The sequence below is a fragment of the Streptomyces sp. NPDC102270 genome (assembly GCF_044766405.1).
Classification (GTDB): Bacteria; Actinomycetota; Actinomycetes; order Streptomycetales; family Streptomycetaceae; genus Streptomyces.
Genome location: NZ_JBIWLX010000029.1, coordinates 1 through 55,306 on the forward strand (window position 1 = coordinate 1; position 55,306 = coordinate 55,306).

Genomic DNA, 55,306 nt, shown 5'->3' on the forward strand with positions numbered 1-55,306 from the left:
AGGCGCTGGGAGCAGTACGAGCAGTCCTCGGGGCACAGCCCGGACTTCAGGTTGACGAGATAGTTGAGTTTCACCCGGCGCCCGAACCAGTGCCGGCGCACCTTTCCGGCCGCGGCCACCACGTCGAGCAGGTCGTCGTCGGAGGTGGCCAGCACGGCCAGCGCCTCCTCGCGGGTCGGCAGCTCGCGCCGAAGCCCCTTGTCCACCAGCGTGTTCAACAGGTCCATGAGAGCCGATCCTGTCGCACGGACCCGCTCCGGGCCAAGGTGGGGATCGCACAACACACCCGCTGTGACGTGTGGGTATTGCCACACCGTAGGGAGCGATTGCTGCCGCTAGGGTCTGTCCGTTGTCTACAAAAGCCCCGGAGGACCCATGGCGTTCGGCTGGATCGACGAGCAGGCGGCGGCGCGCCGGCGGGCCGGACTCGTACGGACCCTGCGGCCGCGTCCGGCCGACTCGCCGCTGCTCGATCTCGCGAGCAACGACTACCTGGGCCTGGCCCGCCATCCCGAGGTCGTGGAAGGGGCCGCGGCGGCGGCGCGGACCTGGGGCGGCGGTGCCACCGGGTCCCGGCTCGTCACCGGCACCACCGAGCTGCACACCGAACTCGAACGCGAACTGGCCGACTTCTGCGGCTTCGAGGCCGCGCTCGTCTTCTCCTCCGGATACGCCGCGAACCTGGCCGCCGTCACCGCGCTCGCGCCGCACGGCTCGCTGATCGTCTCCGACGCGGGCAACCACGCCTCGCTCATCGACGGCTGCCGGCTGGCCCGCGGCACGACCCAGGTCGTCGCGCACGCCGACCCGGCCGCGGTCCGCAAGGCGCTCGGCACGCACGACGGCCCGGCCATCGCCGTGTCCGACACGGTCTTCTCGGTCGACGGCGACGCGGCGCCCCTGGCCGGCCTCGCCGAGGCATGCCGGGAGCACGGCGCGGGCCTGGTCGTCGACGACGCCCACGGCCTGGGTGTGCTCGGGGCCGGCGGCCGCGGCGCCCCGCAGGCGGCGGGACTCGCGGGCGCCGACGACGTGGTCGTCACGGTCACGCTGTCCAAGTCGCTCGGCAGCCAGGGCGGCGCCGTCCTCGGCCCCGCACGGGTCGTCGCACACCTGGTCAACGCGGCACGGACGTTCATCTTCGACACCGGTCTGGCCCCCGCGTCGGCGGGAGCCGCCCTCGCTGCCCTGCGGCTGCTCGGCCGTGAGCCCGAGCGGGCCGCACGCGCGCGCGAGGTGGCGACCGGACTGCACGCACGCCTGACCGCCGCGGGTCTGGAAGCGGTTCGTCCGGACGCCGCGGTGATCTCGGTGCGCGCGCCCTCCCCGGAGGAGGCCGTTCAGTGGGCGGCCGACTGCCGTGCCGCCGGGCTCTTCGTGGGCTGCTTCCGGCCCCCGTCCGTGCCCGACGGCATCTCACGGCTCAGGCTGACCGCCCGCGCGGACCTCTCCGAGGAGCAGATCGAACGCGCTGTGCGGGTGATCGGCGAAACACGACCATGAGTCGGCGTGACACGGCCGTGCTCCCGCTGGACTGACGGTCAGAACGCGGCTGTGAAGCCCGCCCAGCTCTCGGGGGAGAAGAGCAGCGCGGGTCCGTCCGGGTTCTTGGAGTCGCGTACGGCGAGCAGCCCGGCACAGGGCCCGGCCGACGGCCTCGCCGTCTCGACGCAGTTGTTCGCCCCGGTGCTGTAGCTGCTGCGCAGCCAGCGCACTTCGGGCAGTTCCGTAGTGGTTACGTTCCGAGGCAGTGCGGACATGGTGCCTCCTTACGCGCCGTCACCCATCCCGGCGAGGTAATCCAACGACTCCTCGGGCGATAGGGCGTGGGACTGAAGGGTGTTGAAGGCCTCGGTGTAGGCCTGGAGGTCTTCTTTCCGCTCGAGGTAGAGGCTACTCGTCAAGTGGTCGAGAACAACCACGTCCAGATCAGAAGTGCGCGAAAATGAGAAGATTACGAAAGGCCCGGTGATACCCACATGCGCCCCGGCAGTGAACGGCAGTACCTGCAGCCGCACTTGGGGCAGCCGTGCCGCCTCCAGGAGTCTCCTCAGCTGCCGGGCCATCACCTCGGGGCCGCCGACCTCCCGCCGTAGCACCGCCTCGTCCAGGACGGCGCTCAACTCCAGAGGCGGCTGCGCGCGAAGGATGTCCTGCCGGGCCAGCCGCACCTTGACCAGTGCGTCGAGACGTTCGTCGTCGAGGCCGTCCACCGCGGCCCGGGTCACGGCGCGGGCGTACTCGGGCGTCTGGAGCAGCCCGGGCACGACCGAGGTCTCCAGCGTGCGCATCGCGCTCGCCTGGGCCTCCAGACTGATGAAGTCCCGGTACGTCGGCGGCAGGACACCCCGGTACGCGTGCCACCAGTGGTGCCGGCCGCCGCTCTCCTCGGAGCCCGCCAATACCATCAGCAGCTCCCGCAGATTCGCGTCCCCCACGCGGTAGGCGTCGAGAAGTAACCGCACATCGGCCGGTTTCACCCCGCTGGCACCGGTCTCGATGCGGCTCACCTTCGACTGGTGCCAGCCCACGAGCCGGGCGGCCTCACCGCTGGTGAGCCCCGCACTCGCGCGCAGCGCACGCAGTTCGGCGCCCAGTTTCCGCCGGCGCACCGCGGGGCCGTGCTGCATGGCGCTACTCCTTACTCCCTACGAGCCGCCCGAATACGGTCTCGCGTGGCAGAGTTCACCGCTTCGAGCGACAGATATATGCACATCTTGGTGGATCGGCATCCGTCACAGCCGCGGTGATGGCACTCTGACGATGAACCACCAGTCCGGGACCGTACTCGAACCATCCGCACCGTGTCGGACTCCGGTCCCGTGGGAAAGGGACGACGTCGCCATGGCAGACCACCTGGAAGCATCCGTCACTCTGCCGAGCGAACCCGCCTCGGTCTCCGCGGCCCGCACCTATGTCCTGAGCACACTGGCGGAGTGGGGGCTGCCGCCCACCACGGACGCCGCCGAGACCGTCCGGCTCATCGTCTCCGAACTCACCACCAACGCCGTACAGCACACCTTCGGGCAGTCACCCACCTTCACGGTGGACATCGAGCTGGACCGTGACGAACAACTGCGCATCGGGGTCACCGACAGCCATCCCCGTTTCCCCAAGCGGCTGCCGGCCGCGGTCCAGCAGGACAACGGGCGGGGGATGGTGATCATCCGCTGGCTCGCCGCCGAGTACGGCGGCAAGCTGAGAGTCCGGCCCACCCGGGAAGGCGGCAAGACCGTCTCCATCGAACTCCCGTGGACAGTTCCGGTGCAGCCGGTCACGGCGGCGGGGCAGCAGGAGCCGTAGGAGAGCTCATACCGGCCGCGCGCGGCCGAACGCTCCCCGCAGCAGCGCCCGGAAGGCGTCCGCCGCGGGTGCCGCCTCGCCGGTCCGGTGGACGACCGAGATCGTACGGCGCAACGCGCCGGCCTCCAGCAGCCGCGTGCCCACGGGAGTGGCCGCCGTCCGAGCCACCATCTCCGGCACCACCCCGACCCCCAGCCCCGCGCTGGCCAGCGCGCCCACCAGGGCGTATCCCGGGGTCGCCACCAGCACCGACGGTGTGGTCCCGATCCGGGCCAGCACCGCCTCCACCTCCCGCCGGGCCGGATGATCCGGCGCCATGCTGATCAGCGGCTCACCGGCGAGCTCCGCCAGCGGCAGCCGCGTCGAGCCGCCCGCCAGGGCATGCCCGGGCGCTGTCACGAGGACCAGCTCCTCGGTCAGCAGCGGCTCCGCGCTCAGGGTGGCCGGGAGGGCGGGGGGCTCGCCCGGCTCATAGGCGTGCGTCAGCGCCAGGTCGATCTCACCGGCCGCCACCGCGGTGATCCCAGCCATGGGTTCGTGGAAGGCGACCGACAGCTCCACGTCCGGGTACGCCCGGCGGAACGTGCTCAGCACCGGCGGCAGCAGCTCAATGCCCGCCGTCTGGAAGGTGCCCAGCCTGAGCGTGCCGCCCGACAGGCCGGTCAGCCGGGCGAGTTCGTGCCGGGCCCGGTCCAGCTCGTCCAGCACCCGCCTGGCCCGCGCCACCAGCAACTCGCCCGCACCGGTGAGCCGCGCGCCGCGGTGATGCCGTACGAGAAGAGCGGTACCCGCCTCCCGCTCCAGCTTGGCCAGCTGCTGGGAGAGAGCGGGCGGGGTGTAGCCGAGGCGCTCGGCGGCCCGGGTGATCGAGCCCGCCTCCGCGACGGCGACCAGGGCGGCGAGCCGGACCGGATCGTACATGGCGAGGCCTGCCTAAAGGAGTGCTTAAGGGAGACCCACGTTATTCGACATACCTGCTGAAGGCTCTGGCGCGGCAGGCTGGTCCGCATGAACGGACAGATCGTGGCCTTCACCGGGATCGCCGCCGGCATGGTCACCATGCCGGGCGCCGACTTCACCGTCGTCGTACGCAACGCCCTGGTCTCCCGCCGGGCCGGGGTCGCCTGCGCACTCGGCGTCGTGGGCGGGCTCCTGGTCCACACGGCACTCGCGGTGGCCGGGGTCGCCGCGGTGCTCACGGCCGTGCCCGCGCTGTTCCGGGCGCTTCAACTGCTGGGCGGGGGTTATGTGCTGTACCTGGGTGTACGGACCCTGCTGGAGCTGCGGCGGACCCGCACGGAGACCGTCGTCGAGGCCGGTGCGGCGGTACGCCCCCTGCGCCAGGGGTTCGTCACCAACGCGCTCAACCCCAAGGTCCCCATCACCTTCCTCAGCCTGCTGCCGCAGTTCGTCCCCCAGGGGAACTCCACGCTGCCCCGGACGCTGCTGCTCGCGCTGATCGTGGTCGCTCTCGCGCTGGTGTGGTTCCCGGCGGTGGCCGTGCTCGTGGACCGGCTGGGGCGGTGGCTGCGCCGACCGCGGGCGGCCCGGGCCGTCGCGGGGGTCACCGGAGGCGCGTTGACGGTTCTCGGCGTGATGCTCCTGGCCGAGCCGCTGCTCGCGGCCTGACCATCTGGCGCTTCGCCGGCGGAGGCGTCGGGAGCGCTGTGCAGTCCTGCGCTGCGGAAGCCCGAGGGGGCGGCGGGAGGTCAGGTCGCCGCCGCCCCCTCGGGGTCACTTGACCCGGCCGTACCAGACGCTCTTCGTCCAGATCTTCTGCAGTCGCACCACGTCCCCGGTCTTCGGGGCGTGCCAGATCTTTCCCTTCCCGGCGTAGATGCCGACGTGGTACACGTTCGAACCCGAGTGGAAGAACACCAGGTCGCCGGCCTTGCGGCTGCCCACGCCGATGTGGCGGGTCTTGTTGTACTGCTGGGCCGCCGTGCGCGGGAGCTTCTTGCCCGCCTTCTTGAACGAGTACAGCGTGAGCCCTGAGCAGTCGAAGCGGCGGGGCCCTGTGGCGCCGTACTTGTACGGCGAGCCCTTCTTGGAGGCCGCTACCTTGAGTGCCTTCGTCGCAGGTGTCGCGGCCGCGGCGTCGGGCGCGAGGCCCGGGACCACGACGGAGCCGCCCACGGCGGCGATGGCGAAGGCCGAGGCCGTACCGGCCCGGACCATCAGCGACGGGACACGATTGAGCGCAGTCATGCGCAACCCTTCGTCAGCCGCCTGTGAAGGATGACCTGTCGGATTCGGGCTGGCGAAGTTGCCCGGCCGCTCACGCGGCTTCACCCCAAGGGACACTCGGCGCGGTCATGGCGTGACCGTTCCGGCGACCCGTCGTGCTTGGGTCCTCCACTCCTGCCGATCCACTTCTGTCGACCGGTCATCCGGGCGGCGGCAGGACTCGGCGTCCGCCCGGATCGCCCCGCCACTGCGGCGGGGGCTTGTCGTCAGACAGGGATCTTGGCGCACGGAAGTGCGAAAAGCCCAACGGAACCGTTGATTTGTGGTGTTACTCACCACTCACCCGTTTGGGTGAACACCCCTTCGAAGGAAGGGGTGTCGAGGGGGCCACGGGCCCCCGGACCAGCACGGAAGGGCCTCATTCCGGTACCGAACCAGGCGCGTTGTGCAACCGCGACGCTCGTAAAAAAGGAGCCGCGCCTCCTCCAATAGGGGGTACGTCGTTTGGTCCGTTTCGACTCAGCTCCGGACGCCTCGTCAACTGTCGGGCTCCGGAGGCACGGTGACCCGGGCCGTACGCCGCTCGCCGTCCAGGACCCGCAGCGCCCGCGCCAGCGTCGCGGCGTGCAGTTCGCGCTCACCCCTGCTGTGCATCAGCACGAGCGCGTCGCGCAGCTCGGTCGCCCTGCTCACCAGCGCCTGCGCTGCGCGCAGTCCGCCGTAGGTGTCCTCGCGCCGGGCCGGGTTGATCCGGCCCAGCAGGTCCACCACGTCGAGATAACGGTCGATCAGCTCGCCCTCGGCGCGCGTGAGCGCGGGCAGCGGTGGAAGGTCCGGCACCATCGACGGCTCACCTCGCTCCCGGTGCGGTGCGGGAGGGCCTACGGCTCGGGACGATCGCGTCCGCCAGGCCGTAGTCAACGGCGCCCCGCGCGTCCAGGACCTTGTCGCGCTCGATGTCCGCGCTCACCTGCTCGGGGCTGCGCCCGGTGTGCCGGACCAGCATCTCCTCCAGGCGGCCCCGCACCCGGACCAACTCGTCGGCCTGGATGGCCAGATCGCCGGCCTGCCCCTGCACCGGCTCGCTCAGCGCGGGCTGGTGGATCACCACCCGGGCGCCCGGCAGGACGGACCGCTTGCCCGGCGTGCCCGCCGCCAGCAGCACCGCCGCGGAGGAGCCGGCCTGCCCGAGGCATGTCGTCTCCACGTCACAACTGACGTACTGCATCGTGTCGTAGATCGCCGACATCGCGCCGAACGAGCCGCCGGGGGAGTTGATGTACAGCGAGATGTCCCGGTCGGGGGCCTGGTACTCGAGGTACATGAACTGCGCCATCAGATCGTTCGCCGAGGTGTCGTCGATCGGCGTCCCGAGGAAGACGATCCGCTCCTCCAGCAGCTTCGAGTACGGATCCATCGTCGTGTGCCCGTAGCTCGTGCGCTCATGGAACTCGGGCAGGACGTGACGTGCGGTGGGTCGGGTCATCGCGTACCCCTCCTCGCGGCAGGCTGTCTGTAAAAAATGTACAGGACGTACGTGACGTTATGATGGGGGTATGGCGTATGAGATTCCGGTGACGCAAGCCAGGGCTGAACTCGCCGACCTGATCAACCGGGTGGTGTACGGCGGTGAGCGCGTCGTCGTCACACGGCACGGAAAGCCGCTGGTCGCCCTGGTCTCGGCCGCCGACCTCGAACGGCTGGAGGAGTCGCAGGAGCCCGTCGAGGCGCCGGTGATCAGTGCGGTCTCCGCCGTGCGGGAGGTCGCGTCCGCTCCTCGCGAACAGCAGCGCTTCGGCATCGCGGCACACCACCGGGGGCCCGGCGCCTCCTAGAGACACGGATGTCGCCGGCCGTGGGGGCGCGGGGGGGAGCGGTTCGGCCAGCCGAGCGGGACGAGTCGACGCTCGCCAGTGGGTGCCGCGCCGTTCTTCGCCCGCGCCGTCGGTGCGTCCCGGTCGCGGTACACCATCGGGGCATGGGGCGGCAGGTCCGGGCGGCCGACGCGGGCAAGTTTGGCGGTCGCCGGTGGGTGCCACGCCGCTTGCGGTGCATCAGCTGGGCGGCGGGTCCGGTCAGCCGATGGGTGGCGAGTTCAGGTTCGCCGGTGGCGGGCGTGGTGTTCTTCGTCCGCGGCGCGTTTCCCGCGCGACACACCGCCGGTGACACTGGGCGCCGAGCCCGGTCAGCCGATGGTGGCGAGGTCAGGTTCGCAGGTGGCGGGCGGGGTGTTTCTTCGTGTGTGCCGTCAGCGCGTTGTTCTCGCGGCACACCATCGGGGCATGGGGCGGCCGACGCGGGCAAGTTTGGTGCTCGCCGGTGGGTGCCACGCCGCCCGCGGGGCCCGCTTGCGGTGCATCAGCTGGGCGGCGGGTCCGGTCAGCCGATGGTGGCGAGGTCAGGTTCGCCGGTGGCGGGCGTGGTGTTCTTCGTCCGCGGCGTCAGCGCGTTGCCCAGCACCACGGCACCCAGGCCCAGCGCGGCCCACCAGGTGAGCGTCAGGACCGGACCGGTCGCCGCCGCGCCGTCGAAGAACGACACCGAGCGCAGCAGGGTCGCGCTCGCCCCCGGCGGCAGCCACTGGCCGATCGTGCCCACCGGCTCGGGCAGCAGGTGGGGGGCCGAGGCGGCACCGGAGAACGGGTTGCCGAGGAACATCACCAGGAACCCGACGGCGCCGATCCCCGCGGGGCCGACCAGGGCGGCGAGTCCCGCCACGGCCGCGCTCACCGCCAGCGTCGCCAGGCCCAGCGTCCCCGCCTCCGCCCACCAGTTCCCGGTGAGCGCGCCGAGCCAGCTGTGGGCCAGGGCGGCCGCGACGACGCCCACCAGGGCGGCACTGAGGACCAGCGCGGTCACGGCGCGTACGCCGCGCAGTCCGAGCAGGGTGACGACCGCGCCCGCGACGATCCCGCTCAGTGCCAGCGGCAGCACGGACGAGCTCAGGGCCGCGCCCCTCGGGTCGGACGCCGGCGTCGGGACGACGTCGACGGTCGTCACCTCGGCGCCGCTCGCCGCGGCCTGCCGGGTCACGGCCTGCTGGAGGAGCTGGGCCACGACCGGGCTCGCGGCCGACGCGGTGAGGAGCTCGGGGCCCTGTGCGGTGGCGACGACGGCGCCGTATACGGTCCGGTCCTCGACCGCCGCCCGTGCGGCCCGCTCGTCGGCGTAGTGGTGGATCTCGAAGGCGCCCGCGTGCTGCCGGAGTTGTTTCTCCACCTGCGCGGTCGCGGTGGCCGGGCCGGCCACGCCGAGCGGCAGGTCGCGAGGGGCGGTACGGGCGACGGGCCAGGCGAACGCCCACAGAGCCAGGGCGGCGAGCAGCGGCACGAGGACGACGACCCCGAGCAGACGGCGGGTGGACATGAGAGTCTCCAAAAAGAAGGATCGTTCGTTTTGGGATTGCTCCCACCGTCCCGCCGTCCCCTCGCCTTGTCAAGAAGGAATGTTCGTTCTACGTTGAGGGGCATGGCTCGTGTATCCCAGGCCCACCTCGACGCCCGGCGCCGGCAGATCCTCGACGGCGCGGCGGTCTGCTTCGCCCGCAACGGCTTCCATGCCACGTCGATGCAGGACGTCCTGAAGGAGGCCGATCTCTCGGCCGGGGCCGTGTACCGCTACTTCAGCGGCAAGGAGGAGCTGATCGGCGCGATCGTCGGGGAAGTGCTCGGCCAGGTTCACGAGGGTTTCGAGGAGGCGGCCCGCAGCAGCCCGCCCCCGCCTCCGGACGTCCTGGTGGCGTCCGTGCTCGGCCGCGTCCTCGCCGCCAAGGAGTCCCTGACCGTGGACGGGCGGCCGGCGTTCCCGCGGCTGGTCGTCCAGGTGTGGACCGAGACCCTCCGCAACGAGGAGCTCGCGGCCCTTCTGCGTGAGGGCTACGGCGCCGTGCGCGAGACCTGGACGCGGATCGTCGGGGCGTACCAGGACGCCGGGACGATCCGCTCGGACGTCCCCCCGGAGCACGTGGCCCGCACCATGATGGCGACCGCGATGGGCTTCCTCGCGCAGCAGGCCCTGTTCGGACCGGCGCCCGCCGAGGTACTGAGCGACGGTCTGCGGGCGCTGATGAGCATGCGGGACGAAGCCGACACGCGCTGATGGATCACAGCTCGGTTAACGTGCCTGAAACCGGATCCAATTAGCCTGCGGATCCACGCCACCAGGGACTTTGCCCCGGGGCTGAGGCAACCGGGCCCCGCACGGTCCGGAGCGAGGACTGTGAGGTGGGACGTGCAACTGACCCCGCACGAGCAAGAGAGGCTGCTCATCCACGTGGCGGCCGACGTGGCCGAGAAGCGCCGGGCCCGCGGGCTCAGGCTCAACCACCCCGAGGCGGTCGCCCTCATCACGTCACACATCCTCGAAGGCGCGCGTGACGGCCGTACCGTCGCCGAACTCATGGCCTCCGGGCGGACGTTGCTGTCCCGTGACGACGTCATGGAGGGCATCCCCGAGATGATCCACGACGTCCAGGTCGAGGCGACCTTCCCGGACGGCACCAAGCTCGTCACCGTCCACGACCCGATCGTCTAGGGGCACCGATGATTCCCGGAGAGATCCTCTTCGCCGACGGGCCGATCGCCTACAACGAGGGCCGCGAGGTCACCCGGCTGACCGTCCTCAACGCCGCCGACCGGCCCGTCCAGGTCGGCTCCCACTACCACTTCGCCGAGGCCAACCCCGGCCTGGAGTTCGACCGGGCCGCGGCCCGCGGCAAGCGGCTGAACGTCGCCGCCGGCACCGCCGTGCGCTTCGAGCCCGGCATCCCGGTCGACGTGGAACTCGTCCCGCTCAGCGGCGCCCGCGTGGTGCCGGGTCTGCGCGGGGAGACCGGAGGTGCCCTCGATGCCTGAGATCTCTCGTGCCGCGTACGCGGACCTGTTCGGCCCGACCACGGGCGACCGTATCCGGCTCGCCGACACCGATCTGCTGATCGAGGTCGAGGAGGATCGTTCCGGCGGTCCCGGACTCGCCGGTGACGAGGCCGTGTTCGGCGGCGGCAAGGTCATTCGCGAGTCGATGGGCCAGTCGCGTGTCACCCGTGCGGAAGGCACCCCGGACACGGTCATCACGGGTGCGGTCGTCGTCGACCACTGGGGCGTGGTCAAGGCCGACGTCGGCATCCGCGACGGCCGGATCACCGGGATCGGCAAGGCGGGCAACCCCGACACGATGGACGGGGTCCACCCCGACTTGGTGATCGGCCCCGAGACGGAGATCATCGCGGGCAACGGCAGGATCCTGACCGCCGGCGGCGTCGACGCGCACGTTCACTTCATCTGCCCGCAGATCGCCGACGAGGCGCTGGCGGCCGGCGTGACCACCCTGGTCGGTGGCGGCACGGGCCCCGCCGAGGGCTCCAAGGCCACCACCGTCACCCCTGGCCCCTGGCACCTCGCCCGGATGCTGGAGGCGATGGAGCAGTACCCGCTCAACATCGGCTTCCTCGGCAAGGGCAACACCGTCTCCCACGAGGCGATGCTGTCGCAGATCCGCGGCGGCGCGCTCGGCCTGAAGCTGCACGAGGACTGGGGCTCGACGCCCGCCGTCATCGACGCCTCGCTGACCGTCGCCGACCGGACCGGCGTCCAGGTCGCCATCCACACGGACACCCTCAACGAGGCCGGTTTCGTCGGCGACACGCTCGCCGCGATCGCCGGGCGGGGCATCCACGCCTACCACACCGAGGGCGCGGGCGGCGGGCACGCGCCGGACATCATGACCGTGGTCTCCCAGCCGCACGTGCTGCCGAGCTCCACCAACCCGACCCGGCCCTTCACCGTCAACACCGCCGAGGAACACCTCGACATGCTGATGGTGTGCCACCACCTCAACGCGGCGGTGCCGGAGGACCTCGCCTTCGCCGAGTCCCGCATCCGCCCCACGACCATCGGCGCCGAGGACATCCTGCACGACCTGGGCGCCATCTCGATCATCTCCTCCGACGCCCAGGCCATGGGGCGCGTGGGCGAGGTCATCATGCGGACCTGGCAGACCGCCCACGTCATGAAGCGACGCCGGGGCGCCCTGCCGGGCGACGGCCGGGCGGACAACCACCGTGTACGGCGCTATGTCGCCAAGTACACGATCAACCCCGCCGTCGCTCAGGGCCTCGCGCACGAGGTGGGATCGGTGGAGACGGGCAAGCTGGCCGACCTGGTGCTGTGGGAGCCCGCGTTCTTCGGGGTCAAGCCGCACCTCGTGATCAAGGGCGGCCAGATCGCCTACGCGCAGATGGGCGACGCGAACGCGTCCATCCCGACCCCGCAGCCGATCCTTCCCCGGCCGATGTACGGGGCGATCGGACGGGCCCCCGCCTCGAACTCCTTCAACTTCGTGGCGCCGCTCGCCATAGACGACGGGCTTCCGGAGCGGCTCCAGCTCGGGAAGCGGTTCGTGGCCATCGAGTCGACGCGCGGGGTCACCAAGGCCGACATGCGGGAGAACGACGCGCGGCCCGACGTACGGGTGGACCCCGACAGCTTTGCCGTGCACATCGACGGGGAGCTGGTGGAGGCCACACCGGCGGCCGAACTGCCCATGGCCCAGCGTTACTTCCTCTTCTGATGTCCAGGGCTGCGCTGCTCGTCCTGGCCGACGGCCGCTTCCCCGCCGGGGGCCACGCACACTCCGGCGGGGCCGAGGCGGCCGTCAAGGCGGGGCGGATCACCGGGGCGGAGAGCCTGGAGTCCTTCTGCCGGGGCCGGCTGCACACGACGGGGCTGGTGTCGGCGGCGCTGGCCGCGGCGGCCGTACTCGGTGCGGACCCGCGGGAGTTGGACGCGGCGGCGGACGCCCGCACGCCGTCGCCCGCTCTGCGGGCCGCCGCGCGGAAACTGGGGCGGCAGCTGATGCGGGCGGCCCGGGCGACCTGGCCGTCGTCCGAACTCGACGCGATGGCACGGGAGTTCCCCAAGGGTGCCCACCAGCCCGTTGTCCTGGGGCTGGCGGCACGTGCGGCGGGCCTTGAGGCCGTGGACGCGGCGTACTGCGCGGTGTACGAGAGCGTGAGCGGGCCTTCCAGTGCGACGGTCCGGCTGCTGAGCCTCGACCCCTTTGACGCCACGGCCGTACTCGCCCGGTTGGCACCGGAGTTGGACCGGGTCGCAGATAGGGCGCTGGAGGCAGCGCGGAGGGTTACCGACGAGGGAGTCGACGCATTGCCGTCGGCGTCGGCGCCGCTGCTGGAAATCGGAGCGGAGGTACACGCGGCATGGGCAGTACGCCTGTTCGCGTCATAAGAGGGCCCCGGCAACCTACTTAGGGGCGCGGGGAACTGCGCGACCAGCCCCCACGGACCGCACTCGACCACGAACCCCCTTCCCCCCAGGAGCCGTAGATGCATCTCGACCACGACCACGACACGCCGGCCGCCCTCAGCGCCGACGCCCACCGTCCCGACGGCTCCCACCGAGCCCTGCGTATCGGCTTGGGCGGCCCCGTCGGCTCCGGCAAGACCGCCACCGTCGCCGCCCTCTGCCGGGCCCTGCGCGACGAGTTGTCCCTCGCCGTCGTCACCAACGACATCTACACCCGCGAGGACGCCGAGTTCCTGCTCAGGGAAGCCGTGCTGCCCCCGGAGCGGATCACCGCGGTGGAGACCGGTGCCTGTCCGCACACCGCGATCAGGGACGACATCTCCGCCAACCTGGAGGCCGTCGAGGACCTGGAGGACGAGGTCGGACCCCTCGACCTCATCCTGGTGGAGAGCGGCGGCGACAACCTCACCGCCACCTTCTCCAAGGGCCTGGTCGACGCCCAGATCTTCGTCATCGACGTGGCCGGAGGAGACGACATCCCCAGGAAGGGCGGCCCCGGCGTCACCACCGCCGACCTGCTCATCGTCAACAAGACCGACCTGGCCCCGTACGTCGGCTCCGACCTCGCGCGGATGGCCGCCGACGCCAAGGCCCAGCGCGCCGAACTGCCCGTCGTCTTCCAGTCCCTGCGCGGCGAGGCGGGCGTCACGGCCGTCGCCGACTGGGTGCGGGCGCGGCTCGCCGCGTGGACGGCATGACCGCGGCCGTGACCGGGGTGCGGGCCACCGCGCGGATGGTCGCGCGGGACGACGGCCGCGGCGGCACGGCCCTGCCCGTACTGGAGAGCGACGGGCCGCTGGCGCTGCGGCGGACCCGGGGGAGCGGCACCGAGACGCGGGTCATGCTCGTCGGCGCGATGAGCGGGCCTCTCGGCGGCGACCGCTTCACCGTGACGGCCGATATCCAGCAAGGCGCCCGGCTGCGTGTCGGATCGGCCGCCGCCACCATCGCCCTGCCGGGCCAGACCAAGGGCGAGGCCCGCTACGACGTACGGCTCACCGTCGCCGACGGCGGCGAACTGCGCTGGCTGCCCGAGCAGTTGATCTCCGCGGGCGGCAGTGACCTGTACGTCACCACGCGGATCGACCTCGCGGCGACAGGCCGGCTCGTGCTGCGGGAGGAGCAGGTCCTCGGGCGGGTGGGGGAGGAGCCCGGGCGGCTCAGCAGCCGGCTCGTGCTGCGCGTCGCGGGCCGGACCGTGCTCGAGCAGGAGCTGTCCTGCGGCCCGGGAGCGCCCGGCGGCTGGGACGGCCCGGCCGTGCTCGCGGGGCACCGGGCGGTCGGTCAGCTCCTCGTCGTACGGCCGGAGTTCGCCGACCAGCCGGTGCCGGCGCAGGTGCTCGGCGAGGGCGCCGCCGTCGTGCCGCTCGCCGGACCCGCCGCGCTCGTCACCGCCGTGGCCCCGGACGCCCTGCTGCTGCGCCGGGTGCTGGACGCGGCGCTGGTGACGCTCGCTCCCTAGTCCGCCGAGCGAACAGCATCTTCCGTTTATCGGATTGGCAAAGAAGCCCGGCAAACCCTGTTCACAGCGACTTCACAACGACGAGGATCCCCGTACGAATTCGCAACGACGTACGGGGAGGGATCCCTCTTGAGGGAGACGAGACCGAAGTGGCGCACGACGGCACTCGGTTCGGCCGGCGTGCTCATCACGGCCACACTGATATCCGGTGCCGTCGCGGCACCCGCGTCCGGCGCCAACACGTCCGACACGACGGCCCGGCACGGACAGAACCGGGAGGCCGTCGGCACTGCGATCGCCGCCGCCCGCGCCGCGAAGGCCGGTATCGACTGGGCGGACTGCCCCGCCGACTGGGGGATCGCCAAGCCGGTCCAGTGCGGCTGGGTCAGCGTGCCGCTGGACTACGCCAAGCCGAACGGCAAGCAGATCAAGCTCGCCGTCGACCACATCGGCAACACCGGCACCACGGCGGAGCGCCAGGGGGCCCTCGTCTACAACCCGGGCGGACCCGGTGGCTCGGGCATGCGCTTCCCGCTCCGTGTCACCAACAAGAACCCGATCTGGGCCAACGCGGCCAAGGCGTACGACTTCGTGGGCTTCGACCCGCGCGGCGTCGGCCACTCCGCGCCCATCTCCTGCATGGACCCGCAGGAGTTCGTGAAGGCGCCCAAGGCCGACCCGGTGCCGGACTCCGAGGCCGACAAGCGCGCCCAGCGCAAGCTGGCCCGTGAGTACGCCGAGGGCTGCGCCGAGCGCACCGGCAAGGCGATGCTCCAGCAGATGACCACGCCCAACACCGTGCGCGACCTGGACGTCATCCGTGCCGCGCTGGGCGAGAAGAAGCTCAACTACCTGGGCGTCTCCTACGGCACCTACATCGGCGCCGTCTACGGCACGATGTTCCCGGGCCACGTCCGCCGCATGGTCGTCGACAGCGTCGTCAACCCGTCGAAGGAGAAGGTCTGGTACGAGGCCAACCTCGATCAGGACATCGCCTTCGAGGGCCGCTGGAAGGACTGGGAGGACTGGGTCGCCGCCAACGACGCCGCCTTCCACCTCGGCACCACCCGGGCCGCGGTCGAGGCGAAGTGGCTCGAACTGCGGGCCACCGCCAAGAAGAACCCCATCGGCGGGGTCGTCGGCCCGGCCGAGCTGATCGGCTTCTTCCAGAGCGCCCCGTACTACGACTCCTCGTGGGTGCCGGTCGCGACGGTGTTCAGCAAGTACGTCGCCGGCGACACCCAGGCGCTCGTCGACGCGGCCGCCCCGGACCTCACCGACACCGCGGGCAACATCTCCTCGGAGAACGGCACCGCCGTCTACACGGCCGTCGAGTGCACCGACGCCAAGTGGCCTACGAGCTGGAAGAAGTGGGACCGCGACAACACCGCGCTCCACAAGAAGTACCCGTTCATGACCTGGGCCAACGCCTGGCTGAACCTGCCCTGCGCCACCTGGCCGGTCAAGCAGCAGACCCCGGTGAACGTCAGGACCGGCAAGGGTCTGCCCGGCGTACTGATCGTGCAGTCCGAGCGTGACGCGGCCACCCCGTACGACGGCGGCGTCGAACTGCACAAGCGCTTCAAGGGCTCCCGTCTGATCACCGAGAAGGACGCGGGCTCGCACGGTGTGACCGGCCTGGTCAACCCGTGCATCAACCCGCGGGTGGACGCCTACCTGCTCACCGGCAAGCTGGACAAGACCGACGTGACGTGCGCGCCGCACGCCACGCCCAAGCCGTAGCACATACGCACCACCGGACAAGGCGGCCGGAGTCACCGGCCGCCTTTTCTCATGCGCCTTTTCTCATGGGCCGGTTCTCATGGGCCGGTTCTCATGCGCCGAGCGAGTCGAGATACGCGTCCTCCGCCGCGTAGTCGAACAGGTCGCCGTAGGTCTGGAACATCCTCGGGAACGCCTCCCGCCAGTCCCGCCCGGCCAGGTGCGCCTCGATCCAGGTGACGGTCTGAGGCAGCCGGTCCGCGTACCGCACCACGGCCCGGTAGCCCAACTCCCGTTCCGCGGCGGACATGTCGCAGACGACCGGAACCGGCACCGACCACGGGGTGTCGCCCACGGCCGGCGACGGCGGCGGCCCGTCCAGCAGGACCGTCCCGGTCTCCACGCCCATGACGGTGTCGATCGCGGCGGCGATCTCCGCGACCGTAGGGGCGTCCGGATCGACCGCGTTCAGAGCCCGGGTGCCCGGCTTCTCGGCCGCGAGCCGGATCAGCTCCGCGATGTTGTGGACGCTCGCGGTATGGAAGCGGCTCTTCCCGCCGAAGGGCAGAACGCGCCGGGTCCGGCCGTCCAGGTTGCGTTTGACGAAGTAGAGCTCGCGCGGTGTCCGGCAGTGCGGTCCGTGGATCGCGCCGGCCCGCAGCAGCGTGGTGGGCAACCGCTCCCCGGCCGCGAGGAGTTCACGCTCGAGCCCCGCCTTGCGGGTGCTGTACGAGGTGTCGCCCGGCGTGACGGTCCGCTGGTCCTCGGTCAGGGGCACCGGGTACTCCGGGAAGCCGTCCGGCTCCTCCTGGGTGTCGAAGCCCCGGCCCTTGTCGTCCTCGTACACCGACACGCTGGAGATCACCACGGCCGAGCCCACACGGTCGGCCAGCGACACCAACTGCCGTGCGTGCGCGGGGCCGTAGGCGACCATGTCCACCAGGACCTCGCAGCCCTCGCCCACCGCGGCGGCCAGCGCGGCCTCGTCGGCCCGGTCGGCCCGCGCGGTACGCACCTCGGCGGGCCAGCTCTCGTCCCGTCCGCCGCCCCGGGAGACGGCCGTCACCTCCCAGCCGTCCCGGGCCAGCGCGCCCACGGCCGCCCGCCCGATCTGTCCCGTCGCTCCGACCACCACAGCACGTCGTGTCATGCGGCGACCGTACGGCGCTCACCCCCGCGTCCTCCAGGGGGTTCTGCCGACGGCAGACCTCAACCCAACGGCAGCCGCGGGAACTTGCGCTCCTTGGCCGCGGCGGTCTCCTCGGCCTTCACCACGGCCGCGTACTGGTCGACGTACTCCTGGCCGGACAGCTTCAGGATGGCGTACATGATCTCGTCGGTGATGGCCCGCAGGATCGCCTTCTCGTTCTCCATCCCGGCGTAGCGGGAGAAGTCCAGCGGCTTGCCGAAGCGGATCACCACAGGATGGATGTTGGGGATGACCTTGCCGGGCGGCTGGGCCTCGAAGGTGCCGATCATCGCGCAGGGGATGACCGGAACCTGCGCCTTGAGCGCCATCACCGCGACGCCGACCTTGCCCTTGTAGAGACGGCCGTCGTGGGAGCGGGTGCCCTCCGGGTAGATGCCGAGCAGTTCGTCCTTGCTCAGCACGCCGAGACCCTCGCGGATGGCGGCCTGACCCGCTTCCTTGCCGGAGCGGTCGACCGGGATCTGCCCGGCGCTGCGGAAGAAGAAGGCGGTCAGCCGGCCCTTGACGCCCGGGCCGGTGAAGTACTCGGCCTTCGCCAGGAAGGTGATGCGCCGCTTGAGCACCGCGGGCATCAGGAAGTGGTCGGAGAAGGACAGGTGGTTCCCGGCGACGATGGCCGCACCCGACTCCGGGATGTGCTCCAGACCTTCTATTCGGGGTCGGAAGACCAGTCTCAGCAACGGCCCCAACAGCACGTATTTGAGCAGGTAGTAGAACAAGAGGGGGCGCTCCTCGGTCGGGCGGACGGCTCAACTCCGCGTTCTGGCTGGTCAACCGGCGTGAGGCGGGGCTGTCAGTGTAGGCGCAGGCGGCGACGCCCGGAACAGGACGAGGAGAGGTCTCACCGGACCTTGGCCTGTTCACAGCCGTACGATCACCAACGCCGTGTCGTCCGTGGCGCCGCCGGGCGGGAGCAGCTCCAGCAGGACCGCGTCGGCGAGCGCCTCGGGGTCGTCCTCGCGGTGCCGGGCGAGGGAGTCGGCGAGCCGGGCGAGGCCCGTGTCGATGTCCTCGCGGCGCCGCTCCACCAGGCCGTCGGTGTACAGCGCGAGCGTGGCGCCGCTGGTGAAGGTCGTCGTGGCCTGCGGCCGTCGGATCGGGTCGGGTCGGGCGTCGAGCGGCGGGTCGGTCGCCCTGTCCAGGCATTCCACCCGGCCGTCGGGGTGCACCAGCATCGGCGGCGGGTGCCCCGCGCTGCTGTAGGTGATGGTGCGGTGGTCGAGGTCGATGAAGGTGGTGACCGCCGTGGCCGACTCGGCACCGTCGACGACATGTGCGTAGCGGCCCAGCACGTCCAGGGCCTGACCGGGGCCCTCGGCGACCCGGGAGGCGGCGCTCAGGGCGCTGCGCAGCTGGCCCATCACCCCGGCGGCCGCGAGACCGTGGCCCACCACGTCACCGACCGAGACCCCGACGCGGTGCCCGCCCACCAGGTCGACCAGGTCGTACCAGTCCCCGCACACGTGCAGTGCGCCGACCGCCGGCCGGTAGCGCACGGCGGCCCTGTGGTGCAACGTCTGCCTGCCGGTGGGCAGCATGGCGTCCTGAAGGGCGAGGGCGACCTCGCGGTCACGGGCGTGGGCCTGCCGCAAGCGGTCGTTGACCTCCTGGAGTTCACGGGCGCGGGTGTAGAGCTCGGCCTCCAGGACGCGGTCCTGGCCGGTGCTCGGGCCGCCGCGGGCCCGGATCAGCTCGGTGACCTCCTCGACCCGGTGCACGAGCAGCCGGACCTTGCCGTCCGTGTCGAGCACCGGCGCGTTGCAGGGGCTCCAGTAGCGCTCCTCCCACGTCCCCGGCCGGTCCGGCGCCTCGAGATCGTAGCGCTGCAGGGCCATGGAGTCGCGCTCCCCGGTCTCCAGCACCCGGCGCAGGGAGGCGGCCAGATTGCGCATGCCGGTCGACGCGGGTTCGTTCGGGTTGTCCGGGAAGACGTCGAAGAGATAGTGGCCCACGACCTGTTCGCGCCGGCGCCCGGTCGTGCGCAGGAACTCCTCGTTGACGTCCGCGTACACCAGGTCGGGCGTGAGCAGCGCGACCATGCCGGGCAGGGCCTGGAACACGGCTGGGTAGTCGATGGAGTCGGTGTCGCTGGGTATGTCGCTCATGGCTGCCGCCTCCCTGCCGGGATCGCCCTATTTTCCCACGGTATGCGGGGTTCGGCGGTCAGTCCGGCGGATCCGCGAGGGACTGCTCGGCCCAGATGATCTTTCCCTCGGGTACGAACCGGGTGCCCCAGCGCCGGGCGAACTGGGAGACCAGCAGCAGTCCCCGGCCGCCCTCGTCGGTGGTGCGCGGATGGCGCAGATGGGGCGCGGTGTCTCCGCTGTCGAACACCTCGCAGATCAGGGACCGCTCACGGATCAGCTGGAGCCGGATCGGGCCGACGGCGTACCGGATGGCGTTGGTGACCAGTTCGCTGACGACCAGCTCCGTGGTGAAGGCGAACTCCTCCAGGCCCCACTCCGTCAGCTGCCGGGACGCCGTCTTGCGGGCCTCGGCGACCCGGGCCGGGTCGACGGGCACGTCCCAGTCCGCGACCTGGTCGGGGCCCAGCAGCCGGGTGCGGGCCATGAGCAGGGCCACGTCGTCGTGCGGCCGGTCGGGGGCCAGGGCGTCGACGACGGACCGGCAGCGCAGGTCGAGCGAGGACGCCGGCTTCTCCAGGGCCCGGCGCAGCCGGTCGCGGCCCGCGTCCACGGCCCACTCCTCGCCGCGGGCGAGCAGCCCGTCGGTGTGCAGCGCCAGGGTGCTGCCCTCGGCCAGGGCCACCTCGACCGACTCGAAGGGCGGACCGCCGACGCCGAGCGAGGGCCCCTGCGGCAGGTCCACGAAGGCGACCGTGCCGTCGGGAAGGATCACGGCGGGCCCGGGATGACCGGCGGCGGCCATCGTGCACTGCCCGTCGACCGGGTCGTAGACGACGTACACGCATCCGGAGCCCCGGGCGCTGTCGGTGTCCTCCGTCTCCGGCCCCGCCCCCTCCTCGCTCGCCGCCCGGGCGACCAGGTCGTCCAGATGGCCCAGCACCTCCTCGGGCGGCAGATCCAGCGCCGCCAGCGTCCGTACGGCGGTCCGCAGCCGGCCCATCGCCGCTGCGGCGCCGATCCCGTGCCCGGGCGCCTCGCCGACCACGAGGGCGACCCGTGCGCCGGAGAGCGGGATGAGGTCGTACCAGTCCCCGCCGAGGCCGGTCAGCTCGTCGGCCGGGCGGTAGCAGGCGGTCACCTCCACGGCGTCCTGCTCGGGCAGCCGGTGGGGGAGCAGACTGCGCTGCAGGACGAGCGCGGCCTCGCGTTCACGGGTGTAGCGCCAGGCGTTGTCCACACAGACGGCGGCCCGGGAGACGAGGTCCTCGGCGAGGTTCAGATCGTCCTCGTCGAAGGGTTCCTGGCGGCGCCTGCGGAAGAAGGTGGCGACGCCCAGGGTGGCCCCCCGCGCGCGGATCGGCACGACCAGCACGCTGTGCAGGCCCAGCTCCAGGAAGGTGGCCCGGCGGTCGCCCGGGATCCCGGTCGCCCACTCCGCGGCCAGCGGGTCCAGGCGCTCCTCCCGCCAGGGCGTGCCCTCGGCCAGACACCGCAGTGGGGGCGACCCGGGCCGGTAGGCGGCCATCTCGCCGATCTCGACGACGGCCTCGGGGACGCCCTCGTTCACCGACTGCTGCCCGGCCCGCAGCAGTGTCACGTCCGCGGTGGGTTCCGCTCCCCGCAGGACCGACTCCAGCAGGTCCACGGTCAGGTAGTCGGCGAGCGCCGGTACGGCCACGTCGGCCAGCTCCTGCGCGGTGCGCCGGATGTCCAGGCTGCGGCCGATGTACTCGCCGGCCCGGTCCAGCAGGGCGAGGCGCTGCCGGGCCCGGTGCCGCTCGGTGATGTCGACGACCGTGTAGTAGACGCCCATCGGGTGACCCCGGTCGTCGTCGATCCGGGTGAACGACATCGTGTGCGCGGTCTCGCGGTGCGGGGCCGAGCGCACCCGGCCGACGTGCTCGTACTCCACGATCGGCTCACCGGTCTCCAGCACGCGCCGCATCTGCGCCTCTATCGCCTCGGCGTCCAGACCCGGCTGGATCTCCGCGAACCGCAGCCCCAGGCGCCGCTGGGCCGGGGCGCTGCCGAACTGCTCCAGCGCCGGGTTGGACCACACGCAGCGCAGGTCCGTGTCCACGATCGCGATGCCGATGGGTGACCGGGTGACCATCTGTTCCAGGACGCGGCGGCTCATGTCCCAGCCGGGCGCCTGCGCCATCTCGGACAGCAGGACCAGCCAGCGTTCCGAGTGGTCTGAGTCGTCGGTGTTCTCGGCCACCGTGATCCGGACCATGACCGGCACCGGCCGGCCGTGTTTGTGCAGGGCGGTCAGCAGTCCCGCCCAGCTGCCGTCGGTCCGGCAGCGCTCGGTGATCTCCGGCAGCCGGCGGGCGTCCTCGGGGGCGAGAAGGGCCGCGACGCTCTGTCCCACGGCCTCGGTGGCGGGGTAGTCCAGCAGGCGCTCCGCGTCCCTGGTCCAGCCGGTCACCGTGCCGTGGGCGTCGAGCAGCAGGGGCGCGGCATCGGCCACGTCGAACCGGTGCCGCGCGGTGTCGTGCTCCTCCTGAGCGCCCACGGCCGACCTCTCTGTCGCTGAGAGTGGTCTATCACCTCTTCGTCACATCTTCACCCGGTGTGGTGGAGTGCGCGGCCGGGGAGAAGCGGGTGAACCTACCGCCTCAGTACCCCTTCCAGCACTCCCAGTGCCGATCGCAGTTCCTCCGCCGTGATCGTCAGCGGGGGTGCCAAGCGGATCGTCGAGCCGTGGGTGTCCTTGACCAGGACGCCCTCGTGCATCAGCAGCTTGCTCACCTCGCGGCCCGTGCCGAGGGACGGGTCGATGTCCACGCCGGCCCACAGGCCCCGGGCGCGGAAGCCGACGACCCCCTTGCCGACCAGGTCCGCCAGACCGTCCCGCAGGACCGCCCCCAACTCGGCCGCCCGGCGCTGGAACTCGCCCGTCTCCAGGAGCTCGACCACCGCCGTGCCCACCGCCGCCGCCAGCGGGTTGCCGCCGAAGGTCGATCCGTGTTCGCCCGGGCGCAGAACGCCGAGGACATCCCGGCGGGCGACCACCGCGGAGACCGGGACGATGCCGCCGCCCAGCGCCTTGCCCAGGAGCAGGACGTCGGGGACGACCCCCTCGTGCTCGACGGCAAGGGTGCGGCCCGTGCGGCCGAGGCCCGACTGGATCTCGTCCGCGATGAACAGGCAGCCCTTGCGCCGGGTGAGCTCGCGGACGCCGGTCAGATAGCCGTCGTCCGGGATGACCACGCCCGCCTCGCCCTGGATGGGTTCGAGGAGCACCGCGGCCGTCGTCTCGTCGACCGCCTCCTCCAGTGCCGCGAGGTCGTTGTACGGCACGATCCGGAAGCCCGGTGTGAAGGGGCCGAAGCCCGCCCTCGCCGTCTCGTCGGTGGAGAACGACACGATCGTCGTCGTACGGCCGTGGAAGTTCTCCGCCGCCACCACGATCGTCGCCCGGTCGGCCGGGACGCCCTTCACCTCGTACGCCCACTTGCGGGCCACCTTGATGCCGCTCTCCACCGCCTCCGCGCCGGTGTTCATCGGCAGCACCATCTCCAGGCCCGTCAGCTCGGCCAGGCGCTCCGCGAACTCGGCGAGGCGGTCGTTGTGGAAGGCCCGGGAGGTCAGCGTCAGGCGGTCCAGCTGCCGGTGCGCGGCCTCGATCAGCGCCGGGTGGCGGTGGCCGAAGTTGAGGGCGGAGTACCCGGCCAGCATGTCGAGGTAGCGGCGGCCCTCCACGTCCTGGACCCAGCTGCCCTCGGCCCGGGCGACGACCACGGGCAGCGGGTGGTAGTTGTGCGCGAGGACCGGTTCCTCGGCGCTGATGAGATCGGCGGAGGAACGCGTGCCTACGGGTGCGGTCATGAGCGGATCTCCTGGGTGCAGCACTTGATGCCGCCGCCGGCCTTGTGGAGCTCGGAGAGGTCGACGGGGACGGGGACATAGCCGTGGTCGTCGAGGCGCAGAGCGAGGGCCTCGGCCTGCGGGGCGATGAAGACGTGCCGGCCGTCGGACACGGAGTTCAGGCCGAACGCCATCGCGTCGTCGCGGGTCGCGAGCACCGCGTCCGGGTACAGCTGGGCGAGTACCGCGCGACTGCCCGGCGAAAAGGCCTCCGGGTAATAGACGATGTTGTTGCCGCTCTCGGAGTCGTCGAGGACGAACAGCGCGGTGTCCAGGTGGTAGAAGTGCGGGTCCACCAGCGTCAGGCTGATCACCGGGTGTCCGAAGAACTCCTGGACCTCGCGGTGCGCCTCCCGGGTCGTGCGGAACCCGGTGCCGGCCAGTACGTACCGGCCCGTCCAGACGAGATCGCCCTCGCCCTCGCAGACCGACCCGGGGCGCCGGACCTCGTAGCCCGCCTTCTTGAACCACAGGTCGTAGTGCGTGGACTCGGGGCGCCGCTGCGGCGCGTGGAAGAGGGAGCCGAAGACGCGGCCGCCGACGACGACCGCCGAGTTCGCCGCGAAGACCATGTCCGGGAGACCGGGGACCGGTTCCATGGCGTCGACGCTGTGACCGTGGTCCTCGTAGGCGCGGATCAGCGTCCGCCACTGCTCCTGCGCGAGGTCCACATCGACATGGGTGTCGGGATGCATCCAGGGATTGATCGCGTACTGCACGGCGAAGTGTCTGGGTTCGCAGACGAGGAATCGCCGCCGGCGCGGCACACGGGGGTCGGACACAGAGGGGTTCCTCCGCTTCCTGCGGTGTCGACTGAGGGTTGACACCACGGTAGAAAACGGGCGGCAGGCCCGACAAGCAACAAGAATTGCGTGTCTGTGCAGGAACGCTGCGTGTTCTTCCGGTGAAACGCATGGTTGGTGCGTTTAGCGGCTACGCCTCCGGCGCAGGCTGGCTCGCCCCCGCCTCGGGGCTTTCCGGGATGAGGTGGGACAGCACCATCACACTGATCGTCTTCCGGATGAACGGCTCCACGCGGATGCGCTCCAGCACCTCCTCGAAGTGCTCCACGTCCCGCGCCCGCACGTGCAGCAGCGCGTCCGCGCCCCCGGTCACCGTCATCGCCGCGGTGATCTCCGGATGGTTGCGCACCACCTCCGCGAGCCGCCGCGGCGGGGCCGCGCCCTCGCAGTACACCTCGACGTACGCCTCCGTACGCCAGCCCAGCGCCGACGGCTCCACCGTGGCCGTGAACCCGGTGATCACCCCGGTCTCCCGCAGCCGGTCCACGCGCCGCTTCACCGCCGTGGAGGACAGCCCGATCGCCGAACCGATCTCCGCGAAGGACGTCCGCGCGTTCGCCATCAGCGCGGTGATGATCTTCCGGTCCAGCTCGTCGAAGGCGACGGTCCTGCTGTTCATGTCGGCACTGTATCCAGCGGCGGCGCCCACACCTGTGCACGTGTCCAGTCGTACGAATTACTCCTACACTCCGGGTTCATGCTGCGCGCCCTGGCTGTCGACGACGAACGCCCCTCGCTGGAGGAACTGCTCTACCTGCTGAGCGCCGACCCCCGGATCGGCAGCGTGGAAGGGGCCGGTGACGCCACCGAGGCGCTGCGCCGCATCAACCGCGCGCTGGAGTCCGGGCCGCACGGGCCCGAGGCGATCGACGTCGTCTTCCTCGACATCAACATGCCGGGGCTCGACGGCCTCGACCTCGCCCGGCTGCTGACCGGCTTCGCCAAGCCGCCGCTGGTCGTCTTCGTCACCGCCCACGAGGACTTCGCCGTCCAGGCCTTCGACCTCAAGGCCGTCGACTACGTCCTCAAACCGGTCCGCAAGGAACGCCTCGCCGAAGCCGTCCGCCGCGCCGCCGAACGCCTCGACGCCGCGCCGCGCATCCCCGTGCACGAACCCGACCCCGACCACATACCCGTCGAGCTGGGCGGCGTGACCCGCTTCGTCGCCGTCGACGACATCACCCACGTCGAGGCCCAGGGCGACTACGCCCGGCTGCACACCGACAAGGGCAGCCACCTCGTGCGGATCCCGCTGTCCACGCTGGAGGAACGCTGGCGCTCCCGCGGCTTCGTCCGCATCCACCGCCGCCATCTCGTCGCCCTGCGCCACGTCGGCGAACTCCGCCTGGACGCGGGCACGGTGAGCGTCCTCGTCGGCGGCGAGGAACTCCAGGTCAGCCGCCGGCACACACGCGAGCTGCGGGACCTGCTGATGAGGAGGCCGTAGTCATGCCCCAGGACCCCGTGGAGCGCCGGGTCGTCGTCACCGGGCCGCCCCGCCGCGGCCGCCCCGCCTCCGGCTACTACCGGCCGCGCACCGAGATCGACGAACAGACCACCCTCGGCCACACCTACGTCCGCTCCCTGATGCGCACCCAACTGCGCGCCGCCCTCGCGGTGTTCGCCTTCCTCGGACTGCTCATCGGCCCGCTCCCGCTGCTCTTCGCGGCCATGCCGGACGCCCACCGCCTCGAATGGGCCGTCCTCGGCTTCGGCCTCTACGTCCCGATGGTCCTGCTGGCCCGCTGGTACGTGCGCCGCGCGGAGCGCAACGAACGGGACTTCGTGCGCCTGGTCGAGGACCGATGAACCCCAGCTACTCGGTACCGGCCGTCGCCCTGGTGGTCGTGGCGACCGTCCTCGTCGGCGCCTTCGGCCTGCGCATCTCCCGCACCACCTCCGACTTCTACGTCGCCTCCCGCACCGTCGGCCCCCGCCTCAACGCGGCCGCCATCAGCGGCGAGTACCTCTCCGCCGCCTCCTTCCTCGGCATCGCGGGCCTGGTCCTCGTCCAGGGCCCCGACATGCTCTGGTACCCGGTGGGCTACACGGCCGGCTATCTCGTCCTGCTCCTGTTCGTCGCCGCCCCGCTGCGCCGCTCCGGTGCCTACACGCTGCCCGACTTCGCCGAGGCCCGGCTCGCCTCGCAGGCCGTACGACGGCTCGCGGGCGCCTTCGTCGTCGGCGTCGGCTGGCTCTACCTGCTGCCCCAACTCCAGGGCGCCGGGCTGACGTTGACCGTGCTCACCGGGGCACCCCAGTGGCTCGGCGGGGTGATCGTCGCGGCCGTCGTGGTCGCCACCGTCGCCGCGGGCGGCATGCGCAGCATCACCTTCGTCCAGGCCTTCCAGTACTGGCTCAAACTCACCGCCCTGCTCGTCCCCGCCCTCTTCCTCATCCTCGCCTGGCAGGGCGACGGCGCCCCCAGCCACGCCTTCGAGGAACCGGCGGCCTTCCGCGAACAACGGGTCGTCCGCGTCGACTCCACCCTCGACCTCACACTGGACAGCCCCCTGACCGTCACGGTCACCGGCACGGTCGACGGCCGCCCGCACGACGACCAGAGGCTCCGACTCCCCACCGGCACCCACCACATCGAGCGGGGCACCCGCCTCACCTTCGCCAAGGGCACCACGGTCCCCACCGCCGACCGCGGCACCAGCGACGGCATGTCGACCTCCCTCGCCGCGGGCCGCGAGGACCGGCCCCTGTACGCCACGTACGGACTGATTCTCGCCACCTTCCTCGGCACCATGGGCCTGCCGCACGTGGTCGTGCGCTTCTACACCAGCCCGCACGGCGTCGCCGCCCGCCGCACCACGGTCGCCGTCCTCGGCCTGATCGGCTGCTTCTATCTCCTGCCCCCGGTCTACGGCGCCCTCGGCCGCCTGTACGCCCCCGAACTCACCCTCACCGGCGACGCCGACGCGGCCGTTCTGCTGCTCCCTGAGCGCATGATCGGCGGGCTCGGCGGTGACCTCCTGGGCGCCCTGGTGGCGGGCGGCGCCTTCGCCGCGTTCCTGTCCACGGCCTCCGGACTCACCATGGCCGTGGCCGGCGTGCTCACCCAGGACGTCCTGCCGTCACGCGGCGTACGGCACTTCCGGCTCGGCACGGTCCTCGCGATGTGCGTGCCGCTCGCGGCGAGCGTCCTGGTCGGCGGGCTGCCCGTCGCCGACGCGGTCGGGCTCGCCTTCGCCGTCTCCGCGTCCTCCTTCTGCCCGCTGCTCGTGCTCGGCATCTGGTGGCGGCGGCTCACCCCGCCCGGCGCCGCCGCGGGCATGCTGGTCGGCGGCGGCTCCGCCTTCCTCGCCGTGGCCGCGACCATGGCCGGCTTCCCGGCCGGCGGCCCGCTGCACGCCCTGCTCGCCTGGCCCGCGCTCTGGTCGGTGCCGCTCGGCTTCCTCACCATGGTGCTGGTCTCCCTGGCCACCGCGGGCCGGGTACCGGCCGGCACGGCGGCGATCCTGGCCCGCTTCCACCTGCCCGAAGAGCTGCGGGCGGAGGTGAAGACATGAGCGGATTCCTGGCCGGGCTGTGCGTGGCGATCCTCCCGCTGCTGGCCGCCGGGTTCTGGCTCGGCCGGCGCACGGCCCGCCCACAGAACCTGGGCGGCCTCGGCACCCCCGTCGAACACGCCACCTTCGAGACCCTGCACACCGCCTCCCTGGCGGCGCCCCCGCTGCGGGCAGGCCTGACGGAGGAGACCGCCCGCAAGTCGGCCCGCAGACTGCGCTCACTGCTCGGTACGGACGCGCTGTGCCTCACCGACCAGAAACAGGTCCTGGTCTGGGACGGCGTCGGCGGCCACCACCGCACCGAGATCATGGAACGCCTCGCCGGCCCGCTGGAGACCGGCCGCGGCGAGGCCTTCCCGCTCACCTGCGACACACCCGACTGCCCGGTCCGCTGGGCGGTCGTCGCCCCGCTCACCGTCGACGACCGCGTCCACGGCACCCTGGTCGCCTGTGCGCCCCGCGAGTCGGCCGTCCTGGTCCGTGCGGCCGGAGAGGTCGCCCGGTGGGTGAGCGTCCAGCTGGAGTTGGCGGACCTGGACCAGTCCCGCACCCGGCTGATCGAGGCCGAGATCAAGGCACTTCGGGCCCAGATCTCCCCGCACTTCATCTTCAACTCGCTCGCGGTGATCGCCAGCTTCGTCCGCACCGACCCCGAACGCGCCCGCGAACTGCTCCTCGAATTCGCCGACTTCACCCGCTACTCGTTCCGCAGGCACGGTGACTTCACCACCCTCGCCGACGAACTCCACGCCATCGACCACTATTTGGCGCTGGTGCGGGCACGCTTCGGCGACCGCCTCTCCGTCACCCTGCAGATCGCCCCGGAGGTACTGCCGGTCGCCCTGCCGTTCCTGTGCCTGCAGCCGCTCGTCGAGAACGCCATCAAGCACGGCCTGGAGGGCAAGACCGACAAGTGCCGGCTCCAGATCACCGCGCAGGACACCGGCGCCGAGGCCCTCGTCGTCATCGAGGACGACGGCGCCGGAATGGACCCGGTCCTGCTCCGCCGTATCCTCGCCGGCGAGGTCAGCCCCTCGGGCGGCATCGGACTGTCCAACGTCGACGACCGGCTCCGCCAGGTGTACGGCGACTCCTACGGCCTCGTCATCGAGACGGCCGTGGGCGCGGGCATGAAGATCACCGCCCGGCTGCCCAAGTACCAGCCGGGCGTGCACTCTGCGGGCCGTCTCACGGACGGCTGAAGGTCAGGTACTGCTGGTGGCCACCATGCCGAGGGTGATCAGGCCCAGCACGACCCAGCCGAACCACAGCCAGCCGTTGCTGCCGAGCGCCACCGTGTAGGCGGTCACCGCGACGAGACCGCCGACGGTGAGCACCCCCATCGTCCGGGTCGAGCCATCCGTGGAACCGCTACCGGGCATCGCAACACCCTCCTCAGGATTCGTCCCCCTCCATGGTGCCCCCGTTCTGCCTGCGCACGGTGCAGACGACGAAATGTGTGCCGCTCTTCCAGGGGCCCTCACTGGTCCAGGAGCCCGCCGTGTACACGGACGGATCGAAGCCGTAGTCGGCCGGCGGCACGTCACGCGCGCACGCCGTGTCCGACTCGGTCCGCGCCTCGGACAGCGTGACGTCGGGGTCCAGTCGGGTGAATCCGAGCACTTCCTCGTCGTGGGAGCCCTCGCAGGAGACCAGCCGGGCGTCCCGGTTGGTGCGTACGTCCAGGCAGTCCCGCCGTTGCATGGTCGCCGTGTCCGTGAACCCCGAGCCCAGCCTGCGACGGGTGCCGATCGGCCCGTACACCGGCCCGTTCCCGCCCAGCACCAGGCACGCGGTACGCCGTCCCGCGGTCTCGAACCCCCCGTCGGTCGGTACGACGGCCTGACTGCGGACGTCCGCGAGCCGCTCCCGGACCTCCCGCGTCCGCTCCTCGCACTTCGCCGCCCCCGTCCGCCGCGCCTCGTCCGCCGACGCGGCCGCGGCGAACGCCACCACCTGACCGTCCGGGGCTGTGCCACAGGTGGGGTCCAGCCGCAGCCGGGGTGTCCCCCGGAACCGCTCCGACCCCGGCCAGTCGGCGATCACGCAGTCGCCGTCCCGCAGCGGCTTCGCCAGCCCGACCGTCTCGCCGTACGGCTGCCGCGAGCCCTGGTGACCGCCCTCGCCGTCCGGGGACCGGTCGGCCATGGCGTACCACACACCGCCCAGGGCCAGCAGCAGCCCGAGACCGCAGGCGAGGACGGCCCGCAGGGCGTGCGAGCGCTCCCGCCGCCTGCGGCCGCCCTGCGGCGGCAGGTGTCCGTTCGGAGGCGGCCCGGTGGACGGCACCCGCACCTCCGCCCAGGGCGGCTGGGAACCGAGGTCGGTCTGCGTCCGGACGTACGGCTCGGGCTGCGGTGTCACGATCCGCGACAGCGCGGCCTCCGCCTGTGCCGCCGACAGCCGCCGCCCGGGGTCCTTCGTGAGCAGCGCCTGCAGTACGGGGCCCAGCGCACCGGCGCGCACGGCGGGCCGCGGCTCCTCCATGACCACCGCGGTCACCTCGGCCAGATGCGAGTCCCGCTCGAAGGGACCCACGCCCTCCACCGCGTGGTACAGCGTGCAGCCCAGTGAGAACAGGTCGGCGGCCGGGGTGGGCGTGCCGCCCGTGGCCCGCTCCGGCGCCAGATAGCCCGCCGTGCCCACCAGCACCGAGGCCAGCGTGTACCGGGTCTCCCCGGCGTCCGGCTGCACGGAGATGCCGTAGTCGGTGAGCAGGACGCGTCCGTACGGCGATCCCGCGCGGTCCGGCGCCAGCAGGATGTTCGCCGGCTTCACGTCCCTGTGCAGCACGCCCCGCTGGTGCCCGGCGGTCAGCGCGTCCAGCACGGCGAGGCCGACGCGGGCGCACTCCGCCGGGGCGAGCGGTCCCCGGGAGTCGACCAGGTCACGCAGGTCCACCGCGTCCGCCACGTACTCCATGACGATCCAGGGCAGCCCCTCGTGCTCCAGCACGTCGTGCACGGTCGCCACGTGCGGGTGGCCGCGCAGCCCCGCCGCGTGCCGGGCCTCCGCGCGGGCCCGCGCCACCCGGGCCTCCCGCTCGCCCGCCTCCAGCGGGTCCCGGAACACGATCTCCTTGAGCGCGACCTCGCAGGCGAGTCTCTGGTCGTGGGCGAGCCACACATGACCCATGCCGCCGCTGCCGAGCGGGTTCAGCAGCAGATACCGGCCGGCGATGACCCGGCCCACTCCCGACGTCGGTGATCCTGAAGGCATCCGGTGACTCCCCGGTTCTGCGGGACGCTACGTGGCGACGGCGGTGCTCGGTCCGTCGCCGGCGGGCTCACTGGTGGCAGGCCCGCTCGTCGCCGGCTGACTGGTGGCCGGCCCCGATGTCGCGGGTGCACTGGTCGTCGACGGAGGCGGCGGTGGCGGCGGTGGCGGCGGAGGGGGCGCGCTGCTGGTGACCGGGGCGCCGGTCGACGGCGAGCCGGTCGAGGGCGCTGGGCTCGGCCGGCTGCTCGACTTCTCGGGCGACGGCGAGCCGGGAGCCGTACTCGACGAAGGCGGTGACGACTGCGGTGGTGAGGAGGACGCCCCGGGCCGGCCGCGGGACGAACCCGACGACGGTGGTGTGCTCGTGGGCGGAGTCCTCGGCCCGGAGGACGTCGGCGGGGGAGTGGTCGTGGGTGTCGTGGGTCCGCTCGTCCCGTCGAACCCACTCGTGCCGCCCCCGGCCACGGACAGCATCACGTATCGCCCGAACGGCAGCTCCGTCCCCGCGGGCGGATCGGTCGCCGTGACCTTCGCTCCCTCGGGCGGTGCCCCCTGCCCGGCGTACCCGGCCGCCAGCCCGGCGCCGATCAGCTCCCGACGGGCCTGGGCGAAGCTCCTCCCGGCGAGGTGCGGCACCGTGCGCCGCTTCTCGGCGTTGAAGGCGGTGTCCCTCTCACCGGTGGTGCCGACCGGACGGTTGATGCCGCGGGCGGGTTCCTGGACGTCCACGAGAGCGACCCGTTCCAGTTTCCGCGCCGCGGGCTTCACGGCCACCACCGAATCGCGCTCGTATCCCGCCCACTTCTTGTTGCCGTCCTCGAACTGGACGGAAATCCGGCCGGTGTCATCTTCGAAGGGCCGCAGTGGATTTCCACACGAGCACTTCACAGCCGGAAGCCCTTGTTCATCGACGAGAATCGCGATTCCCGCCTGCAGCAAGGAGTTGTACGGGACGGCCTTTTCCTTCTTGTAGTCGTGGTTCTTGACGAGAGTGTCGTGACGCAACAGAACCGGTGTGAGCCGATCCAGATATTCCGGTATCCCGTCCGTGCCGATGTTCAGGACGTCGGCCCACGCCTGTGCCTTTTGGTGATTCCTGGGATCGGTGAGGAATCGCTCGAGTTTGACGACGTCACAGATGGTCGGTTGCTTGCTGCCGCCGTACAGGCCGGGCGTGTCCCCCCGCTGGAGACTTCCCTGGACGGGCTGCGACCGCACGGTCGCGGCGTCCTTGCCCAGGCCGCTGTTCTCCTCGAAGAACGGCGCGAGCGAGGGCACGCCGACGGCGGCCGCCTTCACCACGGTCAGTGGATTTCCCTTGTCGCAGCCGCTCAGCAGCAGCGAGAAAATCGCCAGCAAGGCGATCCTGTGCATAAATGCGCGAAGTGTCATGACCGCTCCCCCCGGCGGTTCCCCCAACGCGCTTCATGCTACTGAATGCTCCGGAAAGGCGAAGCCCTTCAACGCTCGCGGGTGCTCAATGAGGCCAAATACGCGTTGTATGCCTCGAGTTCCTTGTCGCCGTCCCGGTCGGCGGCCCGGTCCGTGCGCTTGGCCTGCCGCTGTTCGGAGCCGTACCACTGGAACAGCAGTGCGATCAGTACGAGTACGGAGGGAATCTCACTGAACGCCCAGGCGATACCGCCGGCGTAGTTCTGGTCGGAGAGCGCGTCGATGCCGAGCGAGGCGGGCGGGTTCTTGAACGTCTCCACCATGGGCTCGGACGCCATCATCAGCGCGATGCCGAAGAACGCGTGGAACGGCATCCCCGCGAACAGCTCCAGCATCCGCATCAGATACCCGGGCCGCTGCGGCCCCGGATCGACGCCGATGATCGGCCAGAAGAAGACGACACCGACGGCGAGGAAGTGCACCATCATCGCGACGTGCCCGGTCTTCGAGCCCATCAGGAAGTCGAAGATCGGCGTGAAATAGAGGCCGTACAGGCTCGCGATGAACAGCGGGATGGTGAACGCCGGATGCGTGATGATCCGCATGTACCGGCTGTGCAGCAGGGCGAGCAACAGCTCGCGGGGCCCCTTGTGCCCCCTGCCCGCGACGGGCAGTGCCCGCAGGGCCAGGGTGACCGGGGCGCCGAGCAGGATGAGGATCGGTGACAGCATGCTGATGACCATGTGCTGCACCATGTGCACGCTGAACATGACCATCCCGTAGTCGTTCAGCTTGGTGCACATCATCAGCCCGATGGTGAGCACACCGACCACATAGGAAACGGTCCGTCCCACGGACCACGAGTCGCCCCGCCGGCGCAGCCGCACGACTCCCCACGCGTACAGACCGAGCGCGAGGAGGCAGGCGACGAGGAAGAAGGGGTCGGCCGACCACTGAAGCCCTCGTCCCAGCGTGAACGGCGGCAGGTCGAGCGTCATGCCGTGCCCGCTGTGGTCCATCGCGGCGGCTCCTGATTCGTGGGGGTTGTGCAAGTCTGTCCGCACCCAGACTAAGACTGCCCCCGGTCGCCTCCGGGACCGGGGCCCACCACCGCGGTACGGCCTACAGCACGCACTCCGCCTCGGCGTACCGGTCCTCCGGCACCGTCTTCAACGTCTCGACCGCCTCCGCGAGCGACACCATCACGATGTCCGTCCCCCGCAGAGCGGTCATGTGACCGAACTCCCCGCGGTGCACGGCCTCCACCGCGTGCCAGCCGAACCGGGTGGCCAGCACCCTGTCGTAGGCGGTCGGCGTACCGCCGCGCTGCACATGCCCGAGGATGACCGGCCGGGCTTCCTTCCCCAGCCGCTCCTCCAGCTCGATCGACAGCTGGCGGGCGATCCCGGCGAAGCGCTCGTGCCCGTAGATGTCCTTGGCACCCTCGTCGAAGGCCATGGAGCCGGGCGCCGGCTTGGCGCCCTCCGCGGCGACGACGATCGCGAACCGCTTCCCGGCCTCGAACCGCTCACCGACCCGCCGGGCCAACTCCTCGATGTCGAAGGGACGCTCCGGTACGACGATGGCGTGCGCGCCGGCCGCCATCCCGGAGTGCAGCGCTATCCAGCCGGTGTGCCGCCCCATGACCTCGACGACGAGCACCCGCTGGTGGGACTCGGCGGTGGTCTTCAGCCGGTCGAGCGCCTCGGTCGCGACACCGACGGCCGTGTCGAACCCGAAGGTGACGTCCGTGACCGCGATGTCGTTGTCGATCGTCTTGGGCACGCCCACGATCGGCAGTCCGGCGTCCGACATCAGCCGGGCCGCCTTGAGCGTGCCCTCACCGCCGATGGGGATGATCGCGTCGAGCCCGAGCTCCTCGACATGCCCCCTGGCCCGCTCCACGCCGTCCCGCAGATGCGAGGGCTGGACCCGGGAGGAGCCGAGGATCGTGCCGCCGCGGGCCAGGATGCCGCCCACCGCGTCGAGGTCGAGCTTGAGGTAGTCGCACTCCAGGAGGCCCTTCCAGCCGTCCCGGAAGCCGATGACCTCGTCGCCGTGGTCGACGACGGCACGGTGCACGACGGACCGGATGACGGCGTTCAGGCCGGGGCAGTCGCCGCCGGACGTGAGGACACCAATGCGCATAGCCGCGGGAACCTTCTCAGCGAGGAAACGTGGCACGGGTCCGGACCACGCTGTCCGGCTCGAACCCCGCCACCCTAGCGGCAGGAGGGGGCGGGGCCGAAGAACGCGTCCGCCTGCTGGACGGCCCCGCTCACCTGTGCGGACTCGTCGTCAGACGGGCTGGTGACAAACGCCTGGAACCCAGGTGAACTTCCCGGTCAGGCGGGCTGCTGAGCGGCCGTGATGCGCTCGTTGCGCAGGGCCTCGTACCAGCGGTCGTCGGTCGGCGGCAGCGCGTTCACGTCGAGGGCCAGCTTCAGCAGCAGGTCGGCGATGAGCGGGTTGCGCGCGAGGACGGGTCCGTGCATGTAAGTACCGAAGACCGTGTCGTTGTACGCCCCCTCCGTACCGTCCCCGGTGCCGTTGCCCTTGCCGAGGCGGACGTTGGCGAAGGGGCGGGCGGTGGGGCCCAGGTGGGTGACGCCCTGGTGGTTCTCGAAGCCGGTCAGCGGGGGCAGGCTAAGGCGCGGGTCGATGTCGGCGAGCACGTCACCGACGCAGCGCTCGCCCTCACCGCGCACCGAGACCACGTCGAGCAGGCCGAGGCCGGGCTCGCGCTGGCCGAGGTCATTGATGAACTCGTGGCCGAGGATCTGGTAGCCGGCGCACACCGAGAAGACGATCGCGCCGTTGCCGACGGCCCGGTGCAGACCGCCGTCCCGGCGCAGCCGCTCGGCCGCCAGCCGCTGGGGCCGGTCCTCGCCGCCGCCGATCAGGTAGATGTCGCCGGAGGTGGGGATCGGCTGGTCGCTGCGCACGTCCAGACGGGCCACGTCGAGGCCGCGCTGGCGGGCCCGGCGCTCGATGACGAGGGCGTTGCCCTGGTCGCCGTAGGTGCTGAGCAGGTCGGGGTAGATCCAGACGATCCGCAGTTGGTTGTCGCTCACAAAAGTCCCCTGAGTCAGTTGCCGACGCGGCGGCGCAGGTCCTGGAAGGCGGTGTAGTTCGCGATGACCTCGATGCGGCCCGGCGGGCTCATCGACACGGCCTGGTCGAGGTTGTCGCAGACCTGGAAGTTCTGGTTCGCGACCTCCAGGCGCACCGCGAGGTCCAGCTTCCGGTCACCGATCACGCAGATCGGGTGGCCGGTGAGCCGGGTGTAGTCGACGTCCCACAGCCAGGAGGTGTCGGTGCCGTCGGCGCCGCGGGCGTTGACGGAGAGGATCACCGGGGTCGGCGGCGGGTCGATCAGGCTGAACGTCTCGAGCCAGCCGGCCGGGTTCTTCGCGAGCAGCAGTCGCAGGTCGCGCTGCTGGAACTGGACCACGTCGTAGCGGCCGGCCACGGCCTGCACCTGGTACATGCGTTCCAGGGCGACCTGCGGCGGCACACCGAAGACGGCGGCGACGGCCGCGGAGGAGGCGGCGTTGGCCTTGTTGGCGCGGCCGGGCAGCTGGAGGTGGATCGGCCAGGCGGAGCCGTGCGGGTCGAGCACATGGTCACCGGACAGGGCCCAGCTGGGCGTCGGCCGCCGGAAGCCGCACTCGCCGCAGAACCAGTCGTCGCCCGGGCGCTGCATCACGCCGCCGCAGGACGGGCAGGACCAGGCGTCGTCCTTCCACATCTGCCCGGCGGCGACCCAGATGACGTTGGGGGAGGAGGAGGCGGCCCATACGACGAGCGGGTCGTCGGCGTTGGCGACGACGACGGCCTTCGAACCCGCGAGGCCCTCGCGCCAGTTCTCGGCGAGCATGCGGGTCTCGGCGGCGCGGTCGAGCTGGTCGCGGGAGAGGTTCAGCAGGGCGATGCACTTGGGGTCGGTGTCCCGGGCCACGCCCGCCAGGTACTTCTCGTCGACCTCGATGACGCCGTACCGGGCGTCCGAGCCACCGGCGAGCGCCGAGGTGATGCCGGCGGGCATGTTGGCGCCGAGGGCGTTGGAGACGACGGGCCCGGCGGCGCCCAGCGCCTCCGCGATCAGACGAGTCGTGGTCGTCTTCCCGTTGGTCGCCGAGACGAGGACGACGTCCAGGTGCTGGGCGAGCCGGGCAAGGAGGTCGGGGTCGAGTTTGAGGGCCACCTTGCCGCCGATGACCGAACCGCTGCCGCGACCCGCGGCCCGGGATGCCGCCGCGACGGCCTTGCCCGCCGTCACGGCCAGCTTGGCCCGCGGCGAGAGCGGGTCCGAGTTGCCTGTCATCAGATCTCGATCCTCCTTGCGTACGCGCCGCGCCTCAGCCTCCGGCCACGTGGTGTGGACCTCAGCCTATCGAGATCCGTAGGCACTCCCGAATCGCCGTACCCTTGCGGCCATGCGAAACGGCTCCATTCCGGGCACACGAGGGCGCGTCCGCGCGGTCACCCTGCTCGGCACCCCGGTGTTGCACACACCCTGCGAGGACGTCACGGACTTCGGCCCCGAACTGGCGACCCTGGTGGAGGACTTGTTCGCGACGATGTACGCGGCCGAGGGCGTGGGCCTCGCCGCCAACCAGATCGGGGTGCCGTTGCGTGTCTTCGTCTACGACTGCCCGGACGACGAGGAGGTCCGCCACCTGGGACATGTGGTGAACCCACGCCTGGTGGAGACGGACGGTGTGGTGCTGAGGGGCCCCGAGGGCTGCCTGTCGTTGCCGGGCCTGGAGGCGGGGACCGAACGCCACGACCACGCGGTGGTGGAGGGGTTCACGGCGACGGGCGAGCCGGTCACGGTCCAGGGGACAGGGTTTTTCGCCCGTTGCCTTCAACACGAGTGCGACCACTTGGCGGGCGAGACCTACGCGGACCGCGTGACGGGTTGGCGCCATCGCAGACTGCTGAGACAAGTGGCCCGGAGTTCCTGGCGCAGGGGTAGCTGAACCTGCTCAGGGGCGCGGGGCTGTATCAATGTGCGGCTCCGCCGCGTGGGCGCGACAAGCCCCCGCTCACCCGCAGCCGCACAACAACCGTCAGAACCCCGGACCCCCCACCCTGTCCCCCGCGGCCGCAAGCCGCCCCCACAACAGGTCCGCCAGGCTCCGCACCAACTCCGCCCGCGGGCAGGGCCGTTCACCCAGCCACCAGTCACCCGCCGCATACATCATCCCGACGATCCCGTGCCCCCACACCCGGGCCAGCAGCTGACTCCCGGGCCCGAGATCGAGCCGGTCCTCGATGACCTGCCCCAACTCTTCACCCATCCTGCGCAGCAGGGGCGCGGAATGCTGACCGACGTCGAACCCCTGGTCCCCGGTCTGCCCCCCCTCGGCGGGGTGCATCAGGAACCGGTACACCTGAGGCCGGGCCTCGATCGCGGCGAGGTACGTGTCCAACGTGGCCTCGACCCGCTCACGCCGGTCCGCCGGAGCGTCCAGTGCCGCCCGCAGCGAGTCCAGCAGGGCGTCGGTGTGCCGCTTGGCAAGTGCAGCGTAAAGTCCTCCCTTGTCGCCGAAGTGCCGATACAGAATCGGCTTGGTGATGCCGGCTTCCGCGGCGATGGCGTTCATGGAGGCATGCGGGCCGTCGCGCAGCACCACTCTGTCCGCGGCCTCCAGCAGCTCGCGCCGACGGCGGTCGGCGGACCGCTGCTGATCGGTCCGCTGTGTGGTGTCCATGAGCTCTCCCCACCCGTGCTGAATCGGTAACGCCTGCGCAAACTAACACTCGACCGGTGCTCGGCATCGAACAGGTTGCTGACTGGTCATGGGGAGTTGACTTTTACTACCCGTGGGTAACAGACTCGGGTTACCGCAAGTAACACGCACGTGCGTCGCCGCTGGAGGGGACATGGCCGAGTTCACCATGGAGCTCAACGACGAACAGAAGGAGGTCCGGGACTGGCTGCACGGCTTCGCCGCCGACGTCATCCGCCCCGCGGCCGCCGAATGGGACGAGCGTGAGGAGACTCCCTGGCCGGTCATCCAGGAGGCCGCGAAGGTGGGCATCTACTCCCTCGACTTCTACGCCCAGCAGTACTTCGACCCCACCGGGCTCGGTATCCCGATGGCGATGGAGGAGCTGTTCTGGGGCGACGCGGGCATCGCCCTGTCGATCGTGGGCACCGGTCTCGCCGCGGTCGGCGTCCTCGCCAACGGCACCGAGGAGCAGATCGGCACCTGGATCCCCCAGATGTACGGCGACGCGAACGACGTCAAGGTCGCCGCGTTCTGCTCGTCCGAACCGGACGCCGGCTCCGACGTGGCCTCCATGCGCACCCGAGCCGTGTACGACGAGGCCAAGGACGAGTGGGTGCTCAACGGCACGAAGACCTGGGCGACCAACGGCGGTATCGCCAACGTCCACGTCGTCGTCGCGGTCGTCGACCCCGAGCTCGGCTCCAAGGGTCACGCCTCCTTCATCGTGCCGCCGAACACGGCGGGCCTGTCCCAGGGCCAGAAGTTCAAGAAGCACGGCATCCGCGCCTCGCACACCGCCGAGGTCGTCCTGGACAACGTCCGGGTGCCCGGCTCCTGCCTTCTCGGCGGCAAGGAGAAGCTCGACCAGCGCCTCGCCCGGGCCCGGGAGCGGGCGAAGAGCGGCGGCGAGCGCGTGAAGAACGCGGCGATGGCCACGTTCGAGGCGTCCCGTCCGGCCGTCGGCGCCATGGCCGTGGGCACCGCCCGCGCCGCGTACGAGGTCGCCCTCGACTACGCCAAGACGCGTGAGCAGTTCGGGCGCCCGATCATCGACAACCAGGGCGTGGCCTTCCAGCTCGCGGACATGCGCACCTCCATCGACGCGGCCCGGCTCCTGGTCTGGCGTGCCTCCTGGATGGCGATCAACGGCAAGCAGTTCACCGCCGCCGAGGGCTCGATGTCGAAGCTCTTCGCCAGCGAGACGGCGAAGAAGGTCACCGCGCAGGCGGTCCAGATCCTGGGCGGCAACGGCTACACCCGGGAGTACCCGGTGGAGCGCATGCACCGCGACGCCGCGATCTACACGATCTTCGAAGGCACGAGCGAGATCCAGCGCCTGGTCATCGCCCGGACCCTGTCCGGCATGTCCATCCGCTGACGGCGCTGGGCCGGGGTCCGGGCGCCCCGGCCGCAGTGCGGGCCGAAGCCGAGCCGACAGCTTCTACGGGGCCCCACCGCTGCTGTGCGCGATGCAGGCCACGTCGATCCGATCGGCGAGCTTCGCGAGCTCGATCGTCAGGGCGGCGACCGTGTCCTCGTCCAGCCCGTCGGCGCCGGCCTCGACCAGGTGCAGCCACCGCCCGCCAAGACTGCGGAGCAGCTTGCTCACATCGGCCGCGGCCACCTGCAGGGTCCCGCGGTCGTCGACGATCAGAGGCAGAGTCACTTCGCGGTTCACACCCGGGATGGTAACCGCGCAAGCGTCACGCTCCGTGCCAAACCGTCGTGATGTTGCAGAACTCCCTGATTCCGTGCCCGGACAGCTCACGCCCGTAACCGGACCGCTTCACCCCGCCGAACGGGAACGCCGGATGCGAGGCGGTCATCCCGTTGACGAACACCCCGCCGGCCTCCAGATCCCGTACGAACCGGTCGACCTCGGCCTCGTCCCGGGTCCAGACGTTGGAACTCAGCCCGAACGCCGAGTCGTTGGCGATCAGCACCGCCTCGTCGAGGTCGGCCGCCCGGTACAGCGTGGCCACGGGGCCGAAGGTCTCCTCGCGGTGGATGCGCATCTCGCGGCTCACGTCGGCGACGACGGTCGGCGGGTAGTACCAGCCGGGCCCGTCGGGCCGTTCCCCGCCGCACAGCACACTCGCCCCACTGCGCCTGGCGTCGTCGACGAGTTCCTCCAGGTCGGTCCGTCCCTGCTCGCTGGAGAGCGGCCCGACCTCGGTGTCCTCCTCCAGCGGGTCGCCGACCTTGAGGGCCTTCATGCCCTCGACGAACCGCTCGGCGAAGCGGTCGTAGACGTCCGTGTGCACGATGAACCGCTTGGCGGCGATACAGGACTGCCCGTTGTTCTGCACACGCGCGGTCACCGCGATCTCGGCGGCCCGGTCGACGTCCGCGGACGGCATCACGATGTACGGGTCGCTGCCGCCCAGCTCCAGGACGGTCTTCTTCACCATGTCCCCTGCGGTGGAGGCGACCGCCCGGCCCGCGGGCTCACTCCCGGTGAGCGTGGCCGCCTTGACGCGTTCGTCGCGCAGGATGTCGTCGATGGCCCCGGACCCGACGAGCAGCGTCTGGAAACAACCCTCCGGGTAGCCCGCCTGATGGAAGAGGTCCTCCAGGAACAGGGCGGTCTGCGGCACGTTCGAGGCGTGCTTGAGCAGGCCGACGTTGCCCGCCATCAGCGCGGGCGCGGCGAAGCGGATCACCTGCCACAGCGGGAAGTTCCACGGCATCACGGCGAGCACGGGGCCGAGCGGCCGGTAGCGGACCAGGGCGCGGGAGGCGCCGGAGTCCTTGACGTCGTACGCGGCGGGCTCCTCGTCGGCCAGCAGCGACTCCGCGTGCTCGGCGTACCAGCGCATCGCCTTGGCGCACTTGGCGGCCTCCGCGCGGGCCTGCTTGACCGGCTTGCCCATCTCGGTGGTCATGACCCGGGCGATGTCCTGCGTGGCGTCGTCGAGGAGCTCGGCGGCCCGGTTCAGCAGACCGGCACGCTCGGCGAAGGACGTCGTGCGATAGGTGCGGAACGTGGCCTGGGCGAGCTGGAGCCTGCGCTCGATCTCCTCCTCGCCCATGGCCTCGTACGTCTTGAGCGTCTCGCCGTTCGCCGGGTTCACCGTCGCGATGGGCATGACCGACCTCCTGAAGAGCTGACTGTGCTTCGACCTTCCCGCGCGGCGGGGGCGACCGCAACGCGTGGACATCAGGCCGAGTGCTCAGCCAGCCGGTCGAGAAACGCGGCCTGCGCCTTCACGATCACGGCCCGGGCCCGGTCGAGCCCGAACCACTCCACCCGGTCCAGCTCCGGGAACTCCTGTGTCCGCCCGGATTTCGGCGGCCACTCCATGGCGAACACCCCCGGCACCACGGTCGCCGGATCGAGGTCCGCCTCGATCGCCCACGCCGTGACGACCTTCCCGTTCGTCTGCCGGACCTCTCCCAGGGGTACGGCCTCCCCGTCGGGCGGCGGCAGCCCGAGCTCCTCCTGGAACTCGCGGCGGGCCGCGGCCCAGGCCGACTCCGCGTCCGGCTCGTACTCGCCCTTCGGGACCGTCCACGCCCCGGCGTCCCGCCGGGCGAAGAACGGGCCGCCCATATGGCCCAGCAACACCTCCAGGCCGTCGCCGGTGTGCCGGAACAACAGCAGGCCCGCGCTCGTCCTCACGGCCTCACCACTTCGGGGTGCGCGGCCAGCAGCGTCTCCACCGTGTCGGCGTCCTCGGGCCGCTTGTCCTCGCGGTAGCGGACCACACGGGCGAAGCGGAGGGTGACGCCGGCCGGGTAGCGGGTCGACCTCTGGAGGCCGTCGTAGGCGATCTCGACGACGAGTTCGGGGCGTACGGTCACCACGTAGCCGCTGCTGTCGACGGCCAGCTCCTGAAGGCGTTCGGTCTGCCAGGTGAGCATCGCGTCGGTCATGCCCTTGAAGGTCTTGCCGAGCATGGCGAAGCCGCCGTCGGCCGTGCGGGCGCCGAGGTGCAGGTTGGAGAGCTTGCCGGTACGGCGGCCGTGGCCCCACTCGGCGGCCAGCACCACCAGGTCGAGGGTGTGCACGGGCTTGACCTTGAGCCAGGACGCGCCGCGCCGGCCCGCGCTGTAGGGGGCGTCCAGGGACTTCACGACGACGCCCTCATGGCCGCGCTCCAGGGTCTCGGCGAGGAACTCCTCGGCCGCCGGGATGTCCTGCGGTCCTGACACCAGGGTGCGCTGCACCCGCATCGGCTCGGGCACCAGCCGGGCCAGCTCCGCGTGCCGTTCGGCGAAGGGCAGGTCCAGGAGGTCGCGGCCGTCGACGGACAGGGCGTCGAAGAAGACGGGGGAGACGGGGACCGCCTCGGCGGCCGTCGTCACGTCCACCCGGGAGCCGACCCGGCCCGCGGTCTCCTGGAAGGAACGCGGCCGCCCGTCCTCGTCGAAGGCGATCACCTCACCGTCCAGGATGAACCGCTCACCCCTCAACTCCCGTGCGGCAGCCGTCAGTTCGGGCAGCCGGTCGGTGATGTCGTCGAGGGTGCGCGTGTACAGCCGTACGACGTCGCCGTCCCGGTGGATCTGCACGCGGATGCCGTCCAGCTTCTCCTCGACCGCACAGGTGCCGAGCTTCTCCACCGCCTCGGCCACCGAGGAGGCGCTGTGCGCCAGCATCGGCAGGACCGGGCGGCCGACGGTGAGGCGGAAGCGGTCCAGAGCGGACGGCCCGTCGGTGAGCAGGGCCTCGGCGACCGTCTGGAGCGAGCCCGCGAGCATCACGGCACGGCGGACGTCGGCGGGAGCTGTTTCCGTCGCCTGGGCGAGCCCCTCCGTGGCGACCGCGTCCAGCGCCCCCTGCCGTACCTCTCCGCTGATCAGCCCGAACAGGAACCGCTGCTCGTCCTCGGTGGCCGCGCCCATCAACTCACCGACCAGCCGGGCGCGTTCGGCCTGTGAACCGGCGCCCGCGACCTTGCCCAGTTCGCTCAGCAGGGCGTTGACCTCGCACACGGTCAGGGTCGGCTCGGCGGCCGGGGCGACCGGGCGGCTCAGCACCTTCCAGCCGACGCCGAGCCGGCCCTGCGGGAGCCGTCCCGCCAGGTACGGAATGACGATCGGCACGTCGTCCGCCTCGGCGTCCCGGAACAGCTCGGCGAGGAGCGCGATCTTCCGGGACCGCGCCGAGGTGGCGGCGACCTCCTGGGACACATGGGCCAGCCGGGCAAGCAGCATGCATCCAGGGTGCGACACGCTCCGCTGGATTACACGCCGACAGAGCGGGCGTCTTTCGTCTGCTGGTGCGTCGTGGCTGGTCGCGCTCAAGCGGCGGAGCCGCATATTCATGCAGCCTCCGCGCCCCTTAAGGCGTTGCGTCGAGGTCCGCCATCAGCAGCTCCCCGTTGATCGTGGCCGCCGCCCGGTACCCCGCGCTCGCCGCGTTGATCACCTGCTCGGCGAAGCCGGCCGCGTTGCCCACGGCGTACACGCCGGGCACGGTCGTCTGCCAGTTCCCGTCGACCACGGGGTAGCCGCCGAAGGGCGTCTCCTGGAGCTCGGCTCCGAGCCGCTCCAGCAGGCCGTTGCGCGGGACGGCCCGGGGCGCGGTGAAGACGACCTCGCGCGCGTGCGTCGTGCCGTCGGTGAGGCGCACGGCGGCGAGCCGGTCGTCGGTCACCACCAGAGCGGCGACCTCGCCCGGCATCACTCGGACTCCGGCCGCGGCCAGCCTGCGCAGGTCGTCGTCCGGCAGAGCGTCCTCGGTGACCTTGTGAAGGAACAAGGTCACGTCCTTCGACCACTGGGAGACCATCAGCGCCTGGTGCACGCTCAGCGGGGTCGTGGCGAGCACGCCGAAGGCCCGGTCGCGGACCTCCCAGCCGTGACAGTACGGACAGTGCAGGACGTCCTTGCCGAAGCGCTCGGCGACGCCGGGCACGTCCGGGAGCTCGTCCTTGAGGCCGGTCGCGAGGACCAGGCGACGGGCCCGGACCACGCGTCCGCTCGCCAGGGTCACGGCGAAGCCCGGGGCGACCTCGACCACCCGGTCCTGGACCAGCTCGACGCCGTAGCCCTTGATCTCCTCGCGGCCGATGGCCAGGAACTCGGCGGGCGGCATGCCGTCCCGGGTGAGGAAGCCCTGCATGTGGGCGGCGGGCGCGTTGCGTGGTTCGCCCGCGTCGACGACCAGGGTGCGGCGCCGGGCCCGGCCCAGTACCAGGGCCGCGGACAGGCCCGCCGCGCCGCCACCGATCACGATCACTTCGTAGGTCTCGTCGTATGTCTCGGTCATGCCGCCACGGTCGCTCCGCGGACGCGGTATTGACAAACAACTTTGCCGATTCTGCAATACGGGTATGAGTACAGACGACGTTCTCGCCGAAGTGGGACCCAGGCTCAGGCGGCTGCGCAAGGACCGGGAAGTGACCCTCGCGGCCTTGTCGGAGACGACCGGCATCTCCGTGAGCACGCTCTCCCGGCTGGAGTCCGGTCTGCGCAAGCCCAGCCTGGAGCTGCTGCTGCCGATCGCCCAGGCCCACCAGGTGCCGCTGGACGAACTGGTCGGCGCCCCACCCGTCGGGGACCCCCGGGTGCGGTCGGCGCCGCTGGAACGGCACGGGCGCACCTTCTGGCCGCTCACCCGGCAGCCCGGCGGCCTCCAGGCCTTCAAGGTGCTGGTGCCGCGCCGCGAGGAGGAGCCGGAGCCGCGCACCCATGAGGGCTACGAGTGGCTGTACGTGCTGGCGGGGCGGCTGCGGGTGGTGCTGGGGGACCACGACGTGGTGATGAGCGCGGGGGAGGCGGCCGAGTTCGACACCCGGGTGCCGCACTGGTTCGGGTCGACGGGGGAGGGTCCCGCGGAGTTCCTCAGTCTCTTCGGGCCGCAGGGAGAGCGGATGCACGTACGGGCCCGTCCCCGGAAGGCGTGAGGAACTCCGCCTGCCGGCAGGTAGGTTCACCGGATGGACGAAATACCGACCCGGGCACACCTGACGGCACGGCAGGTCGCCCGGTGACGAGCAGCGACGTGACGACCCGTTCCCCCGTCGTGGACGGCCGTGCGACGACAGCGCCCCGCGACTGGGAGGCGCGCCTTCGACGGTTCGGGTACGCGGCCCGTCCGGGGCCGGAGCTCCGCGAACGTCTCGTTCCGCGTTTTCCGAAGCCGTCGGTGTGGGACTGGCTGGGTCCGGTGCTCATCGCCGTTCTGGCCGGGGCGATCCGTTTCCGGCACCTCGGCAGGCCGCGGGCCGTGATCTTCGACGAGACCTACTACGCCAAGGACGCCTGGTCGCTGCTGCGGCTCGGCTACGAGGGCACGTGGCCGGACCGCAAGATCGCCGACCCGCAGGTCCTCGCCCACCCGCAGGTCGTCTCCCTCTCCGACACGGGGGCGTTCGTCGCGCACCCGCCGACGGGCAAGTGGGTGATCGCCCTCGGTGAGTGGATGTTCGGCCTCACGCCGTTCGGCTGGCGTTTCATGACGGCGGCTCTCGGCACCCTGTCGGTGTTCATGCTGTGCCGCGTCGGACGACGGCTGTTCCGTTCGACCTTGCTGGGCTGCCTGGCCGGCGCGCTCCTCGCGGTGGACGGTCTGCATGTGGTGATGAGCCGTACGGCCCTGCTCGACCTCGTCGTCATGTTCTTCGTCCTGGCCGCGTTCGGCTGCCTGCTGGCCGACCGGGACCACGCGCGCGCCCGGCTCGCGGCCGCCCTGCCGGTCGGCGAGGACGGCCGCGCGCGCCCGGACGAGCACGCCGCCGACCACACCGGGACCGGATGGCGCCCCTGGCGGCTCGCCGCCGGCGTCTTCCTGGGTCTGGCGGCCTCCACCAAGTGGAACGGCCTGTACGTCCTGGTCTTCTTCGTGGTCCTGACCGTGCTGTGGGACGTCGGCTCCCGCCGCGTGGCCGGTTCCCCCCGTCCCTACCTGGCGGTGCTTAACAGGGATCTCGGCTGGTCCCTCCTGTCCCTGGTCCCGGTCGCGGTGACGACCTATCTGGCGACCTGGACCGGCTGGTTCCTGTCCGACGACGGCTACGACCGCCACTGGGCCGACGGCCGCGGCGGCACCTGGTCCTGGATCCCCGCCCCGCTGCGCAGCCTGTGGCACTACGAGTCCGCCGTGTACGACTTCAACGTGGGCCTGCACACCCCGCACAAGTACCAGTCCAATCCCTGGAGCTGGCTCGTCCAGGGCCGCCCCGTGCTGTTCGACTACCAGTCCCCGAAACCCGGACAGGACGGCTGCGGTACGGCGGTCGACTGCTCCCGGACGGTCCTCGCCCTCGGCACCCCGCTCCTGTGGTGGTCGGCGTGCGGTGCCCTGCTCTATCTGCTCTTCCGCTGGGCGCTGCGCCGTGACTGGCGGGCCGGGGCCGTCCTGTGCGCGGTGGGCGCCGGTTATCTGCCCTGGTTCCTCTACCAGGACCGCACGGTCTACTCCTTCTACGCGGTCGTCTTCGTGCCGTACCTGTGCCTGGCCGTGGCGATGACGGTGGGCGCGATCCTGGGGCCACCGGGAGCGGACCGCAGGCGGCGCACCCGAGGCGCGGTGGCCGCGGGCGCCCTCGTCCTGCTCATCGCCTGGAACTTCGTGTACTTCTTCCCGCTCTACACCGGGGAGACCGTCCCGTACGCCGACTGGCACTCCAGGATGTGGCTGGACACCTGGATCTGAGGGCGGAGCCGCCCTGATACGTTACGGAGCTTCTGCCACCGGACGACAAGAGACCGAGCCCCGTGACGACCGTCGCTTACCAAGGTGAACCCGGATCCAACTCGGCGACCGCCGCGCACACCCTGTACCCCGGGTGCGCCGAGCAGCCCTGCACGGGATTCGAGCAGGCGCTGGACGCGGTGACGCTCGGCACGGCCGACGTCGCCGTGATCCCGGTGGACAACTCCGCGGCGGGACGGGTGGCGGACGTCCACCATCTGCTGCCCGAGTCGGGGCTGTTCATCATCGCCGAGCACTTCCTCGCCATCCGCTTCGACCTCATGGGCGTCCCCGGGGCGACAGTGGATCAGGTGGAGTGCGTACGCAGCCATGTGCACGCACTCGGACAGTGCCGCAAGGTGCTGCGCGAGGGCGCCTGGCGCACCCTCGTCACCGACGACACGGCCGGAGCGGCGCGTGAGGTGGCCGAGCTGGGGGATCCGCGGCACGCGGCGCTCGCCCCGCCCGCGGCGGCCGGGCTGTACGGCCTGGACGTGCTGCGCTCCGGGGTCGAGGACGACCCCGACAACACCACCCGGTTCGTCGTCCTGTCCCGGGAGGCCGCCGTGGCCCCGGACACCGGGCAGCCGACGATGACGAGCCTGTTCTTCTCCGTGCGCAACATCCCGAGCGCCCTCTTCAAGGCGCTCGGCGGGTTCGCCACCAGCGGGGTGAACCTCACGAAGATCGAGAGCTACCAGATCGGCGCGGGCCTGAACGCCAGCCGCTTCTACGTCGAGATCGAGGGCCACCCCGACGAGGAGCGCATCGCCCTCGCCCTGCACGAACTGCGGTTCTTCTCCACCGAGGTGCGCATCCTGGGCGTGTACCCGGCCCATCCGCACCGGCTGGAGCACTGAACACGGTCGCGGCGACAGGATGCGCCGGTGACGCGTCGGGGGCGTTTCGACTGCGGCGATGCGGCGTCGCGGCGCGCGTGCACCGAGTCGTCGGCGAGCGGTTCCTCCGCGGAAGCGGAGGTGCCGGTAACCGGTACGCCGGGCAGCCGTCCTCGGTGGCGATCACCTACGACCGGCTCTGCACCCGCGGTGCCTGATCGAGCCGGGAGGCCCCGCCGTGCGGGCGCTCGCCCAGGATCACGCCGACCGTGAGCATGACGAGGGACAGCCGGCGGTCGGCCGCGGGTGGGTGGCGCCTGCCCCAGGGGGACCTCCTTGACGGGGCCACTCAGGCCCGTTGTGTGGATGCCGACACTTTCCCCCGCGGACTGTTCCCTGATTAGCAAGCGACCGCTTAGTATGCGGAGGACCCCGGTCAGACCCCGGCATGACGACGCAGTCCCGTGGAGGCCCCCCATGCAGGCTTGGCAAGTGCACGAGAACGGTGAGCCGAGCGAGGTGATGCGCCTCGCGGACGTGGCGCGGCCCGTGCCCGGCGACGGCCAGGTCCTGCTGAAGGTGCGCGCCGCGAACATCAACTTCCCGGACGTGCTGATGTGCCGCGGCCACTACCAGGTCCGCCCGCCGCTGCCCTTCACACCGGGCGTGGAGATCTGCGGCGAGACCGAGGACGGGCGGCGCGTGATCGCCAACCCCGCGCTGCCGCATGGCGGTTTCGCCGAGTACGCCGTCGCGGACGCCGCCGCTCTGCTGTCCGCGCCGGACTCGCTGGACGACGCCGAGGCCGCCGCGCTGCACATCGGCTACCAGACGGGCTGGTTCGGTCTGCACCGCCGGGCCCACCTGGAAGCCGGTGAGACGCTGCTCGTCCACGCTGCCGCGGGAGGGGTCGGCAGCGCGGCCGTGCAGCTCGGCAAGGCGGCCGGGGCCACCGTCATCGGTGTCGTCGGCGGTGCCGAAAAGGCCGCCGTGGCCCGGGAGCTGGGCTGTGACGTGGTGATCGACCGGCGGAGCGAGGACGTCATCGGCGCCGTCAAGGAGGCCACTGGCGGCCGGGGCGCCGACGTGGTCTACGACCCGGTCGGCGGCGAGGCCTACGCGCAGTCGACCAAGGTCGTCGCCTTCGAGGGCCGGATCGTCGTGGTCGGCTTCGCCAGCGGCACGATCCCCAGTCCGTCGCTCAACCACGCGCTGGTGAAGAACTACGCGATCCTGGGCCTGCACTGGGGCCTGTACAACACCAAGAACCCCAAGCTGGTCCAGCACTGCCACGAGCAGCTCACCGAACTGGCCGCCCGGGGTGCCATCAAGCCGCTGGTGAGCGAGCGGGTGCCGCTGACCGGGGCCGCGGACGCCGTGCAGCGCCTCGGTGACGGGGTGACCACGGGCCGCATCGCCGTCGTACCCACGGGAGCACAGGCATGACCGACGCAGCAGAACTGGGGCGCCGCACGGCCGAGTTGCTGGCCGCACACCCGCCCGCGACCACGGACCGGCTCGACTTCCTCAAGGCCCGCTTCGACGCGGGGCTCGCCTGGGTGCACTATCCGGAGGGTCTCGGCGGCCTGGGCGCGCCCCGCTCCCTCCAGGCCGCCGTGGACGCCGAGTTGGAGGCCGCGGGCGCCCCCGACAACGACCCCCGGCGCAACGGCATCGGCCTCGGCATGGCCGCGCCGACGATCCTCAAGTACGGCACCGAGGAGCAGAAGCAGCGCTATCTGCGGCCGCTGTGGGTGGGGGAGGAGATCTGGTGCCAGCTGTTCAGCGAGCCCGGCGCCGGATCCGACCTCGCCGCGCTCGGCACCCGGGCCGTTCGTGAGGGCGACAACTGGGTGGTCAACGGGCAGAAGGTGTGGACGTCCGGCGCCCACAACTCCCGCTGGGCCATCCTCATCGCCCGCACCGACCCGGACGTGCCCAAGCACGCGGGCATCACCTACTTCATCTGCGACATGACCGACCCCGGCGTCGACGTCCGCCCGCTGCGGCAGATCACCGGCGAGGCCGAGTTCAACGAGGTCTTCCTCACCGACGTCCGCATCCCCGACTCCCGCCGCCTCGGCGAGGTCGGCGACGGCTGGCGGGTCGCGCAGACCACGCTGAACAACGAACGCGTCGCCATCGGCGGCATGCGGCTGCCCCGCGAGGGCGGCATGATCGGCCCGGTCTCCAAGACCTGGCGCGAGCGCCCCGAACTGCGCACCCAGGACCTGCACCAGCGGCTGCTGAAGCTCTGGGTCGACTCCGAGGTCGCCCGCCTCACCGCCGAGCGCCTGCGCCAGCAGCTCGTCGCCGGACAGCCCGGACCCGAGGGCGCCGGCATGAAGCTCGCCTTTGCCCGCCTCAACCAGGAGATCAGCGGCCTGGAGGTCGAACTGCGCGGCGAGGAGGGCCTGTTGTACGACGACTGGACCCTGCGCCGCCCCGAACTGGTGGACTTCACCGGCCGCGACGCCGGTTACCGCTATCTCCGCTCCAAGGGCAACAGCATCGAGGGCGGGACCAGCGAGGTCCTGCTGAACATCGTCGCCGAGCGCGTCCTGGGCCTGCCGGCCGAGCCGCGCACCGACAAGGACGTCGCCTGGAAGGACCTCGCTCGATGACGGACCTGCTGTACTCGGAGGAGGAAGAGGCGCTGCGGGCCGCCGTACGGGACCTCCTCGCCGACCACTGCGACGCGCCGGGCGTGATCGCCCGCACCGAGTCGGACACCCCGCACGACCTCGCGGCCTGGAAGGCCCTCGCGGACGGCATGGGCCTGGCCGGACTCCTGGTCCCTGAGGACAAGGGCGGCCAGGGCGCCTCGCACCGCGAAGTCGCCGTCGTCCTGGAGGAGTTGGGCCGCGCGGTCGCTCCCGTGCCCTATCTCACCAGTGCGGTGGTCGCCACCGAGGCCCTGCTCGCCTGCGACGCCGACGACCTCCTCGCCGAGCTCGCGTCCGGGCGCAGGATCGGCGCCCTCGCCGTCGCCCTGAACGTCGCTCCCGGCGGCGCCTACAAGGTCGTACGCCATGAAGGCGGGGCGCTGCACGGGGAGTTGACGGCGATCGCGGACGCTCGGGCGGCCGACGTGCTGCTCGTGCCCGCGGACGACGGCGGGCTGTACGCGGTGGACGCCTCCGCCGCGACCGTCACCCCGCAGGTTTCCTTCGACCTGACCCGCCCGCTCGCGACCGTCACCCTCGACGGGGCGCAGGGCCGCCTGCTGGGCGATGCCGAAGTCGCCGTGCACCGCGCGCTGCGGGCCGGGGCGGGACTGCTCGCCTCCGAGCAACTCGGCCTCGCCGAGTGGACGTTGACCGAGACCGTGCGCTACCTCAAGGAGCGCAAGCAGTTCAACCGGCCCGTCGGCGGCTTCCAGGCGCTCAAGCACCGGCTCGCCCAGCTGTGGCTGGAGGTCGTCAACCTCCGCGCCGCCGCCCGCAACGCCGCCGACGCGCTGGCCACCGGTGAGGACACCGACGTGGCGGTCGCCGTCGCGCAGGCCTACGCGGCGTCCGTCGCCGTGCACGCGGCCGAGGAAGCGCTCCAGTTGCACGCGGGGATCGGCATGACGTGGGAGCACCCGATCCATCTGTACCTCAAGCGGGCCAAGGCCGACTCGATCGCCTACGGCACGGCGGGGACCCATCGTGCTCGGTTGGCCGAACTCGTCGACCTCCAGGCGCCCTGAGCGTCACCCGGTGAACCCCGGTGAAGCCCGCCCCACCTGGGGCGGGCTTTGCCGTGCGCCTGCGCGGAACGAGTGAACGGGCGGCGGCAGTCCGGCCAACTCCTGGCACGTACAGGTCCATTGACGGCCGAAGGGCCCCATACTCCCTGTGGTTGCGACCCGCCCCACAGGGAGGCAGAACATGGCCCTCATCACCCGCCGCAGAGCCCTCACCACCCTCGGCGCCGCGGCCGCGGCGACCCTCGCCCCGCCTGTCGCCGGCGCGTGGGCCGACGGCCACCGGCACCGTCCCCGTCCGTTGTGGCGGGCCCACGCCCACAACGACTACGAGCATCCGCGCCCCCTCCTCGACGCCCTCGACCACCGTTTCGGCAGCGTCGAGGCCGACATCTTCCTCGTCGGCGACCAGCTCCTCATCGGCCACACCCTGGACGACCTCGACCCGACGCGCACCCTGGAGTCCCTCTACCTCGACCCGCTGGCCAGGATCGTCAAGGCCAACCACGGTTCCCTGTACCGCGGTCACCGTCGGCCCCTCCAACTGCTCGTCGACATCAAGACCGAGGGCTCCTCGACCTACCTCGAACTCGACCGTCATCTGCGCCGCTACCGGCACCTGTTCACGACGTACGTGCACGGCAAGGTGATTCCGGGACCCGTGACCGCCGTGATCTCCGGCGACCGGGCGGCCCGCATCCCCATGGAGGCCCAGACCGTCCGCCGGGCCTTCTACGACGGCCGGCTCGCCGACCTCGGCACCTCGACGCCCGCCTCCCTGATCCCGCTGATCAGCGACAACTGGACGCTCAACTTCACCTGGCTCGGCGAGGGCGTCTTCCCCGACGCCGAGCGGCTGAAGCTGCGGAACCTCGTCCAGCAGGCCCATGCGCACGGGCAGAAGGTGCGGTTCTGGGCCACCCCGGACCTGGCCGGCCCCGCCCGGGACGCGCTGTGGACCGAGCTCCTCGCCGCCGGGGTCGACTACCTCAACACCGACGACCTGGCGGGCCTGGAGGCCTTCCTGGACGCCCACCGCTAGGCGCCTTCGACCGGGCCTGGACACCACTCGTTCGGAGGACACCTCAGCCGCCCGGACGAACCCTCCACTACGCCACACTTGCGGCCGAACGCCGCGAAACGGACCTGGCGGCGTGGCGGAGGAGGCCGGACATGGTGATTTCCCTTTCTGTACTGGTGCTGCTGCTGATCCTGGCGGTGATCTTCCTGCGCAGTGGCGGTCTCAAGGTCTCCCACGCGCTGGTGTGCGCGATGCTCGGCTTCCTGCTCGCCGGGACGAGCCTCGCGCCCACCATCCACAGCGGCCTCACGGCGACGGCGGACATCGTCAGCGGTCTGCGCCCCTGACCGGCGCCGCGTCAGGTCGTCGAGAAGACCCCGATGCCGTTCGCCACGGGCCGCTCGGTGCCGCCCGACGGGTGGTTGAGGACGGTGACAGCACCGGCGCCCGGCTTTCGGGCGGCCATCGTCGTGGACCCGCCCCCGTCCAGGCTGAAGGCGTCCACCGAGCCCAACGTCTGCATCGTGTCCGCGACTTCTGCGATCGTCAGCCCACCGCGATAGTCCGGCGCGCCGTCCAGCGCGAGGAGATACAGCCGCCGGCCGCCGTCCGCGATGCCCACCGCCGTGCGCACGGCCGAGGTCGTGTCGTCGAGGCCGGGCAGCGGGCGCCCCTCGTCGAGCACCGGATAGCCGCCGAGCGCGAAGCGGTACGGCGTCCCCGCCGAGGCCGCGACCAGTCGGTGCTGCACCGTCACCGCCGAGCCGACCGAGAGCTTCCGCAGTTGCTGAGCGCCCGCCTCCCGGCCCACGAGCACGGTGGTGCCGTCGGCGATCGGCCCGCTGCCCGGGGTGTCGGCCGTGGCGACGACCTGGCCGTTGCGGACCGTGACCTCCTGGGTGTCCTCGCTGCACGGGGCGGCCCGGTCCCGGTCCGTCCCGCACGTCGCCCGCACCCGGGACGCGCCGCCCCAGTCCGAGGTGAAGGCGCCGACCGAACCGACGGGCAGCGCGTACTGGTTCAGCCCGCGCAACGGCAGTTGGCCCTCGGGCGTGCGCACCGATCCGTCGAGCGCCAGGGCATCGAGGCGGGCCAGGCGGTCGGTGCCCACGCCGAACACGTCCTTGGTGCTGGTGCCGGGCGGCAGCGCGGGCCCGAAACGCTGGCCGTTCGGCACCGCCGCCTTCAGCGCACGGCCCTGCGCGATCGCCGGGCCCACGCTCGCGCCGGTGGCCTCGACGCCTGGGTGCTGGGTCTCCGAGATGTTGAAGAAGTCGCCGTTCACCCCCGCGAGGGCGCCCTGCGCGGTGGCCAGCCGGGACACCGTGGCCCGCGCGGCCACCGCCCCCGGATACAGGAGCTCCACCCGTACCCGCGGATCACCCAGGTCCACGCGGATCACATGGGCGTGGGCCACTCCCGCGGCCGCGGAGACGTCGAACTGCTCGTAGTGCACGCCCGTCGCGAGCTGTGTCCACCCCGGCGCGGCGCCGGCCGGTGCCGCCCCCACCAGGGCCGCACCGGCCAGCGTGCCGAGTGCCGCGAGAAACGTCAGTACCGATCTGCCTGCGCCCAAACGTCTTTGACGGTGCGTCACGACTCTCCCTGAGGTCTTGTCAACTGTCCCAGAACTCAGAGGAAGTGCACCAGACGACGGCGATCCGAGGGGCTACTCGGCGCCGACCACACGCGAACGGATGAGGAAACGCACCCCCTCGGGTGCCTCGAGGGAGAATCCGCTGCCCCGGCCCTCGACGACATCGACGATCAGCCGGGTGTGGGCCCACACCTCGTACTGGCTCCTCGACATCCAGAAGCTCACCGGCTCCCGGACCCCCGCGACCTCCAGTTCGGCGAGCAGCACGTCCGAGCCGCCGGTGCGGAACTCGCCCGCCGGGAAGCACATCGGCGCACTGCCGTCACAGCAGCCGCCCGATTGATGGAACATCAGCGGCCCGTGCGCCTCGCACAAGCGGCGCAGCAAGGCGGCGGCCGCGGGCGTGAGCTCGACCCGCGGCCTCTCGTCGTACTCGGCAGGTGCGCAATCCTCGTCCATGGTCGCCGAGTGCAGCACGGGGAAGGTTGCGAGGGGGTTGCAGGACGCAGTGCCAGGTCGATCGGAGCGGGGTTCCACTCGTGTCTTCCGACCGCCGACGCGGCTACTCCGGCGACTCACCCGGGAGCCGTTCCCCTCTTAGCCGGCGTACGCCGTGAAGTGGGCCGGAGTATGGTCGATCGGCAGGTCCGGGCGCCAGGCGGTCAGGCCCTGGGCGCTGCACACGAAGAGGTTCTCCGGGAGTCGGTCCAGGGGGAACCAGCGCCAGTCGCCGACGCGTTCGTCCGGCTGGTCCGAAGGTTCGCCCCGCCAGGCGGTGACCTGGGTGGCCACGGTCATCCGGACCACGCCGGCGACATCGTCGAGGAGCGTGCCCAGAAGCCGGACGTCGGCCGGGTGGGCCTCGATCCCGGTCTCCTCGCGGAGTTCCCGCACGACCGTCTCCGCCAGTGACTCCCCGGGCTCCACCGTGCCGCCGGGCAGCTCCCAGGTGCCGCGCCGGTGCCGGCCGAGAAGGAGTCCCCGGGGCCCGTACAGGATGGCGCCGACGCCGATCGCCGCGTGCGGTACCGGACCGCGGTCGCTGCGCGGGCGGGAGGAGACCCGGACAGGCCGGGTCACCCGGAAGATCCGGTACGAGGCGCGGTTGCCCTCCTCCGGTGCGTCGAGGACGTCGACGCCCTCGACCCGCAGGCCGTACTCGCCGAGCAGGTCCGTCCAGAGCCCCGGATTCAGCACCCACATCCGCACGGTCACCTCCCCGCCCCCGGCGAGGCGCAGGATCTCGGGCCGGGGCTCGACGACGGAGGAGGGCCCGTCGCCGCGCGAGTTGGTGTGCAGCACGGTGAAGCACAGCGTCCCGCCGGGCCTGAGTGCCGTGGCGAGGGCGGGCAGCAGCCGGCGGGGATCGAGGTACGGCACCGCGTTGACGGAGTAGACGACGTCGTACGGCTCCGCGGTGCCGAGGTGCTCGACGGCGTCGGCCCTGATCAGGCGCAGGCCGGGCAGGGAGTCGTAGCGGGCGCGGGCCCGTTCGTACTGACTGGGGGAGGAGTCGACCGCGTCCACCTGGGCGCCGTACGCCCGGACGAGGTGCGCCGCGTGCCGGCCCGGACCGCAGCCGAGGTCCAGCACCCGCCGCCCGGCGAGCTCGCCGAGGATCTCGGCGCCCGGGCCGGTGCCGCGCAGACCCCAGTCGAACCGCTCCAGCTCCGGCAGC

Annotated in this window: 56 protein-coding genes, 1 pseudogene and 1 riboswitch (1 of these 58 cut by a window edge); of the genes and pseudogenes, 26 read left to right on the forward strand and 31 right to left on the reverse strand. The window is 71.6% G+C overall.

Features of this window, described 5'->3' with window-relative positions:
* A pseudogene (locus tag ACIRP7_RS41145) lies at positions 1–227 on the reverse strand (biotin synthase BioB); the annotation flags it as partial.
* A gap of 148 nt (positions 228–375) precedes the next feature.
* On the opposite strand from ACIRP7_RS41145, the gene ACIRP7_RS41150 reads away from it, so the two are divergent.
* Positions 376–1,503, forward strand: a complete 1,128-nt coding sequence (locus ACIRP7_RS41150; protein ID WP_403670763.1) for an 8-amino-7-oxononanoate synthase — start codon at positions 376–378, stop codon at positions 1,501–1,503.
* Positions 1,504–1,541: 38 nt separating this feature from the next.
* Here ACIRP7_RS41150 and ACIRP7_RS41155 read toward each other — a convergent pair whose 3' ends face one another.
* Both ACIRP7_RS41155 and ACIRP7_RS41160 read right to left on the reverse strand, forming a co-directional pair.
* Positions 1,542–1,760, reverse strand: coding sequence for a DUF397 domain-containing protein (locus ACIRP7_RS41155; RefSeq protein WP_403670766.1), 219 nt, complete (start codon positions 1,758–1,760; stop codon positions 1,542–1,544).
* A 9-nt stretch (positions 1,761–1,769) separates the two neighbouring features.
* A complete protein-coding gene (locus ACIRP7_RS41160) occupies positions 1,770–2,630 on the reverse strand; it encodes a helix-turn-helix domain-containing protein (protein ID WP_403670769.1) in 861 nt (286 codons plus the stop codon).
* Positions 2,631–2,844: 214 nt separating this feature from the next.
* Between ACIRP7_RS41160 and ACIRP7_RS41165 the strand changes: the two genes are divergently transcribed.
* Entirely contained in the window at positions 2,845–3,303 is a 459-nt protein-coding gene (locus ACIRP7_RS41165) for an ATP-binding protein (RefSeq protein ID WP_403670772.1), read from the forward strand.
* 6 nt (positions 3,304–3,309) lie between these two features.
* On the opposite strand, the gene ACIRP7_RS41170 is transcribed toward ACIRP7_RS41165, so the two are convergent.
* Entirely contained in the window at positions 3,310–4,224 is a 915-nt protein-coding gene (locus tag ACIRP7_RS41170) for a LysR family transcriptional regulator (RefSeq protein ID WP_403670774.1), read from the reverse strand.
* 87 nt (positions 4,225–4,311) lie between these two features.
* Between ACIRP7_RS41170 and ACIRP7_RS41175 the strand changes: the two genes are divergently transcribed.
* Positions 4,312–4,932, forward strand: a complete 621-nt coding sequence (locus ACIRP7_RS41175) for a LysE family translocator (RefSeq protein ID WP_403670776.1) — start codon at positions 4,312–4,314, stop codon at positions 4,930–4,932.
* 105 nt (positions 4,933–5,037) lie between these two features.
* Here ACIRP7_RS41175 and ACIRP7_RS41180 read toward each other — a convergent pair whose 3' ends face one another.
* The 3 genes from ACIRP7_RS41180 to ACIRP7_RS41190 form a co-directional block, all read right to left on the reverse strand.
* On the reverse strand, positions 5,038–5,511 hold the full coding sequence (locus ACIRP7_RS41180; protein ID WP_352386985.1) for a C40 family peptidase: 474 nt from the start codon (positions 5,509–5,511) through the stop codon (positions 5,038–5,040).
* Between the two features lie 3 nt (positions 5,512–5,514).
* Positions 5,515–5,726, reverse strand: a riboswitch (cyclic di-AMP (ydaO/yuaA leader).
* A 301-nt stretch (positions 5,727–6,027) separates the two neighbouring features.
* Complete coding sequence (locus ACIRP7_RS41185; RefSeq protein WP_403670779.1) at positions 6,028–6,333, reverse strand: hypothetical protein; 306 nt, start codon at positions 6,331–6,333, stop codon at positions 6,028–6,030.
* A gap of 7 nt (positions 6,334–6,340) precedes the next feature.
* Positions 6,341–6,976 (reverse strand): ATP-dependent Clp protease proteolytic subunit, encoded by a 636-nt coding sequence (locus ACIRP7_RS41190; protein ID WP_403670781.1) that lies wholly within the window; start codon positions 6,974–6,976, stop codon positions 6,341–6,343.
* A gap of 70 nt (positions 6,977–7,046) precedes the next feature.
* Between ACIRP7_RS41190 and ACIRP7_RS41195 the strand changes: the two genes are divergently transcribed.
* The gene (locus ACIRP7_RS41195) at positions 7,047–7,325 is read left to right on the forward strand and encodes a type II toxin-antitoxin system Phd/YefM family antitoxin (RefSeq protein ID WP_403670784.1); all 279 of its coding nucleotides are present in this window, start codon (positions 7,047–7,049) and stop codon (positions 7,323–7,325) included.
* A gap of 544 nt (positions 7,326–7,869) precedes the next feature.
* Here the strand turns inward: ACIRP7_RS41195 and ACIRP7_RS41200 are convergent.
* A complete protein-coding gene (locus ACIRP7_RS41200) occupies positions 7,870–8,856 on the reverse strand; it encodes an ABC transporter permease (protein WP_403670787.1) in 987 nt (328 codons plus the stop codon).
* A 102-nt stretch (positions 8,857–8,958) separates the two neighbouring features.
* Here ACIRP7_RS41200 and ACIRP7_RS41205 point away from each other — a divergent pair, with 102 nt between their 5' ends.
* From ACIRP7_RS41205 to ACIRP7_RS41240, 8 genes are all read left to right on the forward strand, one after another.
* The gene (locus tag ACIRP7_RS41205) at positions 8,959–9,588 is read left to right on the forward strand and encodes a TetR/AcrR family transcriptional regulator (protein WP_403670789.1); all 630 of its coding nucleotides are present in this window, start codon (positions 8,959–8,961) and stop codon (positions 9,586–9,588) included.
* 132 nt (positions 9,589–9,720) lie between these two features.
* Positions 9,721–10,023 (forward strand): urease subunit gamma, encoded by a 303-nt coding sequence (locus ACIRP7_RS41210; protein ID WP_037710300.1) that lies wholly within the window; start codon positions 9,721–9,723, stop codon positions 10,021–10,023.
* A gap of 8 nt (positions 10,024–10,031) precedes the next feature.
* Positions 10,032–10,343 carry an urease subunit beta gene (locus ACIRP7_RS41215; protein WP_403670792.1) on the forward strand — a complete coding sequence of 104 codons (312 nt, stop codon included), beginning with the start codon at positions 10,032–10,034 and terminating at the stop codon, positions 10,341–10,343.
* Entirely contained in the window at positions 10,336–12,057 is a 1,722-nt protein-coding gene (locus tag ACIRP7_RS41220; RefSeq protein WP_403670795.1) for an urease subunit alpha, read from the forward strand. Before ACIRP7_RS41215 ends, ACIRP7_RS41220 begins: the two co-directional genes overlap by 8 nt.
* Positions 12,057–12,731: an urease accessory protein UreF gene (locus tag ACIRP7_RS41225; RefSeq protein ID WP_403670798.1), complete on the forward strand. Its 675-nt coding sequence runs from the start codon at positions 12,057–12,059 to the stop codon at positions 12,729–12,731. Before ACIRP7_RS41220 ends, ACIRP7_RS41225 begins: the two co-directional genes overlap by 1 nt.
* 98 nt (positions 12,732–12,829) lie before the next feature.
* On the forward strand, positions 12,830–13,507 hold the full coding sequence (ureG, locus tag ACIRP7_RS41230; RefSeq protein WP_403670801.1) for an urease accessory protein UreG: 678 nt from the start codon (positions 12,830–12,832) through the stop codon (positions 13,505–13,507).
* On the forward strand, positions 13,504–14,271 hold the full coding sequence (locus ACIRP7_RS41235) for an urease accessory protein UreD (RefSeq protein WP_403670803.1): 768 nt from the start codon (positions 13,504–13,506) through the stop codon (positions 14,269–14,271). The genes ureG and ACIRP7_RS41235 overlap by 4 nt, the downstream gene beginning before the upstream one ends.
* A gap of 129 nt (positions 14,272–14,400) precedes the next feature.
* Positions 14,401–16,014: an alpha/beta hydrolase gene (locus ACIRP7_RS41240; RefSeq protein WP_403670806.1), complete on the forward strand. Its 1,614-nt coding sequence runs from the start codon at positions 14,401–14,403 to the stop codon at positions 16,012–16,014.
* 91 nt (positions 16,015–16,105) lie between these two features.
* On the opposite strand, the gene ACIRP7_RS41245 is transcribed toward ACIRP7_RS41240, so the two are convergent.
* From ACIRP7_RS41245 to ACIRP7_RS41275, 7 genes are all read right to left on the reverse strand, one after another.
* Positions 16,106–17,128 (reverse strand): NAD-dependent epimerase/dehydratase family protein, encoded by a 1,023-nt coding sequence (locus ACIRP7_RS41245; RefSeq protein WP_403670898.1) that lies wholly within the window; start codon positions 17,126–17,128, stop codon positions 16,106–16,108.
* Positions 17,129–17,202: 74 nt separating this feature from the next.
* The gene (locus tag ACIRP7_RS41250; RefSeq protein ID WP_403670808.1) at positions 17,203–17,922 is read right to left on the reverse strand and encodes a lysophospholipid acyltransferase family protein; all 720 of its coding nucleotides are present in this window, start codon (positions 17,920–17,922) and stop codon (positions 17,203–17,205) included.
* Positions 17,923–18,063: 141 nt separating this feature from the next.
* Positions 18,064–19,308: a PP2C family protein-serine/threonine phosphatase gene (locus tag ACIRP7_RS41255; RefSeq protein ID WP_403670811.1), complete on the reverse strand. Its 1,245-nt coding sequence runs from the start codon at positions 19,306–19,308 to the stop codon at positions 18,064–18,066.
* Between the two features lie 58 nt (positions 19,309–19,366).
* Positions 19,367–21,808: a SpoIIE family protein phosphatase gene (locus ACIRP7_RS41260; RefSeq protein WP_403670814.1), complete on the reverse strand. Its 2,442-nt coding sequence runs from the start codon at positions 21,806–21,808 to the stop codon at positions 19,367–19,369.
* Positions 21,809–21,903: 95 nt separating this feature from the next.
* Positions 21,904–23,124, reverse strand: coding sequence for an ornithine--oxo-acid transaminase (rocD, locus tag ACIRP7_RS41265; protein WP_403670817.1), 1,221 nt, complete (start codon positions 23,122–23,124; stop codon positions 21,904–21,906).
* On the reverse strand, positions 23,121–23,945 hold the full coding sequence (ddaH, locus tag ACIRP7_RS41270) for a dimethylargininase (protein WP_403670820.1): 825 nt from the start codon (positions 23,943–23,945) through the stop codon (positions 23,121–23,123). Before ddaH ends, rocD begins: the two co-directional genes overlap by 4 nt.
* 151 nt (positions 23,946–24,096) lie before the next feature.
* Complete coding sequence (locus ACIRP7_RS41275) at positions 24,097–24,585, reverse strand: Lrp/AsnC family transcriptional regulator (RefSeq protein WP_393600924.1); 489 nt, start codon at positions 24,583–24,585, stop codon at positions 24,097–24,099.
* A 78-nt stretch (positions 24,586–24,663) separates the two neighbouring features.
* On the opposite strand from ACIRP7_RS41275, the gene ACIRP7_RS41280 reads away from it, so the two are divergent.
* From ACIRP7_RS41280 to ACIRP7_RS41295, 4 genes are read left to right on the forward strand one after another with little or no spacing between them, the layout of a single operon-like run.
* Positions 24,664–25,413, forward strand: a complete 750-nt coding sequence (locus tag ACIRP7_RS41280) for a LytR/AlgR family response regulator transcription factor (protein ID WP_403670823.1) — start codon at positions 24,664–24,666, stop codon at positions 25,411–25,413.
* A 2-nt stretch (positions 25,414–25,415) separates the two neighbouring features.
* Positions 25,416–25,775, forward strand: coding sequence for a hypothetical protein (locus tag ACIRP7_RS41285; protein ID WP_352386947.1), 360 nt, complete (start codon positions 25,416–25,418; stop codon positions 25,773–25,775).
* On the forward strand, positions 25,772–27,484 hold the full coding sequence (locus tag ACIRP7_RS41290; RefSeq protein ID WP_403670825.1) for a cation acetate symporter: 1,713 nt from the start codon (positions 25,772–25,774) through the stop codon (positions 27,482–27,484). The genes ACIRP7_RS41285 and ACIRP7_RS41290 overlap by 4 nt, the downstream gene beginning before the upstream one ends.
* Positions 27,481–28,686, forward strand: coding sequence for a sensor histidine kinase (locus tag ACIRP7_RS41295; protein WP_403670827.1), 1,206 nt, complete (start codon positions 27,481–27,483; stop codon positions 28,684–28,686). Before ACIRP7_RS41290 ends, ACIRP7_RS41295 begins: the two co-directional genes overlap by 4 nt.
* A gap of 3 nt (positions 28,687–28,689) precedes the next feature.
* Here ACIRP7_RS41295 and ACIRP7_RS41300 read toward each other — a convergent pair whose 3' ends face one another.
* The 7 genes from ACIRP7_RS41300 to ACIRP7_RS41330 all read right to left on the reverse strand — a co-directional run bounded on the left by ACIRP7_RS41300 (position 28,690) and on the right by ACIRP7_RS41330 (position 36,422).
* The gene (locus ACIRP7_RS41300) at positions 28,690–28,866 is read right to left on the reverse strand and encodes a hypothetical protein (RefSeq protein ID WP_389995925.1); all 177 of its coding nucleotides are present in this window, start codon (positions 28,864–28,866) and stop codon (positions 28,690–28,692) included.
* Between the two features lie 13 nt (positions 28,867–28,879).
* A complete protein-coding gene (locus tag ACIRP7_RS41305; RefSeq protein WP_403670830.1) occupies positions 28,880–30,703 on the reverse strand; it encodes a septum formation family protein in 1,824 nt (607 codons plus the stop codon).
* A gap of 27 nt (positions 30,704–30,730) precedes the next feature.
* Positions 30,731–32,095 (reverse strand): DUF6777 domain-containing protein, encoded by a 1,365-nt coding sequence (locus tag ACIRP7_RS41310; protein WP_403670832.1) that lies wholly within the window; start codon positions 32,093–32,095, stop codon positions 30,731–30,733.
* A 68-nt stretch (positions 32,096–32,163) separates the two neighbouring features.
* Positions 32,164–33,114 (reverse strand): cytochrome c oxidase assembly protein, encoded by a 951-nt coding sequence (locus tag ACIRP7_RS41315; RefSeq protein ID WP_403670835.1) that lies wholly within the window; start codon positions 33,112–33,114, stop codon positions 32,164–32,166.
* Positions 33,115–33,217: 103 nt separating this feature from the next.
* The gene (locus ACIRP7_RS41320) at positions 33,218–34,243 is read right to left on the reverse strand and encodes a 6-phosphofructokinase (protein ID WP_403670837.1); all 1,026 of its coding nucleotides are present in this window, start codon (positions 34,241–34,243) and stop codon (positions 33,218–33,220) included.
* Positions 34,244–34,440: 197 nt separating this feature from the next.
* A complete protein-coding gene (locus ACIRP7_RS41325; protein WP_403670839.1) occupies positions 34,441–35,169 on the reverse strand; it encodes a type 1 glutamine amidotransferase in 729 nt (242 codons plus the stop codon).
* A gap of 14 nt (positions 35,170–35,183) precedes the next feature.
* The gene (locus tag ACIRP7_RS41330; RefSeq protein ID WP_352386929.1) at positions 35,184–36,422 is read right to left on the reverse strand and encodes a MurT ligase domain-containing protein; all 1,239 of its coding nucleotides are present in this window, start codon (positions 36,420–36,422) and stop codon (positions 35,184–35,186) included.
* A gap of 112 nt (positions 36,423–36,534) precedes the next feature.
* Between ACIRP7_RS41330 and def the strand changes: the two genes are divergently transcribed.
* Complete coding sequence (def, locus tag ACIRP7_RS41335) at positions 36,535–37,080, forward strand: peptide deformylase (RefSeq protein ID WP_403670843.1); 546 nt, start codon at positions 36,535–36,537, stop codon at positions 37,078–37,080.
* Positions 37,081–37,170: 90 nt separating this feature from the next.
* Here def and ACIRP7_RS41340 read toward each other — a convergent pair whose 3' ends face one another.
* Entirely contained in the window at positions 37,171–37,815 is a 645-nt protein-coding gene (locus ACIRP7_RS41340; protein WP_403670845.1) for a TetR family transcriptional regulator, read from the reverse strand.
* Between the two features lie 172 nt (positions 37,816–37,987).
* Here ACIRP7_RS41340 and ACIRP7_RS41345 point away from each other — a divergent pair, with 172 nt between their 5' ends.
* Complete coding sequence (locus ACIRP7_RS41345; RefSeq protein WP_403670848.1) at positions 37,988–39,214, forward strand: acyl-CoA dehydrogenase family protein; 1,227 nt, start codon at positions 37,988–37,990, stop codon at positions 39,212–39,214.
* 63 nt (positions 39,215–39,277) lie between these two features.
* On the opposite strand, the gene ACIRP7_RS41350 is transcribed toward ACIRP7_RS41345, so the two are convergent.
* The 5 genes from ACIRP7_RS41350 to ACIRP7_RS41370 all read right to left on the reverse strand — a co-directional run bounded on the left by ACIRP7_RS41350 (position 39,278) and on the right by ACIRP7_RS41370 (position 44,053).
* Positions 39,278–39,514 (reverse strand): DUF6213 family protein, encoded by a 237-nt coding sequence (locus ACIRP7_RS41350; protein ID WP_007380390.1) that lies wholly within the window; start codon positions 39,512–39,514, stop codon positions 39,278–39,280.
* Positions 39,515–39,539: 25 nt separating this feature from the next.
* Positions 39,540–40,925, reverse strand: coding sequence for an NADP-dependent succinic semialdehyde dehydrogenase (locus tag ACIRP7_RS41355; RefSeq protein WP_403670851.1), 1,386 nt, complete (start codon positions 40,923–40,925; stop codon positions 39,540–39,542).
* A gap of 71 nt (positions 40,926–40,996) precedes the next feature.
* On the reverse strand, positions 40,997–41,458 hold the full coding sequence (locus ACIRP7_RS41360; RefSeq protein ID WP_403670854.1) for an NUDIX domain-containing protein: 462 nt from the start codon (positions 41,456–41,458) through the stop codon (positions 40,997–40,999).
* Positions 41,455–42,996: an ATP-dependent DNA ligase gene (locus tag ACIRP7_RS41365; protein ID WP_403670856.1), complete on the reverse strand. Its 1,542-nt coding sequence runs from the start codon at positions 42,994–42,996 to the stop codon at positions 41,455–41,457. The genes ACIRP7_RS41360 and ACIRP7_RS41365 overlap by 4 nt, the downstream gene beginning before the upstream one ends.
* Positions 42,997–43,123: 127 nt before the next feature.
* On the reverse strand, positions 43,124–44,053 hold the full coding sequence (locus tag ACIRP7_RS41370; protein WP_403670858.1) for an NAD(P)/FAD-dependent oxidoreductase: 930 nt from the start codon (positions 44,051–44,053) through the stop codon (positions 43,124–43,126).
* 64 nt (positions 44,054–44,117) lie between these two features.
* Here ACIRP7_RS41370 and ACIRP7_RS41375 point away from each other — a divergent pair, with 64 nt between their 5' ends.
* From ACIRP7_RS41375 to ACIRP7_RS41410, 8 genes are all read left to right on the forward strand, one after another.
* Positions 44,118–44,690, forward strand: coding sequence for an XRE family transcriptional regulator (locus ACIRP7_RS41375; RefSeq protein WP_329260513.1), 573 nt, complete (start codon positions 44,118–44,120; stop codon positions 44,688–44,690).
* Between the two features lie 83 nt (positions 44,691–44,773).
* Entirely contained in the window at positions 44,774–46,441 is a 1,668-nt protein-coding gene (locus ACIRP7_RS41380; protein WP_403670861.1) for a dolichyl-phosphate-mannose--protein mannosyltransferase, read from the forward strand.
* A 62-nt stretch (positions 46,442–46,503) separates the two neighbouring features.
* Positions 46,504–47,340, forward strand: coding sequence for a prephenate dehydratase (locus ACIRP7_RS41385; RefSeq protein ID WP_403670864.1), 837 nt, complete (start codon positions 46,504–46,506; stop codon positions 47,338–47,340).
* A gap of 456 nt (positions 47,341–47,796) precedes the next feature.
* On the forward strand, positions 47,797–48,765 hold the full coding sequence (locus ACIRP7_RS41390) for an NADPH:quinone oxidoreductase family protein (protein WP_403670866.1): 969 nt from the start codon (positions 47,797–47,799) through the stop codon (positions 48,763–48,765).
* Entirely contained in the window at positions 48,762–49,943 is a 1,182-nt protein-coding gene (locus ACIRP7_RS41395) for an acyl-CoA dehydrogenase family protein (protein ID WP_403670869.1), read from the forward strand. The genes ACIRP7_RS41390 and ACIRP7_RS41395 overlap by 4 nt, the downstream gene beginning before the upstream one ends.
* Entirely contained in the window at positions 49,940–51,013 is a 1,074-nt protein-coding gene (locus ACIRP7_RS41400) for an acyl-CoA dehydrogenase family protein (RefSeq protein WP_403670872.1), read from the forward strand. Before ACIRP7_RS41395 ends, ACIRP7_RS41400 begins: the two co-directional genes overlap by 4 nt.
* 181 nt (positions 51,014–51,194) lie before the next feature.
* Positions 51,195–52,052, forward strand: a complete 858-nt coding sequence (locus ACIRP7_RS41405) for a phosphatidylinositol-specific phospholipase C/glycerophosphodiester phosphodiesterase family protein (RefSeq protein WP_403670875.1) — start codon at positions 51,195–51,197, stop codon at positions 52,050–52,052.
* A 131-nt stretch (positions 52,053–52,183) separates the two neighbouring features.
* The gene (locus tag ACIRP7_RS41410; protein ID WP_403670877.1) at positions 52,184–52,378 is read left to right on the forward strand and encodes a hypothetical protein; all 195 of its coding nucleotides are present in this window, start codon (positions 52,184–52,186) and stop codon (positions 52,376–52,378) included.
* Positions 52,379–52,389: 11 nt separating this feature from the next.
* On the opposite strand, the gene ACIRP7_RS41415 is transcribed toward ACIRP7_RS41410, so the two are convergent.
* From ACIRP7_RS41415 to ACIRP7_RS41425, 3 genes are all read right to left on the reverse strand, one after another.
* Positions 52,390–53,628 carry a phosphodiester glycosidase family protein gene (locus ACIRP7_RS41415; protein ID WP_403670879.1) on the reverse strand — a complete coding sequence of 413 codons (1,239 nt, stop codon included), beginning with the start codon at positions 53,626–53,628 and terminating at the stop codon, positions 52,390–52,392.
* A gap of 72 nt (positions 53,629–53,700) precedes the next feature.
* Positions 53,701–54,087, reverse strand: a complete 387-nt coding sequence (locus ACIRP7_RS41420; protein ID WP_403670882.1) for a DUF779 domain-containing protein — start codon at positions 54,085–54,087, stop codon at positions 53,701–53,703.
* A 138-nt stretch (positions 54,088–54,225) separates the two neighbouring features.
* Positions 54,226–55,306 carry the 3' portion of a bifunctional class I SAM-dependent methyltransferase/NUDIX hydrolase gene (locus ACIRP7_RS41425; RefSeq protein ID WP_403670884.1) on the reverse strand. The gene runs 86 nt beyond the window's last position, so 1,081 of the gene's 1,167 nt are visible here — the last part of the coding sequence; the start codon falls outside the window, past its right edge; it ends in the stop codon at positions 54,226–54,228.

Coding starts and splice junctions, on each gene's coding strand:
- ACIRP7_RS41150 (WP_403670763.1), top strand. CDS start 376: ATGGCGTTCGGCTGGATCGACGAGCAGGCGGCGGCGCGCCGGCGGGCC.
- ACIRP7_RS41155 (WP_403670766.1), bottom strand. CDS start 1,760: ATGTCCGCACTGCCTCGGAACGTAACCACTACGGAACTGCCCGAAGTG.
- ACIRP7_RS41160 (WP_403670769.1), bottom strand. CDS start 2,630: ATGCAGCACGGCCCCGCGGTGCGCCGGCGGAAACTGGGCGCCGAACTG.
- ACIRP7_RS41165 (WP_403670772.1), top strand. CDS start 2,845: ATGGCAGACCACCTGGAAGCATCCGTCACTCTGCCGAGCGAACCCGCC.
- ACIRP7_RS41170 (WP_403670774.1), bottom strand. CDS start 4,224: ATGTACGATCCGGTCCGGCTCGCCGCCCTGGTCGCCGTCGCGGAGGCG.
- ACIRP7_RS41175 (WP_403670776.1), top strand. CDS start 4,312: ATGAACGGACAGATCGTGGCCTTCACCGGGATCGCCGCCGGCATGGTC.
- ACIRP7_RS41180 (WP_352386985.1), bottom strand. CDS start 5,511: ATGACTGCGCTCAATCGTGTCCCGTCGCTGATGGTCCGGGCCGGTACG.
- ACIRP7_RS41185 (WP_403670779.1), bottom strand. CDS start 6,333: ATGGTGCCGGACCTTCCACCGCTGCCCGCGCTCACGCGCGCCGAGGGC.
- ACIRP7_RS41190 (WP_403670781.1), bottom strand. CDS start 6,976: ATGACCCGACCCACCGCACGTCACGTCCTGCCCGAGTTCCATGAGCGC.
- ACIRP7_RS41195 (WP_403670784.1), top strand. CDS start 7,047: ATGGCGTATGAGATTCCGGTGACGCAAGCCAGGGCTGAACTCGCCGAC.
- ACIRP7_RS41200 (WP_403670787.1), bottom strand. CDS start 8,856: ATGTCCACCCGCCGTCTGCTCGGGGTCGTCGTCCTCGTGCCGCTGCTC.
- ACIRP7_RS41205 (WP_403670789.1), top strand. CDS start 8,959: ATGGCTCGTGTATCCCAGGCCCACCTCGACGCCCGGCGCCGGCAGATC.
- ACIRP7_RS41215 (WP_403670792.1), top strand. CDS start 10,032: ATGATTCCCGGAGAGATCCTCTTCGCCGACGGGCCGATCGCCTACAAC.
- ACIRP7_RS41220 (WP_403670795.1), top strand. CDS start 10,336: ATGCCTGAGATCTCTCGTGCCGCGTACGCGGACCTGTTCGGCCCGACC.
- ACIRP7_RS41225 (WP_403670798.1), top strand. CDS start 12,057: ATGTCCAGGGCTGCGCTGCTCGTCCTGGCCGACGGCCGCTTCCCCGCC.
- ureG (WP_403670801.1), top strand. CDS start 12,830: ATGCATCTCGACCACGACCACGACACGCCGGCCGCCCTCAGCGCCGAC.
- ACIRP7_RS41235 (WP_403670803.1), top strand. CDS start 13,504: ATGACCGCGGCCGTGACCGGGGTGCGGGCCACCGCGCGGATGGTCGCG.
- ACIRP7_RS41255 (WP_403670811.1), bottom strand. CDS start 19,308: ATGAGCGACATACCCAGCGACACCGACTCCATCGACTACCCAGCCGTG.
- rocD (WP_403670817.1), bottom strand. CDS start 23,124: ATGACCGCACCCGTAGGCACGCGTTCCTCCGCCGATCTCATCAGCGCC.
- ACIRP7_RS41275 (WP_393600924.1), bottom strand. CDS start 24,585: ATGAACAGCAGGACCGTCGCCTTCGACGAGCTGGACCGGAAGATCATC.
- ACIRP7_RS41280 (WP_403670823.1), top strand. CDS start 24,664: ATGCTGCGCGCCCTGGCTGTCGACGACGAACGCCCCTCGCTGGAGGAA.
- ACIRP7_RS41285 (WP_352386947.1), top strand. CDS start 25,416: ATGCCCCAGGACCCCGTGGAGCGCCGGGTCGTCGTCACCGGGCCGCCC.
- ACIRP7_RS41290 (WP_403670825.1), top strand. CDS start 25,772: ATGAACCCCAGCTACTCGGTACCGGCCGTCGCCCTGGTGGTCGTGGCG.
- ACIRP7_RS41295 (WP_403670827.1), top strand. CDS start 27,481: ATGAGCGGATTCCTGGCCGGGCTGTGCGTGGCGATCCTCCCGCTGCTG.
- ACIRP7_RS41300 (WP_389995925.1), bottom strand. CDS start 28,866: ATGCCCGGTAGCGGTTCCACGGATGGCTCGACCCGGACGATGGGGGTG.
- ACIRP7_RS41305 (WP_403670830.1), bottom strand. CDS start 30,703: ATGCCTTCAGGATCACCGACGTCGGGAGTGGGCCGGGTCATCGCCGGC.
- ACIRP7_RS41310 (WP_403670832.1), bottom strand. CDS start 32,095: ATGACACTTCGCGCATTTATGCACAGGATCGCCTTGCTGGCGATTTTC.
- ACIRP7_RS41315 (WP_403670835.1), bottom strand. CDS start 33,114: ATGGACCACAGCGGGCACGGCATGACGCTCGACCTGCCGCCGTTCACG.
- ACIRP7_RS41320 (WP_403670837.1), bottom strand. CDS start 34,243: ATGCGCATTGGTGTCCTCACGTCCGGCGGCGACTGCCCCGGCCTGAAC.
- ACIRP7_RS41330 (WP_352386929.1), bottom strand. CDS start 36,422: ATGACAGGCAACTCGGACCCGCTCTCGCCGCGGGCCAAGCTGGCCGTG.
- def (WP_403670843.1), top strand. CDS start 36,535: ATGCGAAACGGCTCCATTCCGGGCACACGAGGGCGCGTCCGCGCGGTC.
- ACIRP7_RS41340 (WP_403670845.1), bottom strand. CDS start 37,815: ATGGACACCACACAGCGGACCGATCAGCAGCGGTCCGCCGACCGCCGT.
- ACIRP7_RS41345 (WP_403670848.1), top strand. CDS start 37,988: ATGGCCGAGTTCACCATGGAGCTCAACGACGAACAGAAGGAGGTCCGG.
- ACIRP7_RS41355 (WP_403670851.1), bottom strand. CDS start 40,925: ATGCCCATCGCGACGGTGAACCCGGCGAACGGCGAGACGCTCAAGACG.
- ACIRP7_RS41365 (WP_403670856.1), bottom strand. CDS start 42,996: ATGCTGCTTGCCCGGCTGGCCCATGTGTCCCAGGAGGTCGCCGCCACC.
- ACIRP7_RS41370 (WP_403670858.1), bottom strand. CDS start 44,053: ATGACCGAGACATACGACGAGACCTACGAAGTGATCGTGATCGGTGGC.
- ACIRP7_RS41375 (WP_329260513.1), top strand. CDS start 44,118: ATGAGTACAGACGACGTTCTCGCCGAAGTGGGACCCAGGCTCAGGCGG.
- ACIRP7_RS41390 (WP_403670866.1), top strand. CDS start 47,797: ATGCAGGCTTGGCAAGTGCACGAGAACGGTGAGCCGAGCGAGGTGATG.
- ACIRP7_RS41395 (WP_403670869.1), top strand. CDS start 48,762: ATGACCGACGCAGCAGAACTGGGGCGCCGCACGGCCGAGTTGCTGGCC.
- ACIRP7_RS41400 (WP_403670872.1), top strand. CDS start 49,940: ATGACGGACCTGCTGTACTCGGAGGAGGAAGAGGCGCTGCGGGCCGCC.
- ACIRP7_RS41405 (WP_403670875.1), top strand. CDS start 51,195: ATGGCCCTCATCACCCGCCGCAGAGCCCTCACCACCCTCGGCGCCGCG.
- ACIRP7_RS41410 (WP_403670877.1), top strand. CDS start 52,184: ATGGTGATTTCCCTTTCTGTACTGGTGCTGCTGCTGATCCTGGCGGTG.
- ACIRP7_RS41420 (WP_403670882.1), bottom strand. CDS start 54,087: ATGGACGAGGATTGCGCACCTGCCGAGTACGACGAGAGGCCGCGGGTC.